At 71.5% G+C, this 57,354-nt stretch carries 49 protein-coding genes, 1 pseudogene and 1 riboswitch (2 of these 51 running past the window's edge); of the genes and pseudogenes, 14 read left to right on the top strand and 36 right to left on the bottom strand.

Features of this window, described 5'->3' with window-relative positions:
- Positions 1-1,262, bottom strand: partial view of a putative bifunctional diguanylate cyclase/phosphodiesterase gene (locus tag ACFW22_RS02920; RefSeq protein ID WP_386398026.1) — the 5' end (the start) only. The gene continues 1,576 nt to the left of window position 1, outside the view; the window shows 1,262 of its 2,838 coding nt (coding positions 1-1,262); it begins with the start codon at positions 1,260-1,262; its stop codon lies beyond the left edge, outside the window.
- Between the two features lie 512 nt (positions 1,263-1,774).
- Positions 1,775-2,740, bottom strand: a complete 966-nt coding sequence (locus ACFW22_RS02915; RefSeq protein ID WP_386397930.1) for a 2-hydroxyacid dehydrogenase — start codon at positions 2,738-2,740, stop codon at positions 1,775-1,777.
- A 75-nt stretch (positions 2,741-2,815) separates the two neighbouring features.
- On the opposite strand from ACFW22_RS02915, the gene ACFW22_RS02910 reads away from it, so the two are divergent.
- From ACFW22_RS02910 to ACFW22_RS02900, 3 genes are all read left to right on the top strand, one after another.
- Positions 2,816-3,817 carry an aldo/keto reductase gene (locus tag ACFW22_RS02910; protein ID WP_386397925.1) on the top strand — a complete coding sequence of 334 codons (1,002 nt, stop codon included), beginning with the start codon at positions 2,816-2,818 and terminating at the stop codon, positions 3,815-3,817.
- Positions 3,818-3,905: 88 nt separating this feature from the next.
- Positions 3,906-5,027: a PQQ-dependent sugar dehydrogenase gene (locus tag ACFW22_RS02905; protein WP_386397922.1), complete on the top strand. Its 1,122-nt coding sequence runs from the start codon at positions 3,906-3,908 to the stop codon at positions 5,025-5,027.
- 7 nt (positions 5,028-5,034) lie between these two features.
- The gene (locus tag ACFW22_RS02900) at positions 5,035-5,319 is read left to right on the top strand and encodes a DUF6191 domain-containing protein (RefSeq protein WP_386397919.1); all 285 of its coding nucleotides are present in this window, start codon (positions 5,035-5,037) and stop codon (positions 5,317-5,319) included.
- Here the strand turns inward: ACFW22_RS02900 and ACFW22_RS02895 are convergent.
- The 6 genes and pseudogenes from ACFW22_RS02895 to ACFW22_RS02870 form a co-directional block, all read right to left on the bottom strand.
- Complete coding sequence (locus tag ACFW22_RS02895; protein WP_386398024.1) at positions 5,203-8,229, bottom strand: AAA family ATPase; 3,027 nt, start codon at positions 8,227-8,229, stop codon at positions 5,203-5,205. The two genes, ACFW22_RS02900 and ACFW22_RS02895, sit on opposite strands and share 117 nt — an antisense overlap.
- Before the next feature lie 34 nt (positions 8,230-8,263).
- The gene (locus ACFW22_RS02890; RefSeq protein ID WP_386397916.1) at positions 8,264-8,461 is read right to left on the bottom strand and encodes a hypothetical protein; all 198 of its coding nucleotides are present in this window, start codon (positions 8,459-8,461) and stop codon (positions 8,264-8,266) included.
- A gap of 329 nt (positions 8,462-8,790) precedes the next feature.
- The gene (locus tag ACFW22_RS02885; protein WP_386397913.1) at positions 8,791-9,357 is read right to left on the bottom strand and encodes a GNAT family N-acetyltransferase; all 567 of its coding nucleotides are present in this window, start codon (positions 9,355-9,357) and stop codon (positions 8,791-8,793) included.
- On the bottom strand, positions 9,335-11,578 hold the full coding sequence (locus ACFW22_RS02880; RefSeq protein WP_386397910.1) for an MMPL family transporter: 2,244 nt from the start codon (positions 11,576-11,578) through the stop codon (positions 9,335-9,337). The genes ACFW22_RS02885 and ACFW22_RS02880 overlap by 23 nt, the downstream gene beginning before the upstream one ends.
- Before the next feature lie 294 nt (positions 11,579-11,872).
- Complete coding sequence (locus ACFW22_RS02875; RefSeq protein WP_386397907.1) at positions 11,873-13,972, bottom strand: phosphocholine-specific phospholipase C; 2,100 nt, start codon at positions 13,970-13,972, stop codon at positions 11,873-11,875.
- 440 nt (positions 13,973-14,412) lie between these two features.
- Positions 14,413-14,811 (bottom strand): annotated as a pseudogene (locus tag ACFW22_RS02870) (ATP-binding protein); the annotation flags it as partial.
- A gap of 113 nt (positions 14,812-14,924) precedes the next feature.
- Between ACFW22_RS02870 and ACFW22_RS02865 the strand changes: the two are divergent.
- The 3 genes from ACFW22_RS02865 (at position 14,925) to ACFW22_RS02855 (ending at position 18,180) form a co-directional block, all read left to right on the top strand.
- Positions 14,925-15,752 carry a Scr1 family TA system antitoxin-like transcriptional regulator gene (locus ACFW22_RS02865; RefSeq protein ID WP_386397904.1) on the top strand — a complete coding sequence of 276 codons (828 nt, stop codon included), beginning with the start codon at positions 14,925-14,927 and terminating at the stop codon, positions 15,750-15,752.
- Positions 15,749-15,997, top strand: a complete 249-nt coding sequence (locus ACFW22_RS02860) for a DUF397 domain-containing protein (protein WP_386397901.1) — start codon at positions 15,749-15,751, stop codon at positions 15,995-15,997. The genes ACFW22_RS02865 and ACFW22_RS02860 overlap by 4 nt, the downstream gene beginning before the upstream one ends.
- A 155-nt stretch (positions 15,998-16,152) precedes the next feature.
- On the top strand, positions 16,153-18,180 hold the full coding sequence (locus ACFW22_RS02855) for a protein kinase (RefSeq protein WP_386397898.1): 2,028 nt from the start codon (positions 16,153-16,155) through the stop codon (positions 18,178-18,180).
- Between the two features lie 73 nt (positions 18,181-18,253).
- Here ACFW22_RS02855 and gatB read toward each other — a convergent pair whose 3' ends face one another.
- The 9 genes from gatB to mnmA form a co-directional block, all read right to left on the bottom strand.
- Positions 18,254-19,765, bottom strand: a complete 1,512-nt coding sequence (gatB, locus tag ACFW22_RS02850; RefSeq protein ID WP_386397896.1) for an Asp-tRNA(Asn)/Glu-tRNA(Gln) amidotransferase subunit GatB — start codon at positions 19,763-19,765, stop codon at positions 18,254-18,256.
- A gap of 28 nt (positions 19,766-19,793) precedes the next feature.
- The gene (locus tag ACFW22_RS02845; protein ID WP_386397893.1) at positions 19,794-20,039 is read right to left on the bottom strand and encodes a hypothetical protein; all 246 of its coding nucleotides are present in this window, start codon (positions 20,037-20,039) and stop codon (positions 19,794-19,796) included.
- Positions 20,036-21,535, bottom strand: a complete 1,500-nt coding sequence (gatA, locus tag ACFW22_RS02840) for an Asp-tRNA(Asn)/Glu-tRNA(Gln) amidotransferase subunit GatA (protein ID WP_386397891.1) — start codon at positions 21,533-21,535, stop codon at positions 20,036-20,038. Before gatA ends, ACFW22_RS02845 begins: the two co-directional genes overlap by 4 nt.
- 6 nt (positions 21,536-21,541) lie before the next feature.
- Entirely contained in the window at positions 21,542-21,838 is a 297-nt protein-coding gene (gatC, locus tag ACFW22_RS02835) for an Asp-tRNA(Asn)/Glu-tRNA(Gln) amidotransferase subunit GatC (RefSeq protein WP_015036350.1), read from the bottom strand.
- 94 nt (positions 21,839-21,932) lie between these two features.
- Positions 21,933-24,047, bottom strand: a complete 2,115-nt coding sequence (locus tag ACFW22_RS02830; RefSeq protein ID WP_386397888.1) for a putative bifunctional diguanylate cyclase/phosphodiesterase — start codon at positions 24,045-24,047, stop codon at positions 21,933-21,935.
- Between the two features lie 318 nt (positions 24,048-24,365).
- On the bottom strand, positions 24,366-26,546 hold the full coding sequence (ligA, locus tag ACFW22_RS02825; RefSeq protein WP_386397885.1) for an NAD-dependent DNA ligase LigA: 2,181 nt from the start codon (positions 26,544-26,546) through the stop codon (positions 24,366-24,368).
- 32 nt (positions 26,547-26,578) lie between these two features.
- Positions 26,579-27,577, bottom strand: a complete 999-nt coding sequence (locus tag ACFW22_RS02820) for a methionine synthase (RefSeq protein WP_386397883.1) — start codon at positions 27,575-27,577, stop codon at positions 26,579-26,581.
- A gap of 2 nt (positions 27,578-27,579) precedes the next feature.
- Positions 27,580-28,278, bottom strand: coding sequence for an SDR family oxidoreductase (locus ACFW22_RS02815; protein WP_386397880.1), 699 nt, complete (start codon positions 28,276-28,278; stop codon positions 27,580-27,582).
- A gap of 229 nt (positions 28,279-28,507) precedes the next feature.
- Positions 28,508-29,641: a tRNA 2-thiouridine(34) synthase MnmA gene (gene mnmA / locus ACFW22_RS02810; RefSeq protein WP_386397877.1), complete on the bottom strand. Its 1,134-nt coding sequence runs from the start codon at positions 29,639-29,641 to the stop codon at positions 28,508-28,510.
- 61 nt (positions 29,642-29,702) lie between these two features.
- Between mnmA and ACFW22_RS02805 the strand changes: the two genes are divergently transcribed.
- Positions 29,703-30,353, top strand: coding sequence for an N-acetylmuramoyl-L-alanine amidase (locus ACFW22_RS02805; protein ID WP_386398021.1), 651 nt, complete (start codon positions 29,703-29,705; stop codon positions 30,351-30,353).
- Here the strand turns inward: ACFW22_RS02805 and ACFW22_RS02800 are convergent.
- The 11 genes from ACFW22_RS02800 to ACFW22_RS02750 form a co-directional block, all read right to left on the bottom strand.
- Positions 30,346-31,509 (bottom strand): cysteine desulfurase family protein, encoded by a 1,164-nt coding sequence (locus ACFW22_RS02800; RefSeq protein ID WP_386397874.1) that lies wholly within the window; start codon positions 31,507-31,509, stop codon positions 30,346-30,348. The two genes, ACFW22_RS02805 and ACFW22_RS02800, sit on opposite strands and share 8 nt — an antisense overlap.
- Positions 31,510-31,678: 169 nt before the next feature.
- Positions 31,679-32,542, bottom strand: a complete 864-nt coding sequence (locus ACFW22_RS02795; protein WP_386397872.1) for a thioesterase family protein — start codon at positions 32,540-32,542, stop codon at positions 31,679-31,681.
- Between the two features lie 23 nt (positions 32,543-32,565).
- Complete coding sequence (locus tag ACFW22_RS02790) at positions 32,566-33,246, bottom strand: trimeric intracellular cation channel family protein (protein WP_386397869.1); 681 nt, start codon at positions 33,244-33,246, stop codon at positions 32,566-32,568.
- A gap of 219 nt (positions 33,247-33,465) precedes the next feature.
- The gene (locus ACFW22_RS02785) at positions 33,466-34,650 is read right to left on the bottom strand and encodes an ABC transporter ATP-binding protein (protein WP_386397866.1); all 1,185 of its coding nucleotides are present in this window, start codon (positions 34,648-34,650) and stop codon (positions 33,466-33,468) included.
- Positions 34,647-35,780: an ABC transporter ATP-binding protein gene (locus tag ACFW22_RS02780; protein ID WP_386397863.1), complete on the bottom strand. Its 1,134-nt coding sequence runs from the start codon at positions 35,778-35,780 to the stop codon at positions 34,647-34,649. The genes ACFW22_RS02785 and ACFW22_RS02780 overlap by 4 nt, the downstream gene beginning before the upstream one ends.
- Positions 35,777-36,775, bottom strand: coding sequence for an ABC transporter permease (locus ACFW22_RS02775; RefSeq protein WP_386397860.1), 999 nt, complete (start codon positions 36,773-36,775; stop codon positions 35,777-35,779). The genes ACFW22_RS02780 and ACFW22_RS02775 overlap by 4 nt, the downstream gene beginning before the upstream one ends.
- 114 nt (positions 36,776-36,889) lie before the next feature.
- Entirely contained in the window at positions 36,890-38,650 is a 1,761-nt protein-coding gene (locus ACFW22_RS02770; RefSeq protein WP_386397857.1) for an ABC transporter substrate-binding protein, read from the bottom strand.
- A gap of 111 nt (positions 38,651-38,761) precedes the next feature.
- Positions 38,762-39,790, bottom strand: a complete 1,029-nt coding sequence (locus ACFW22_RS02765; RefSeq protein ID WP_386397855.1) for an ABC transporter permease — start codon at positions 39,788-39,790, stop codon at positions 38,762-38,764.
- A 362-nt stretch (positions 39,791-40,152) separates the two neighbouring features.
- Complete coding sequence (locus ACFW22_RS02760; protein WP_386397852.1) at positions 40,153-40,944, bottom strand: enhanced serine sensitivity protein SseB C-terminal domain-containing protein; 792 nt, start codon at positions 40,942-40,944, stop codon at positions 40,153-40,155.
- A gap of 78 nt (positions 40,945-41,022) precedes the next feature.
- A complete protein-coding gene (locus tag ACFW22_RS02755; RefSeq protein WP_386397849.1) occupies positions 41,023-41,763 on the bottom strand; it encodes an enhanced serine sensitivity protein SseB in 741 nt (246 codons plus the stop codon).
- A gap of 203 nt (positions 41,764-41,966) precedes the next feature.
- A complete protein-coding gene (locus tag ACFW22_RS02750) occupies positions 41,967-42,629 on the bottom strand; it encodes an AAA family ATPase (protein ID WP_386397846.1) in 663 nt (220 codons plus the stop codon).
- 161 nt (positions 42,630-42,790) lie between these two features.
- A riboswitch (glycine riboswitch) is annotated at positions 42,791-42,891 on the top strand.
- A 157-nt stretch (positions 42,892-43,048) separates the two neighbouring features.
- Here ACFW22_RS02750 and gcvT point away from each other — a divergent pair.
- From gcvT to ACFW22_RS02720, 6 genes are all read left to right on the top strand, one after another.
- Positions 43,049-44,164, top strand: a complete 1,116-nt coding sequence (gene gcvT, locus ACFW22_RS02745) for a glycine cleavage system aminomethyltransferase GcvT (protein WP_386397843.1) — start codon at positions 43,049-43,051, stop codon at positions 44,162-44,164.
- A 77-nt stretch (positions 44,165-44,241) separates the two neighbouring features.
- Entirely contained in the window at positions 44,242-44,619 is a 378-nt protein-coding gene (gcvH, locus tag ACFW22_RS02740) for a glycine cleavage system protein GcvH (RefSeq protein WP_386397841.1), read from the top strand.
- 31 nt (positions 44,620-44,650) lie between these two features.
- A complete protein-coding gene (glyA, locus tag ACFW22_RS02735) occupies positions 44,651-45,910 on the top strand; it encodes a serine hydroxymethyltransferase (RefSeq protein ID WP_384879907.1) in 1,260 nt (419 codons plus the stop codon).
- A gap of 161 nt (positions 45,911-46,071) precedes the next feature.
- Entirely contained in the window at positions 46,072-47,457 is a 1,386-nt protein-coding gene (locus tag ACFW22_RS02730) for an L-serine ammonia-lyase (protein ID WP_386397836.1), read from the top strand.
- Positions 47,458-47,810: 353 nt separating this feature from the next.
- The gene (locus ACFW22_RS02725) at positions 47,811-47,978 is read left to right on the top strand and encodes a hypothetical protein (protein WP_386397834.1); all 168 of its coding nucleotides are present in this window, start codon (positions 47,811-47,813) and stop codon (positions 47,976-47,978) included.
- Positions 47,975-48,367 (top strand): type II toxin-antitoxin system VapC family toxin, encoded by a 393-nt coding sequence (locus tag ACFW22_RS02720; protein ID WP_386397831.1) that lies wholly within the window; start codon positions 47,975-47,977, stop codon positions 48,365-48,367. The genes ACFW22_RS02725 and ACFW22_RS02720 overlap by 4 nt, the downstream gene beginning before the upstream one ends.
- A gap of 294 nt (positions 48,368-48,661) precedes the next feature.
- On the opposite strand, the gene ACFW22_RS02715 is transcribed toward ACFW22_RS02720, so the two are convergent.
- Positions 48,662-49,528, bottom strand: coding sequence for a metallophosphoesterase family protein (locus tag ACFW22_RS02715; protein ID WP_386397828.1), 867 nt, complete (start codon positions 49,526-49,528; stop codon positions 48,662-48,664).
- A 226-nt stretch (positions 49,529-49,754) separates the two neighbouring features.
- On the opposite strand from ACFW22_RS02715, the gene ACFW22_RS02710 reads away from it, so the two are divergent.
- Positions 49,755-50,480 carry a 4'-phosphopantetheinyl transferase gene (locus tag ACFW22_RS02710; protein WP_386397826.1) on the top strand — a complete coding sequence of 242 codons (726 nt, stop codon included), beginning with the start codon at positions 49,755-49,757 and terminating at the stop codon, positions 50,478-50,480.
- Between the two features lie 238 nt (positions 50,481-50,718).
- Here the strand turns inward: ACFW22_RS02710 and ACFW22_RS02705 are convergent, their stop codons facing one another.
- From ACFW22_RS02705 to ACFW22_RS02675, 7 genes are all read right to left on the bottom strand, one after another.
- Positions 50,719-52,083: a cation:proton antiporter gene (locus tag ACFW22_RS02705; protein WP_386397821.1), complete on the bottom strand. Its 1,365-nt coding sequence runs from the start codon at positions 52,081-52,083 to the stop codon at positions 50,719-50,721.
- A gap of 93 nt (positions 52,084-52,176) precedes the next feature.
- A complete protein-coding gene (cmlS, locus tag ACFW22_RS02700) occupies positions 52,177-53,889 on the bottom strand; it encodes a chloramphenicol-biosynthetic FADH2-dependent halogenase CmlS (RefSeq protein WP_386397818.1) in 1,713 nt (570 codons plus the stop codon).
- A gap of 18 nt (positions 53,890-53,907) precedes the next feature.
- Positions 53,908-54,528: a hypothetical protein gene (locus tag ACFW22_RS02695; RefSeq protein ID WP_386397814.1), complete on the bottom strand. Its 621-nt coding sequence runs from the start codon at positions 54,526-54,528 to the stop codon at positions 53,908-53,910.
- Complete coding sequence (locus tag ACFW22_RS02690; RefSeq protein ID WP_386397811.1) at positions 54,521-55,891, bottom strand: fatty acid--CoA ligase family protein; 1,371 nt, start codon at positions 55,889-55,891, stop codon at positions 54,521-54,523. Before ACFW22_RS02690 ends, ACFW22_RS02695 begins: the two co-directional genes overlap by 8 nt.
- Complete coding sequence (locus ACFW22_RS02685; RefSeq protein ID WP_386397808.1) at positions 55,891-56,583, bottom strand: SDR family NAD(P)-dependent oxidoreductase; 693 nt, start codon at positions 56,581-56,583, stop codon at positions 55,891-55,893. Before ACFW22_RS02685 ends, ACFW22_RS02690 begins: the two co-directional genes overlap by 1 nt.
- 23 nt (positions 56,584-56,606) lie before the next feature.
- Complete coding sequence (locus ACFW22_RS02680; protein WP_386397805.1) at positions 56,607-56,918, bottom strand: hypothetical protein; 312 nt, start codon at positions 56,916-56,918, stop codon at positions 56,607-56,609.
- A 50-nt stretch (positions 56,919-56,968) separates the two neighbouring features.
- Positions 56,969-57,354, bottom strand: the end of a protein-coding gene (locus tag ACFW22_RS02675; protein ID WP_386397803.1) for an MFS transporter. It continues 916 nt past the right edge of the window; the window shows 386 of its 1,302 coding nt (coding positions 917-1,302); its start codon lies off the right edge, out of view; it ends in the stop codon at positions 56,969-56,971.

Below are 57,354 nucleotides of genomic sequence, written 5' to 3'. Positions count from 1 at the left end.
TGGATGACGGCGCCGAGGTCCTCGGGGTGGATGAGGGCGGCGAGTTCGGAGCCGACGAGTTCGTCGGCGTCCCGTCCGTACACGCCGGAAGCGGCGGGGCTGACGTAGCGGAGCGTCCCGGTGGGGGCGGCGATCATGATGACGTCGCTCGATCCCTGCACGAGGGACCTGAAGTGGTTCTCCTTCTGGGCCAGTTCGTGGGTGAGGGCGATGTTGTCGAGGAGCATGATGCCCTGCCGCACGACGAGGGCGAGCACCACGGTGCAGCCGGTGAGGACGACGACGCGGTCGACCCGGCGGCCCTCGACCACGTTGTACAGGATGCCGAGGGTGCAGACGGCCGCGGCGAGGTACGGGGTGAGAGCGGCGAGCGAGCCGGCGACCGGGCGGCTGTGGAGCCAGGGACCGCGCGCGGAGGTCACGTTGTCCGGGGGGCGGCGCACTCCCCAGGGGGCATAGGCGAGGAGCAGCGAGCCGGCGAACCAGCCGGCGTCGAGCAGTTGGCCGGAGGCGTAGTTCTCGCGGAGCAGCGGCGAGGTGAACAGGGCGTCGCACAGCACGGTCAGGGCGAGGGCGGCGATCGCGGTGTTCGTCGCCGAGCGGTTCGCCTGGGAGCGCCTGAAGTGCAGGACCAGGACCATGCTGACGAGCACGATGTCGAGCAGCGGGTACGCCAGTGACAGGGCGGCCTGCGCCACGGACTCGCCCTCGAAGTCCGCGGTGCGGGCCAGGGCGAGGCTCCAGGAGAGCGTGAGCAGGGAGCCGCCGATCAGCCAGGCGTCGAGCGCGAGGCAGACCCAGCCGGCCCGGGTGACCGGCTTCTTGGCGAGGACGAGGAGGCCCACGATGGCGGGCGGGGCGAAGAGCAGGAAGAAGAGGTCCGCCGCGGAGGTGTCCGGCACGTCGACGCGGAGCACGACTTCGTACCAGCCCCACACGGCGTTTCCGGCAGCCGCCATGAAGGAGGAGAAGGCGAAGAGCAGCCAGGCCGGTCGAGCGCTGCCGCGGTGGGCGCGGCCGTAGAGGAAGCAGGAGACCGCGGCGGTGAGCGCGGCGGCGCTGAGGCCGAAGTCGCCCATGAAGAGCGCCAGTCGGGGGGATCCCCAGCCGAGGGAGGCACCGGTGGTGTAGCCCGCACAGACGATCCCGAGGGCGATCTGGGCGACCGCACCGCCGAGGCGCGGGCGCCCGGGGTCCGGGGTGCCGGGGGTGCCGCCGCTGCCGGCGGCGGGGCGGTGGAGGACCGCCCCGGGCGCGCTCACCGCCCCCTCCGGCACCGGGCCGCCACAGCCGGCCGCCTCGTGCGACCGCGCCGTGGGTTCGCCGGCGGTCCCGGTGGCGCCCCCGGGGCCGTCGTGGGTGGTGTGCTCGCACCCGGCGCGGTCGTGGGTGGTGCGCTCGCGCCCGGCACCGCCCCGTGGCTCGCGCCCGGCGTCCGGCGCTGCGGCCTGTGGTCCGCGGTGCGGGGCGGCCTGGCCCGGCACCGAGCAGGCGAGGTCGGCGGCGACGTGCGGAAGGCTCGGCGACGGCGGCGGCGCCGTGTCGGATCGTCGATCCCTCGGCCGCACTCCACCCGTCACCCCCCTCGGAATCTGATGTCCCGTCACTTTGCTCCCCGGCGTCAGCCCGTACTCGACGCAGTCCCCCGCCATCGGACGATACACCAGGACCGTCACTCAGGGACAGGGTGACGGTACTCTCCGTGACGGGCGGAGCGTTCGTGGGCGACCGAGGAGGCACACACCACCCGAACGGGCGAACACGGGCCCGCGGTTCAGTCGGTGGTGAGGATGACGTTGACCAGTTCCTCGCCCGCAGCGAACCTCCGCAACTGTCCGGCGATCAGCCGCTTCGCCCTCGGCATGAAGGCCGAAGTGGAACCTCCCACATGAGGGCTGATCAGAACACCCGGAGCGTGCCACAAGGGGTGTCCGGCCGGCAGCGGTTCGGGGTCCGTGACGTCCAGGGCCGCCGTGATCCGGCCGCCCTCGACCTCCTTGAGCAGTGCCGACGTGTCGACGACCGGCCCCCGGGCGACGTTCACCAGGAGCGCCCCGTCCTTCATCCGGGCGAGGAACCCGGCGTCGACGAGGTGCGTGGTCTCGGGCGTGAGCGGCGTGGAGAGCACGACCACGTCCGCTTCCGGAAGGAGTGCGGGCAGCTCCGTCAGGGCGTGCACCGGGCCGCGCCCTGTGGTGCGGGCGGAGCGCGCGACGCGCGCCACCCGCGCGCATTCGAAGGGTGCGAGCCGGTCCTCGATGGCGGAACCGATCGAGCCGTACCCGACGATCAGGACGGACTTGTCGGCGAGGGCCGGGTAGAAACCGGCCCGCCATTCCTCGGCGTCCTGGCCGCGCACGAAGCCGGGGATGCCGCGCAGGGAGGCGAGGACGAGGGCGAGCGCGAGCTCCGCGGTGCTGGCCTCGTGGACGCCCTTGGCATTGCAGAGGGAGACCCCCGGCGGCAACAGGCCGACGCCCGGCGTGACGTGGTCGATGCCGGCGGACATCGTCTGCACGACACGGACCGAGGTCATCGCGCCCAGCGGCCGTACGGCGATCTCCGAGCCCTTCATGTAGGGGACGACGTAGAACGCACAGCGCGCCGGATCGGCGGGGAACTCGGGACCGCCGTCCCAGAAGAGGTAGCTGAAGCCCGACTCCCCCGGTGCGGGGAGCCCCTCGATCTCGTCCGCCGGAACGGGAAGCCACACGTCAGCGGTCGTGTCTTCGAATCTCATGACCGGGAGGCTATGCGATGAACCTCCCGCCCCATTGGTTAGTTTGGGGGACGGCACAGGGAGGGGTACCGGCAGGTGGAGCGCAGGAGTATCGGGGCGACGGCGCTCGACGTGGGGGCGATCGGCTTGGGCTGCATGCCGATGAGTTGGGCCTACAGCCGCTCGCAGCAGCGGGGGGACCGCTCGCTGCGCACCGTGCACGCGGCGCTGGACGCCGGGGTGAGCCTGCTCGACACCGCCGACATGTACGGGCCGTTCACCAATGAGCTGCTGGTGGGAAGGGCGTTGAAGGAGCGCCGGTCCGAGGCCTTCGTCTCGACGAAGTGCGGACTGCTCGTCGGCGACCAGCACGTGGTCGCCAACGGCAGGCCGGGCTATGTGCGTCGGGCCTGCGACGCCTCGCTGCGGCGGCTCCAGACCGATGTGATCGACCTGTACCAGTTGCACCGGGCCGATCCCGAGGTACCGGTCGAGGAGACCTGGGGCGCCATGGCCGAGCTGGTGTCGGCGGGCAAGGTGCGGGCCCTCGGGCTGTGCGCGGTCGGCGCCCGCTCGACCCGCCGGGGGGCGACGGGCGACGGCTACGAGGGAACGATCCGCCAACTGGAACGGATCCAGCAGGTCTTCCCGGTGGCGGCGGTGGAGGCGGAGCTGTCGGTGTGGTCGCAGGAGGCCCTGGCGCGCCTGCTGCCCTGGTGCACGACCCGGGGCATCGGGTTCCTGGCCGCGATGCCGCTGGGGAACGGCTTCCTGACCGGGACGCTGACCCCGGGCGGCGGCTTCGAACCGGACGACCCGAGGGCCCGGCACCCCCGCTTCACCGCCGAGATGATGGCGGCGAACCAACCGCTGGTGGCGGGGCTGCGCCGGGTGGCCGCCCGGCACGGCTCCGGAGTCACCCCGGCGCAGGTGGCGCTCGCCTGGACGCTCGGCCTCGGCCCGCACGTCGTGCCGGTGCCGGGGACGAAACGGGAACGGTGGGCGGTGGAGAACGCCGGGGCGTCCGCGCTGCGGCTCACCGCGGAGGACCTGGCGGAGATCGCGGCGCTTCCGGCGCCCCGGGGGTCCTGGGACTGAGGCGACCCGCCGGACGGCGGGAACCCCCGAGGAGTCCGCGGTGTTCTAGCAGGAGAAGCCGTTCGTCTCGTCGAAGGGGGAACGGGCCATGAGCCGTCCAGCCGTGGCGAAGGTCCTGTGCGGCACCGCGGTGCTCGCCCTGGTGACCGGCTGTGCCCCGGGAAGCCCGGGGGAAGGGGCGGCCACGGCCGCGCCGGCGTCCGCCTCCTCCGCACCGGACCCGTCCCCCGGGCCCCGGGACGGTCGGGTGACGGTGGCGGGCACCCTCACCGAAGGGTTGGAGTCCCCCTGGGGGCTCGCGGAGCTCCCGGGCGGCGATCTGCTCGTCTCCTCGCGGGACGAGCGGACGATCAGCCGGATCGACGCCCGGACCGGCGCCCGGACGGTGCTCGGCGAAGTGCCGGGGGTCGTGCCGGGCGGCGAGGGCGGGCTGCTGGGCCTCGCGGTCCGGGACGACCTGGTGTACGCGTACCTGACGGCCGCGTCGGACAACCGCATCGTGCGGATGCGGTACGACGGCGGGGACGGCGACCGGCTCGGCGCCCCGGAGCCGGTGCTCACCGGCATTCCCAAGGGTCGGGTGCACAACGGCGGGCGGATCGCGTTCGGCCCGGACGGGATGCTGTACGCGGGCACGGGCGAGACGGGCCGGACCGGGCTCGCCCAGGACCTGGACTCCCTGGGCGGGAAGATCCTGCGGATGACCCCGGAGGGCGAACCCGCGCCGGGCAACCCCTTCGAGGGCTCCGTGGTCTATTCGTACGGGCACCGGAACGTGCAGGGGCTCGCCTGGGACGCGGGGGGTCGGCTGTGGGCGGCCGAGTTCGGGCAGAACACCTGGGACGAGCTGAACCTGGTGCGACCGGGGCGGAACTACGGCTGGCCGGAGGCCGAGGGGCGGAGCGGAAGGGCCGGTTTCGTGGACCCGGTGGCCCAGTGGCCGACCTCGGAGGCCTCACCGAGCGGGATCGCCTACGCACGGGGGGCGATCTGGATGGCCGGGCTCAGGGGAGAGCGGCTGTGGCGGATCCCGCTCTCCGGAGCGGAACGTTCCGGAGAGCCCGAGGCGTTTCTGACGGGTGAGTACGGACGCCTCCGCACGGTCCTCGCCGCGGGCGGCGACCGGCTCTGGCTGGTGACCAGCGAGACCGACACCCGGGGAACCCCGGGCCCCGGGGACGACCGGATCCTCCGGCTCGTCGCGGAGTGAGGAGGCGGTGACCGTGTTCGGTGGACTGGAGGAGTTCTTCGCGCCGGGACGTCGGCACGCCGAGGAGGAGCGGCGCCGACAGGCCCTGACCCGGGAGGACCCCGGGGACGCCGACCCGGCACGCGGCCCGGTGGACCTGAGCTCGGGCCGGGTCACCATACGGCTCCCCCGCGGATCAGGCGGATGCGTCCAGGAGCCGGAGGCGGTGGGCCAGGGCGGCGGCCTCGCCCCGGCCGGCGACGCCGAGCTTGGTGAGGATGTGGGAGACGTGGACGCTGGCGGTCTTGGGTGAGATGAACAGCTCCTCGGCGATCTGACGGTTGCTGCGCCCGGCCGCGACCAGGCCCAGCACCTCCTGCTCCCGGGGGGTCAGGCCGAAGCCGTGGCCACCGGGCTCCGTCGGTGCCCGGGACTCCTCGGGAACGAGCGGGAGGCGGGCTCGGGTGGCCAGCAGCTCCACCTCCTCGCGGAGCGGGCGGGCACCGAGCCGGACCGCCGTGGCATGGGCCTCGCGGAGCAGCGCCGCGGCCTCCTCCCTGCGGCCTCCCCCGGCGAGCAGCGCGTCGGCGAGGCGATGGCGGGCGCCGGCCAGCTGGGCGGGGCGGGCCAGCGGTGCACAGGCGTCGACGACCTCGGCCCAGTGGACGGCGGACTCCCGGCCCTCGGCACGGGCGAGCTCGGCGGAGACCTGCCGGGAGTGGGCGGCCCAGACCGGGGCCGGAGCGGCGAGGTCGCGGACGCAGCGACGGATCAGACCGAGGGCCTCGGCACGGCCCTCGGCGGCGGCCGGCAGCCCCCGGTTGTCGGCTTCGGCGGTGACGGCGGTCAGGACGAGCGGCCAGCCGTAGCGGTGGGTACCGGGCGGGAAACCGGCCTCCACGACGGCGGCGACCCCGGCCCGTACGTCCGCGAGGCGCCCCTCGGCGGCGGCCACGGCGATCTCGACCTGTGCCATGGGCAGGGTGTACTGCGGGATCGGGTCCCGGTTGCCGTGGACGGCATGGGCCTCGGCGAGGTGACGGGTGGCGGCGTCGAGCTCGCCGCGGGCGACGGCGAGCCGGGCCAGGTGGAGCGAGGCGGAGCCGCGCGGCTTCGTGCCGGTCGCCCGGCGCAGCAGCTGCTGCGCCGCGTCCCGGGCCTCCTCCCACCGCCCGAGGGAGAGGAGGGACTCCACCCGGTTGGCCTCGATCCAGCCGGCGGCGTCGACGAGGCCGGAGGAAGCGGCGAGCCGGATGCCCGCATCGGCGATCTCGACGGCCTCGGCGGAACGCCCGAGGGACTCCAGGCAGGAGGCGATGTTGGTGTGGGCGCGGGAGGCCACGTAGTGCTGGCCGAGGGCCGTGGTCCGCTCCCGCACCTCGTGCAGCTCGGCGAGCCCGGCCTCGACGTCACCGGCCGAGACCATGATCGTGCCGAGGGTGAGGCGGGCGTTGAGCTCGATCGACCCGGCCTTGACCAGACGGGCGTACTCGACGGCCCGCTCGGCCGCGAGGAGGGCCTCGGGGCCCGGGTTGCGGAGCATGCCCCAGCCGGCGGCGCCCACCAGGACCGTGGCGTGCACGGCGGAGGGCGGCAGGCCCTTGACGAGCTCCTGGGCGCGGGCGATCTCCTCCCAACCGTCACCGCGGCCGAGGTTGGACTGGAGGCGGGCCTTCTCGGTCCAGAACCAGGCGGCGCGCAGGGGGTCGCGCTCGCGCTCCTCGTCGAGGAGGCGCAGCGCCATCCTGCAGATCTTGAGGGCGCGTTCGCGCGCACCGCTGAACCGTGCGGCGACCGCGGCCTCGGCGAGGAGGTCGAGATAGCGCAGCGGAGTGGTCCCCGGGTCACAGCCGCAGGCGGGGTAGGCATCGGCGTAGTCCAGGGGGCGCAGCGAGCCGCGGACCTCCTCCGGCGTCTCGTCCCAGAGCTCCATGGCGCGTTCGAGGAGGCGGAGCTGCTCGGCGTAGGCGTGGCGCTTGCGGGTCTCGACGGAGGCGCGCAGGACGGCGGGCAGGGCCTTGGCCGGGTCGTGCGCGTGGTACCAGTAGGTGGCGAGGCGGGTGGCGCGCTCCTCGGGGCGCACGAGGCCCGGGTCGGCCTCCAGGGCCTCGGCGTAGCGCCGGTTGGTGCGGGAGCGCTCGCCCGGCAGCAGGTCGTCGCTGACGGCCTCGCGGACGAGGGAGTGGCGGAAGCGGTAGCCGTCCCCGTCCGGGACGGCGAGCAGGATGTTGGCCCCGACGGCGGCCCGCAGCGCCTCGATCAGCTCGTCTTCGGTGAGCCGGACGACGGCGGCGAGCAGCCCGTACTCGACGGTGGAGCCGCCCTCGGCGACGACCCTGGTGACCCGCTGGGCCGCCTCGGGAAGCGTTTCGACCCGGACGAGCAGGAGGTCGCGCAGGGAGTCGCTGAGCTGGCCCGGGGCGCAGCCGGCCGTGTGGGAGACGACGAGTTCCTCGACGAAGAAGGCGTTGCCGTCGGAGCGGTCGAAGACCTCGTCGACGAGCCCGGGGGCGGGTTCGGCGGCGAGGATGCCGGTGAGCTGGCGGTGCACCTCGGTACGGGTGAAGCGGGCGAGCTCGATGCGGCGGATGGTGCGGAGCCGGTCGAGTTCGGCGAGGAGGGGGCGCAGCGGGTGCCGGCGGTGGATGTCGTCGGCCCGGTAGCTGGCGACGACGACGATCCGGCCGTGGCGCAGGGTGCGCAGCAGGTAGGTGAACAGGTGCCGGGTGGAGGCGTCGGCCCAGTGCAGGTCCTCCAGGACGAGCACGGTCGTCCTGGAGGTGGCGAGCCGCTCCAGGAGCCGCACGGTCAGCTCGAAGAGGCGGGCGGTGGAGTCCTCGTCGGAGGGGTCGTGACCGCCGGGGTCACCCAGTTCGGGCAGCAGACGGGCGAGCTCGCCCTCCTGGCCGTCGGCGGCGTCGGCGAACTCCTCGGGGAGGGCGCGGCGGAGGGCGCGCAGGGCGGCGGAGAAGGGGGCGAAGGGCAGGCCGTCGGCTCCGAGTTCGACGCAGCCGCCGAGGGCGACGACGGCGCCCCGCTGGCAGGCCGTGTCGAGGAACTCCTCGATGAGCCGGGTCTTCCCGACACCCGCCTCACCGCCGATGAGCAGGGCCTGGGGCTCTCCCCCGGTCGCGCGGGAGAGCCCCTCGGTGAGGGCGGTGAGTTCGCCGGCGCGGCCGACGAAGACGGGGCTGACTGACCTGGTCTCCACGGCGCCGAGCATCGCACAGCCGCCCGCGCCGCCTTCCACGCCGGGGTCACGCGGCCCGGACGAAGTCACCGCGCTCGCCGTCGCACCCCTGGCCCCCGGTGTCACCGTCTGCGGTCCGGGGGCCGAAGAGGCGCAGGCCCCGACCGGTTCCGGCGGCCACGGCGGCCTGGTGGGCCAGGCGTCGGGCGGCGGCTTCCCTGACCCGTTCCGCGTGGTTCATGCGCTGGATCTCGTACTCGAACATCGGGTGCTCCCCCTGGGGCTGGTGGATGCGGCATCGCACTCTGCGATGTCCTCCACCTTCGGGTCCCAGGGGGTGCCGTCACATCGGGAGGGTGCCTCATGTTCGGGATGCGGAGGGCCTTAGAAGGGCCCCGAACGGCCTTAGGCACCCCTGCGGCCCGGGCCCGGGCGCGACGGTCGGCCGGCTCGACGCCGTGGGGGCCGGCAGGCGCCGAACGGCAGGCGCGTCCGGCCGTCCGGGGCGACCGCCCGACGGTGGGCGGGCGCGGACCCGGGAGAGCTGGGGGCTCGGGAGCGGCACGGACTCGGGAGCGGTGGGCGGGCGGGGGCTCAGGAGCGGTGCAGGGCCCTCGCCGCCCGCCACTCGGGAGCGAGGACCGCCCAGACCTCGGTGTCCGTACGGGTCCCGCGGTGCAGGTAGTTCTCGCGCAGGACGCCCTCCCGCGTCATCCCGAGGCGCCGGGCGACGGCGATGCTCGGCGCGTTCTGCGCGGAGACCAGCCATTCGACGCGGTGGATGCCGCGCTCCTCGACCGCCCAGTCGACGATGGCCCGGCAGGCCCGGGTGACCAGGCCCCGACCTGCCGCGGAGGGCTCCAACCAGCAGCCCGCCTCGGCGGTGCCGTGCGTGGTGTCCATGGTCCGGAAGAGGACGCCGCCGACCAGGGTGCCGTCGGTCCGGATGCCGTAGAGGCGCCCGGTGTCGTTCGCGGCCTTCTCCGCGTACGAGCGGAGGAAGGAGCGGGCGGAGTCCAGGTCCGTGACGAAGTCGGGCAGGGCGATGTGCTCGCCGATGAACTTCCGCCCCCGGTCCATGTGGGCGAGGAACTCCTCGGCCTGCCAGGGTTCGAGCGGCTGGAGCTCGGCGCCGTCGTCACCCAGCGATGTTGCGAACATCGTCGTTCTCCTCTGCTGCCGAAGCCGTCACGCGCTGTGCGGGGATCTTCGCACGGGCGTCCGCGGCCTCCCGGCACTCGGGGGGTTCGATGCTGATCCGGGGCAGCAGGCGGTCGAGCCACTTCGGCAGCCACCAGTTCGCACCGCCGAGCAGGTGCATGAGGGCGGGGACCAGGAGGGTCCGCAGCACGAAGGCGTCGAGGGCGACGGCGGCGGCCAGGGCGATGCCGAACATCGCGATGACCCGGTCGCCGCTGAGCACGAAGGCCAGGAAGACGGAGATCATGATCACGGCGGCAGAGTTGATCACGCGGCTGGTCTCGGCCAGGCCGATCCGCACGGCGCGCCGGTTGTCGCCGGTCTCCAGCCATTCCTCGTACATCCGGCTGACCAGGAAGACCTGGTAGTCCATGGAGAGGCCGAAGAGGACGGAGACCATGATCACGGGGAGGAAGGGTTCGATCGGTCCGGCACTGCCGAGACCGAGGAGTTCGCTCCCCCACCCCCACTGGAAGATCGCGACGACGATGCCGAAGGAGCCGGCGACGGCGGCGACGTTCATCGCAGCGGCCTTGAGCGGAATGCCGATCGAGCGGAAGGCGAGCAGGAGCAGCAGGCAGCCGAGCGCGATGACCACGCCGACGAAGAGCGGCAGCTTGCCGACGATGATCTCGGCGAAGTCGTCGTAGGAGGCGGTGACGCCGCCCACGTGCACCTCCAGGGAGGTGCCCGCCCCGGTCGTCGGCAGCACGTCCTCGCGGAGCCGGTCGACGAGCTCGCTGGTCGCCTTCGACTGCGGCGAGGAATCGGGGACGACGGTGAGGACGGCGGTGTCGCCGGCGCTGTTGTACGTGATCGGGGAGACGGAGGCGACGCCCTTGGTGGCGGTGAGGGCGGCCGGCAGCTGGTCGAACGCGACCCGGTCGTCGGCGCCGTCGAGGCCGGCGACGAGGGTGAGGGGGCCGTTGACGCCCGGCCCGAAGTCCTCGGCGAGCAGGTCGTAGGCCTTGCGGGTGGTCGCGGTGGCCGGATTGTTGCCCTGGTCGGAGGTGCCGAGGTGGAGCGAGAGGGTCGGCAGCGCCAGGACGCCCATGACGAGGACCGCGATGCCGCCGAGGACCTTGGGGTGCCGCTCGACGAAGGCGGACCAGCGGGCGGCGAAGCCGGTGGGCAGCTCGGGCTGCGGGCCGCGCTCGGCGAGGGCCCGGCGTTCGCGTCGGGACAGCGCCCGCATGCCGATGAGCGAGAGCAGCGAGGGCAGCAGGGTGACGGAGGCGGCGACGGTGAGGACGACGGTGAGCGAGGCCGCGATGGCGACGCCGTTGAGGAAGGAGAGCCGCAGGATCAGCATGCCGAGGAGGGCGATGCAGACGGTGGCGCCGGCGAAGACGACGGCGCGGCCGGTGGTGGCGACGGCGGCCTCGGCGGCCTCCGCCACGGAGAGTCCGCGTTTGAGGCCCCTGCGGTGTCGGGTGACGATGAACAGGGCGTAGTCGATGCCGACGCCGAGGCCGACGAGCATGCCGAGCATGGGGGCGAAGTCGGCGACGGTCATCAGGTGGCCGAGGAGGACGATCCCCGAGTACGCGGTGCCGACGCTGACGAGCGCGGTAGCGATCGGGAGCACCGAGGCGGCGAGGGAGCCGAAGGCGAGGAAGAGCACGACGGCCGCGACGGCGACGCCCACGGCTTCGGCGATGTGCCCGCCCGGGGCCTCGGTGAGCGCGACGGCGCTGCCGCCGAGCTCGACCTGGAGGCCCGCGTCCTCGTCGGCGGCGCTCTTCGCCGTGTCGACGAGGGCCCTCGCCTGCGCCTCGGGGATGTCGTCGGCCTGCGCCGCGAAGGTGACGGTGGCGTAGGCGGTGTGGCCGTCTTCGCTGATCCGGCCGTCGGCCTCGTCGTAGGGGGAGGTCACGGCGGCGATGCCGGGGAGTGCCGCGACCTCGTCGAGCATCGCGGTCATCCGCTGTTCGACGGCATCGGCGCGGACGCTGCCGCGGTCGCTGTGCCAGACGATGGTGTCGCTGTCGCCGCCGAGGCCGTGGAAGCCGCGTTCGAGGAGCGCGGTGGCCCGACCGGACTCGGTCCCGGGGACCTCGTAGTCGTTGGAGTACGCGCTGCCTGCGAGGGCCGCTCCGGCGGTGGTGCCGCCGAGGGCGAGCAACCAGAGGAGAACGACGACGAGGCGGTGCCGGATGCACCAGCGTGCGATTGCGGCCAAGGAGGTACTCCTGACTGGATCTGTACTCGCGCTCCACTCTTACAGCCAAACGTGATCGTTTGCCCGTTTCGTGTCGATCCTCACAGGAGGCTCGGCGGGCCCCGGACCGAGGTCGCGGGCCCACCGGGGCGGGTTCCGGATCGCGGGTTCCGGATCCCGGGTCCGGATCGCGGGTTCCGGATCCCGGGTCCGGATCCCGGGTCCGGATCGCGGGTTCCGAATCCCGGGTTCCGAATCCCGGGTCCGGATCGCGGGTTCCGGATCGCGGGTTCCGGATCGCGGGTTCCGGGTGCCTCAGCCCGAGACGCTCGGGCGGCCGTTCTCGATGTGGCCCATCAGACGGCGCCGGAATCCTCCGGGAGCGGTGACCTCGACGTCGTACCAACCGTGCGCGTCGGCGGCCGAGTGCACGACGGTGCGGGTCCGCCCGGGCTTCACGGTGACGGTGCGGGCCGCGCGGGAGTGCTCCCCCAGGTCCTCTCGGTCCATGTAGCCGAGCGGTCGGACCGTGAAGGCGAGCGGGGCACCGGAGTCGTTCCGCACGGTGAGGTGCAGGTCGCGGTCGTGGTGGTCGATGCGCGTGGCGAGTCCGGCACCGGCCCCGGCCGCCCCCTCGAACTCGCGCCGGAAGCCGTTCGGGCCGGTGATCGTGAAGCGGTAGTGGTCACCCGGCACCCGGACCGTCCACTCCCCCGTCCCCCTGACGTCCTGGTGCTGCGGGACGTCGAACTCGCCGGCGTACGGATAGAGGGCGAAGTGCGCGCTCGACCTGCCGGTGTTCTTCAGGGCCACGGTGACGACCCCGTCGCCCACCGTGGCCGAGGCGTCCGGCTGGTAGGGCAGCGGGCGCGCCGGACGGGTGCCGGGCTCCTGGACGGGCATCGCCTGCACGGCCGGCGGCTGGGGCCGCCAGCGGCCGGTGAAGGGCGGGACCGGGCCGGGCTGCTCGACCGGCGGCTGCCGGCGGGTGCGGTGGAAGTCGAAGGCCGAGGTCAGGTCGCCGGTGACGGTGCGGCGCCAGGGAGTGATGTGGGGTTCCTCGACTCCGGTCAACCGCTCCAGGAAGCGGATCACGGAGGTGTGGTCGAAGGTCTCGGAGCAGACGAAGCCGCCGACCGACCAGGGGGAGACGACGAGCATCGGGACGCGGACGCCGAGGCCGGTGGGCTGGCCGTTCCACCGCTCGTCCGTGTCGTCGGCGGGCGGGACGGGCGGCGGCACGTGGTCGAAGAAGCCGTCGTTCTCGTCGTAGTTGATCAGGACGACGGTGTGCCGCCAGACCTCGGGGTGCGCGCCGAGGGCGTCGAGCACCTGGTAGACGAGGCTCGCGGAGGCGACCGGGGAGGAAGCTCCGGGGTGCTCGGAGTCGACCGCCGAGGGGACGAGGTAGGACACCTCGGGAAGGGTTCCGGCAGCGACGTCGGCACGGAAGGCCGCGGCGAGGGTGCCGGGCTCCACACGGCGCAGACCCCGCTCGAAGAGGGAGCGCTCGGCGTCGGTGAGTTCGGCGACGCCCTCCTCCAGCAGTCCGAGGAGACGGGTGCGCCCGGCCGGGTCGGCGGTGTCGCGGACGGCGGCGTAGAAGGACTCCATGAAGGCGTGCCCGCCGGTCTTCGCGAGCGCCTTGCGGGCGATCTGTTTGAAGGAGGTGAAGAACTCGATGTTGTTGTCGGTGAAGTTCTCCCACTCGGTGTACGTCTTCCAGCTGCGCCCGGCGGCTTCGAGGCGCTCGGCGTAGGTGGACCAGCCGTAGCCGGGGTGCGTGCCCTCGGCGTAGGCGGCGTTGGTGACGGCCCGCTCGCCGTCGACCTCGTAGCCGGTCCACCCCGACCAGAGGTGGTTGCGGTTGGGGCTCGTCGAAGCGTGGATCGACGAGTGGTAGGCGTCGCAGATGGTGAAGGCGTCGGCCAGTTCGTAGTGGAGCGGGATGTCACGGCGGTCGTAGTACGCCATGGTGGCGGCGGTCTTGGCCGAGACCCAGCCGTCCATCCAGCCGCCGCGCCAGGCCTTGGCCCCGCCGCCCCAGGAGTGGTCGAGGTCGCCGATGTACTGCAGGTCCTTCGCCTGTGCCTCGGCCGCGCCGCGGACCGGGAAGGGCAGCACGGTCCGACCGGGGGCGGCGGGCTGTTCGAAGACCGTCTTGCCGGAGGGGAGTGCGATGGCGTTGCGGTCGCCGAAGCCGCGGACACCGCGCAGGGTGCCGAAGTAGTGGTCGAAGGATCGATTCTCCTGCATCAGGACCACCACGTGCCGGACCGCGGCCATCCCACCGGCCGGCGGCTCGGCCGCCATCGCCGCCTGGAGGGACGGCGGCAGCAGGGACCCTCCGACGGAGGCGCCGAGCGAGCCTCCGCCGAGCGCGAGCAGCCTTCTGCGCGAAAACTCCGGTGTCACGCCCCGACCTCCTCATCGACGACCCACGGCTCGCCTTCGAGCCGTGGGGGCGGTACGGCGGGGACGCTAGGGGGACGGGGTGACGGGGAGAGGGCCTGGTGGGGGCCGGGTGGTGAACGTCCCGAAGGGCCGTCGAAGGGACGCCGAAGGGCCGTCGAAGGGCCACCGGAGGGCCACCGGAGGGACGCCGAGGGGCTGCCGAGAAGCCGCCGAAGGGCTGCGGCCGGGGCCCTACGAGCCGGGCCGGCGCGCCGGCTCCTACAGGAAGTGGATCCCCCTCAGTGCCCGCTCGGCGTCCATGCGTCACGTGCGGTACGAGACGGAACGACCCGAAGCCGTCGATCCGGATCTGGGGGATCGTCCCGGGTCCTGCTTCTGGGCCCGCCACGTGCTGGTTCGCGCCCCATCCCCGCGCCGGGGCCGGGTCGGCCGGGGTCCGCCGCATCGCCGAACTCGCACCAGACGGTCTTGCCCGGGCTGCGTTCGCCGACGCCCCAGCGGTCGGCCAGGGCCGCGACGAGGAGCAGGCCGCGGCCGGACTCCGCGTCGGGGGCGGCGGGCGGGCGCGGGGCGGGGGTGCCGCCGCCGCTGTCGTGGACCTCGATCCGCAGCGGGCCGGGGCGCTCCAGGAAGAGGTACAGCCGGTAGCCCCGGCCGGGTGGGACGCCGTGCCGGAGCGCGTTGGTGGCGAGCTCGCTCACGCACAGCAGTACGGCGTCCGCGCGGGCGTCCAGGCCCCAGTCGGCCAGCGCGGCGCGGGCGAAGGCGCGGGCGAGCGGGACGGAGCGGCGTTCCCGGCGGTAGAACGCCTCCCGGAACAGCGGCAGTTGGTCGGTCATGGAGATCACGCTGGCGCCTTGCGTCACTTCCGCCCCAGGGGTCGGACCCGTACAGATTCTTTGTACGGGTCCGGAAGGCGTCGGGTACGCGCGGCACGGGGAAGGCACCGCTCATGCAACGCGGTGCGAACCCCCGGAAGAAGGTCCCGTCGTGGGAAGTGGTCGGCGCCCTGGTGGCGCTCTACCGGAAGCAGGCGGGCCTGACCCAGCCGCAGTTGGCCGCGCGGGTGTGCGTGGGCCTGGAGACGCTGGGCTCGATCGAGCAGGGGCGGCGGGCGCTGCGGCTGCGCCTGGCGGCCGAGCTGGACGAGCTGCTGGAGACCGGCGGGGCGCTGGCCGTGGCGGTCGGGAAGGCGCCGAAGAAGGAGCGCTATCCGGCCTTCGCCCAGGAGTTCATCGAGCTGGAGGCCCAGGCCCTCGCGCTGTCCTCCTACGAGAACGCGGTGGTGCCGGGGCTGCTCCAGACGCCGGACTACGCCCGTGCGGTCTTCGACTGCCTGTATCCGCCGCTCACCGCACAGGAGGCGGAGGACCGGATGCTGGACCGGATCGACCGGCAGCGGGTCTTCGAGCAGCAGCCCTGGCCGCCGATGATGTCCTTCGTACTGAACGAGGCCGTGCTTGAGCAGCCGATCGGCGGCCGGGAGGTGCTGCGCGAGCAGCTGCGGCACCTGCGGCTGATGGCCGAGCGCCCCTTCCTCTCGCTCCAGGTCGTCCCCACAGCACGCACCCGGCACGCGGGGCTCGCGGGGCCGATGGTGCTCCTGGAGACGCCCGACCACGAGCACGTCGCCTACATCGAGGGGCAGCGGGTCAGCTTCCTCATCGACGACCCCGACGAGGTCGGTCTCCTGCAGGCCAAGTATGGAATGCTGCGGTCACAGGCCCTGACGCCCGAGGACACCATGGGCCTGCTGGAGCGTCTGGCAGGAGTGACATGAGCGCAGCAGCAGCACTTTCGTGGTTCAAGTCCAGCTACAGCAGCGACGAGGGCGGCAACTGCCTCGAAGTCGCCTACGAGTGGCGGAAGTCCAGCCACAGCGGCGACGAGGGCGGCAACTGCGTCGAGGTGGCCGCCCATCCCGCCGCCGTGCACGTCCGGGACTCCAAGCTCGGCGGCAGCGGCCCGGTCTTCACCGTCTCCCCCGCCGCCTGGCACGCCTTCGTCGGGACCGCCGGTCACTGACCCGCCGCACCGACGGGAGACCGCCCGCGCCCTCCGGGACCTCCGGTCCCCGGAGCGGTGCGGACGGGCTTCCCGGGCTTCCCCTGTTCGATTGACCGCCCCGAGCCGCGAGCGGCAGGCTGAGTGCCTGTCAATTCGCGTGATCTGGGGGAAGTTTGAGCGGCACCGCACATCACATCGGGCCGGACTCGGCACCCGACCGGTACCGCCTGCTGCGGTCCATCGGTCGGGGCGGCGAGGCCGTGCTCTACCTGGCGGAGATCGAGCTGGCCGGCGGGACGGAGCCCGTCGTCGTCAAGGTGCTGGACTCCAAGACGACGATCACGCCCGAGCTGTTCGAACGGATCAGCCGGAAGTGGAACGAGCAGGCCGAGCTGCTGCGCTTCGTCCACCGCCCCGGCGTGGTCGGCGTCCGGGAGCACTTCCAGGGCCCGCCGATCCACCGCCCGGGCGAGTCCGGCGCGCTCAGCGGGCGCGCCCTGGTGCTCGTCATGAACCACGTCGACGGGCTCGACCTGCGCGACTGGCGGGCCGAGCGCACCCTGGCCACGCCCGCCGAACGGCGCGAGGTGATGCGGACCCTGGAGCAGCTCGCCGACGTCCTCGACTGGCTGCACTCGGGCAGGGCCACGCCCTCCGGCCGGGTGGTGGTGCACGGCGACCTCTCCCCCGGCAACGTCATGGTCGACCAGCACGGCCAGGCCACCCTGGTGGACTTCGGGCTGAGCAAGCTGACCGCCGACCACCAGACGGCCGAGGTGTGGTTCACCCCCGGATACGCGGCGCCCGAGGTCTTCGAGGGCAAGCGCACCCCCGGGTCCGACCGCTACGCCTTCGGGGCCATCGCCCACTTCCTGCTGAGCGGCGAGTCCCCGCCGCCGGTGCCGGAGCAGCTGAGCGCCGCGCTCGCCGCGCTGCCGCCCGTCGCGGCGCTGCCGCCGGAGCAGCGGGCCCGGGTGCTGAGCATCGCGGCGGCCGATCCGGACGAGCGGCCGGTGAGCCTGTCCGGCTGGGTGAAGGACGTACGGCACGGCGTCGTGTCCACCACCACGACGAACCGGCCGGCCACCCTCCAGGACGCCGTACCACCCCCCGTTCCGCCGCTCGCCGCTCCGGCACCGCCGACCGCGCCCCCGGTCCGGGACGCCGTCCCACCGGTCCCACCGCCGGGCACCCCGCCCCTCGCGCCCCCGCCCCTCGCGCCGGACGGCACGGGCGCGCCGGGAGCCGCCGGTGCTCCGGGTGCTCCGGGTGCTCCGCAGGGCTTCGGTCCGCCGACGTACCCGGTCACCACCGGGCCGGCAGCGGCCCCGGGTCCACTGGCCGCCCCGGGACCGGCGGCGGCCCGTCCGGAGCGGCCCGAGCAGCCGGCCGGGGCCACGCACGCCGCTCACCAGGGGATCTCCGGTCCCGGCGGTCCGTCGTCCGGCGCCCCGGTCACGGCCCCGCCCCCCGCTCCGCGCCGCAAGCGCCGCACCGGCCCCGTCCTGGGCGCCGTCGCCGCGGTCGCGGTCATCGCACTGGCCGCCGCGGTCGGGGTGAAGCTGCTCGGCGACCGGGCCGGGCAGGACGCCGACTCCGCGAAGGGCGGCGGCGCGACCGCCTCCGCACCGGCCGCCACCGCACCGGCCGCCACCGGACCCGCGGTGGACACGGAGCCGACCGCCGAGTCGCCCTCGCCCGACCCCACCGCCCTGGAGCCGGAGCCGGTCGACGCGGACCCCACGGACGCCGATCCGACGGGGACGGAGTCCGCCGACCCGAGCGGTTCCGTCGGTCCCTCCTACGCCTCCGACGCCCGCGTGGCCGATCTGACGGCGCTGACCCCGATCTCCGAGCACAATTTCAAAATCACCTCGACCAAGATCGACACCAAGGAGTACGGCGCCGCCCTGCACGGGAGCTGCTACTACGGCGCCTACGTCGAGTACGACCTCAACCGCGCCTGGGAGACCTTCGAGTTCACCGCCGGCGTCGACGACGGTTCGAAGGTCGAGGCGGCCCGGGTCGTCATCTCCGTGGACGACCAGCCGGCCCTGTTCAACGAGAACGTGCACCTGGGCAAGCCGGTCTCGCGCACCCTGAACGTCACCGGTGCGCTGCGGCTGCGCCTGAAGGTCGAGTCCTCCTCCTGCTCCCAGCACGGCAACGGCGTGATCGCCGCACCCACCCTGCGCCGCTGACCGGGCACGCGAAGGGCGGCCCCGCACCGGAAGTCCGGTGCGGGGCCGCCCTCGTGCGCGTCCGTCGGCAGGCTCAGCCCTCGGAGACGCCCAGCTTCTCCAGGATGAGGTCCTTGACCTTCGCCGCGTCCGCCTGCCCGCGGGTGGCCTTCATGACCGCGCCGACCAGGGCGCCGACCGCCGCGACCTTGCCGCCGCGGATCTTGTCGGCGATGGCCGCGTTGCCCGCGATGGCCTCGTCGACGGCCGTGCCGAGGGCACCGTCGTCGGAGACGACCTTCAGCCCGCGCTTCTCGACGACCTCGTCCGGGGTGCCCTCGCCGGCGAGGACGCCCTCGATGACCTGGCGGGCCAGCTTGTCGTTGAGGTCGCCGGCCGAGACCAGCGCCGACACCCGGGCCACGTCGGACGGGGTGATCGGGAGCTCCTCCAGGGAGACGCCCTGCTCGTTGGCGTTGCGGGCGAGCTCGCCCATCCACCACTTGCGGGCCGAAGCCGCGTCCGCGCCCGCCTCGACGGTGGCGACGATCGGGTCGACCGCGCCCGCGTTCAGGATGGCCTGCATCTCCACCTCGGAGACGCCCCACTCCTCGCGCAGCCGGTTGCGGCGCACGCGCGGCAGCTCGGGCAGGGCGGCGCGCAGCTCCTCGACCCACGCACGGGCGGGGGCCACCGGCACCAGGTCCGGCTCCGGGAAGTAGCGGTAGTCCTCGGCGTTGTCCTTGATGCGGCCGGAGGTGGTGGTGCCGTCGTCCTCGTGGAAGTGGCGGGTCTCCTGGACGATGGTGCCGCCGGACTCCAGGACGGCCGCGTGGCGCTGGATCTCGAAGCGCGCCGCACGCTCCACGGAGCGGAGCGAGTTGACGTTCTTCGTCTCCGAGCGGGTGCCGAAGGTGCTGGAACCCTTCGGCATCAGGGACAGGTTCACGTCACAGCGCATCTGGCCCTTGTCCATGCGCGCCTCGGAGACGCCCAGGGCACGGATCAGCTCGCGCAGCTCGGCCACGTACGCCTTGGCGACCTCGGGGGCCCGCTCGCCCGCGCCCTCGATGGGCTTGGTGACGATCTCGATGAGCGGGATGCCGGCCCGGTTGTAGTCGAGCAGCGAGTGCGAGGCGCCGTGGATGCGGCCGGTCGCGCCACCGATGTGGGTGGACTTGCCGGTGTCCTCCTCCATGTGGGCGCGCTCGATCTCCACGCGGAAGACCTCGCCGTCCTCCAGCTGGACGTCCAGATAGCCGTTGAAGGCGATCGGCTCGTCGTACTGGGAGGTCTGGAAGTTCTTCGGCATGTCCGGATAGAAGTAGTTCTTCCGGGCGAAGCGGCACCACTCGGCGATCTCGCAGTTGAGCGCGAGGCCGATCTTCACGGCGGACTCGACGCCGATCGCGTTGACCACCGGCAGCGAACCGGGCAGGCCGAGGCAGGTCGGGCAGGTCTGCGAGTTGGGCTCCGCACCCAGCTCGGTCGAACAACCGCAGAACATCTTCGTCTTGGTGCCGAGCTCGACATGGACCTCAAGGCCCATGACGGGGTCGTACTCGGCGAGCGCAGCCTCGTACGACAGCAGTTCAGTGACAGTCACGGTGAGAATTCCCTCTGGGCCTTCGGCCTCAGCCGAACAGGACGTCGTCGTCACCGATGCGCTTGAGCTCGCGCACGAGGAGAGCGACGCCGGTGGCGATGGCGGCGGCGGAGACGACGGCGTCGATCAGCTTGAGCGCGTCGTGTTCGCTGCGGGCCTTCCGGGCCTGCTTGATCACGCCGAGCGCGCCGAACGCCGTGGTGCCGATGGACAGGTAGGTGCCGGTCTTGGACTTCTTGAAGCCCTTGGCCTTCTGCAGTGCACTGGTACTCAAAGCGACGGAGCCTCCTCAAGCAGCGGGTGTCCCCACTTTTCCACGAAGGCGGCCTCGACGGCAGCGCCGACCTTGTAGAGCCGGTCGTCCTTCATGGCGGGGGCGATGATCTGCAGACCGACCGGGAGACCGTCCTCGGGCGCCAGGCCGCAGGGCAGCGACATGGCGGCGTTGCCGGCCAGGTTGGTCGGGATGGTGCACAGGTCCGCGAGGTACATCGCCATCGGGTCGTCGGCGCGCTCGCCGATCGGGAAGGCGGTGGTGGGGGTCGTCGGGGAGACGATGACGTCCACCTCCTCGAAGGCCTTCTCGAACTCGCGGGTGATGAGGGTGCGGACCTTCTGGGCCGAGCCGTAGTACGCGTCGTAGTAGCCGGAGCTGAGCGCGTACGTGCCGAGGATGACCCGGCGCTTGACCTCGTCGCCGAAGCCCGCCTCGCGGGTGAGGGCGGTGACGTCCTCGGCGGAGCGCGTGCCGTCGTCGCCGACCCGCAGGCCGTAGCGCATGGCGTCGAAGCGGGCCAGGTTGGAGGAGCACTCCGACGGCGCGATCAGGTAGTACGCCGAGAGGGCCAGGTCGAAGGTCGGGCAGTCCACCTCGACGATCTCGGCGCCCAGCGAGACGAGCAGCTCGACGGACTCGTCGAAGCGCTGCACCACGCCGGCCTGGTAGCCCTCGCCGCGGAACTGCTTGACGACGCCGATCCGCATGCCGGCGACCGAACCGTTCCGCGCGGCCTCGACGACCTGCGGGACCGGGGCGTCGATGGAGGTCGAGTCGAGCGGGTCGTGCCCGGCGATCGCCTCGTGCAGGAGGGCCGCGTCCAGGACCGTGCGGGCACAGGGGCCGCCCTGGTCGAGGGAGGACGAGAAGGCCACCATGCCGTAGCGGGAGACGCCGCCGTAGGTCGGCTTGACGCCGACGGTGCCGGTGACGGCCGCGGGCTGGCGGATGGAACCGCCGGTGTCCGTGCCGATGGCGAGCGGGGCCTCGTACGCGGCGAGGGCGGCCGAGGAACCGCCGCCGGAGCCGCCGGGGATCCGGGTGAGGTCCCAGGGGTTGCCGGTCGGGCCGTAGGCGCTGTTCTCCGTGGAGGAGCCCATCGCGAACTCGTCCATGTTGGTCTTGCCGAGGATGACGACGTCAGCGGCCTTGAGGTTCTTGACCAGGGTCGCGTCGTACGGCGGGATCCAGCCCTCCAGGATCTTCGAACCCACGGTCGTCGGCATGCCGGCGGTGGTGAAGATGTCCTTGAGCGCGAGCGGCACGCCGGCGAGCGGGCCGAGCTTCTCGCCGCGGGCGCGCTTCTCGTCGACGGCGCGGGCCTGGGCGAGGGCGCCCTCCCGGTCGACGTGCAGGAAGGCGTGGACCTTCTCGTCGACGGCCTCGATGCGGGCGAGGTGGGCCTCGGTGACCTCGACCGCGGTGAGCTCGCCGGAGGCGATCTTCCCGGCGATCTCGGCCGCGGTGAGCTTGATGATGGTGTTGTCCGTCATGACTTCTTAGTCCTCCCCCAGGATCTGCGGCACCTTGAAACGCTGCTGCTCCTGGGCCGGGGCGCCGGAGAGCGCCTGCTCGGGGGTGAGCGACGGACGGACCTCGTCCGCGCGCATGACATTGGTCAGCGGCAGCGGGTGGGAGGTCGGCGGTACGTCTTGGTCGGCGACCTCGGAGACGCGGGCGACCGCGCCGATGATGTCGTCGAGCTGACCGGCGAAGTGATCGAGTTCTTCGCCCTTCAGCTCCAGACGCGCCAGCCGTGCGAGGTGGGCGACCTCCTCGCGCGTGATGCCAGGCATGCGGATCCTCACGGGGTGCGTTTGATGGTGTTGGCCCAATCCTATGGGGCCGGTACCGCTGCCCGTGAAACGGTTTGCCCCCGGAGGGGGTCACTCACTGCACGACCTGCCCCGAGGGCTGGTCGAGATCGGCGGGTTCGGTCGTGTCGGCGGGGCGGCGCCAGCCGTGCTCACCACGGGCGAGGAGCCAGGAGGTGGCCTCGGCGGGCGGCATCGCGGCGGCGACCAGCCAGCCCTGCACGGCGTCGCACCCCAGGTCGCGCAGGCGCTCCCAGGTCTCGTCGTCCTCGACCCCCTCGGCGACCACGAGGAGCCCGAGGGAGTGGGCGAGGTCGACGGTGCAGCGCACGATCTCGGCGTCCTCGGTGTCGACGGCGAGCCGGGCGACGAAGGAGCGGTCGATCTTCAGTTCGCTGACGGGCAGGCGGCGCAGGTGGACCAGGGAGGAGTAGCCGGTGCCGAAGTCGTCGAGGGACATCTTGACGCCGTGGCCGGTGAGGCCGTTCAGGGTGTCGGCGGCTCGCTGGGGGTCCTCCAGGAGCACGTGTTCCGTTATCTCCAGCTGGAGGGCGCCGGCCGGGACGCCGTGCCGGGCGAGGCGGGCGGCGACGGCACCGGCGAAGCCGGGGGTGTGGACGTCGCGCGGCGAGACGTTGACGGCGACCGGCACGTTGAGGTTTTGGGCACGCCAGCGGGCGACCTGGGCGAGGGCGGTTTCCAGGACGTACTCGGTGAGGTGGGGCATCAGCCCGGAGGACTCGGCAATGGCGATGAACTCGTCCGGCGGAACCTTTCCCCGCTCGGGATGGACCCAGCGGACGAGCGCCTCCAGGCCCGCGACCTGACCGTCGAAGCGGACCTTGGGCTGGTAGTGGAGTTCGACCTCGCCGGCGTCCAGGGCGCGGCGGAGGTCGCCGAGGAGGCCGAGCCGGTCGGGGGTGTTGGAGTCGCGCTTGGACTCGTAGACCTCGACGCCGGTGCGGTCGCGCTTGGCCTGGTACATGGCGACGTCGGCGCGGCGCAGCAGGCCCTCGGCGTCGAGGGCGTGGTCGGGGAAGACGGCGACTCCGGCGCTGGCCTCCAGGACCAGGGTGAGGCCGTCCAGGTCGAGCGGGGAGGAGAGCTCGGCAACGAGGTGGCGGGCGACCCGCTGGGCGCTGGTGGTGGAGTCGGCGGTGGGCAGCAGGACGGCGAACTCGTCGCCGCCGAGCCGGGCGGCCTCGGCGCCGCGGGGCAGGGCGAGGCGGAGGCGCTCGGCGATCTGGAGGAGCAGCCGGTCGCCGGCGAGGTGGCCGAGGGTGTCGTTGACCGACCGGAAGCGGTCCAGGTCGATCAGGACGAGGGCGGCCCGGGTGTCCTCGTCCTCGGCCTCCTCCAGGGCGGTCCAGGCCCGCTCCAGGAGCCACTGGCGGTTGGGGAGGCCGGTGAGCGGGTCGCGGAGCTGTTCCTCGGCGCGGGCGCGGGCGATCCAGAGGGTGGAGTCCAGGGCGATGAGGGGGACGGCGAAGAGCGGCAGCAGGACCGGTCGGGTGGCGGCGACGACGCAGATGAGCGGGGCGATGCCGAGGAGCGCGACGGCGACGAGGCCCTGTCGGAGGAGGGCGGTGCGGGCGGCGGTGGGCAGTCCACCGCTCTGGGGTGCGAGGGTGTACCACAGGAGCAGGCGGGTGACCACGAGGTAGGTGGCCGCGGCGATCACGACTTCCGGCAGGTCCCCGATCGTCCAGTCGAGGGGTTGCCAGGGCCGCTCGACGGTCGGCACGTCGCCGAAGAGGGCGAGGACGAGGGCGGCTGCGCCGACCCCGAGGACGTCGGCGGCGCCGTGCAGCAGCCCCTGGCGCCAGCGGTGTCGGCGCGCCGCACCGACCAGGGTGACGATGGTGAGCGCGACGAGTCCGGCGGGCACCCAGCCGTACAGCAGGAGGACGGCGAGGGTGAGGGCGGCGCCGGAGCCGGTGCCGCCCCACCAGCGGTCCCGCCCGAGGGCGACCAGGTGGCCGACGATGAGCCCGGTGAGGACGGCGAGGGACCAGCCGGTGACGCTGCCGGGGAAGAGCCCGTGACCGGTGCTCAGGGCCTGCTGGAACCCGGCGACGAGCACGACGGCTGCCACGCCCACCACGGCTGCGGGCAGCCGGGAGGGAAAGCCCAGGGTGACCACACGGCCGTGCGGCCGTGGGACCCGGGCGGCGCTCTCGGTCGGTTCCATTCCCGTCCCTCTCACAGGCGGCGGTGCCGTCGGTGTGCGATGGGCCGCGTGGCGCGGCCGTACGTCGTCCGGTCGTGCGCCCGGCGGGCGCACGGCCGCTGTCGGGCGACCGCTTCAGGTACGCGCGGGGCCGTTGTCCTCACGCGATGACCCCACGGAGCCCTCGCGCAAGCGTGCAGGACTGGACGCACGGTCACCAGAGTAGGCCGCCGAGGGCCCCGGCGGGCAGCGCTCTCCCTCTCTTGCCCGAATGCGACCTGGCCACCCGTAACCATCTGGTATGAGCCGAACGGGTGAGATTCCAGGGGCTGTCGGGGCCTACTCGACGAGGGGGACCGCGACCTCACGAGCTGCCTCGGGCCCTTGTTCAAGCAGGACGGAGAAGCCTTCCTCGTTCAGAACCGGAACTTTCAGCTGCATCGCCTTGTCGTACTTGGAACCAGGGTTTTCACCGACCACGACGAAGGAAGTCTTCTTCGAAACGGAACCAGTTACCTTAGCTCCGAGCCGCTGGAGCGACTCTTTTGCGCCATCCCTGGTGAACTTTTCCAGGGTGCCGGTGACCACGACCGTGAGCCCTTCCAGCGGACGCGGTCCCTCGTCCTCGCCGGCCCCCTCGTCCTCCAGGCTGACCCCGGCGGCACGCCACTTGCGCACGATCTCGCGGTGCCACTCCTCGGAGAACCACTGCTTCACGGCGGCGGCGATGATCCCGCCGACCCCGTCGACGGCCGCCAGCTCCTCCTCGGTCGCCTGCTCGATCCGCTCCAGCGAACGGAACTCACGCGCCAGGGCCTCGGCCGCGACCGGCCCCACGTGACGGATCGACAGGCCGTTGATGAAACGGGCGAGCGGGCGCTCCTTGGCCGCCGCGATGTTCTCCAGCATGGCGAGGGCGTTCTTCCTGGGCTCGCCCTCCTTGTTGGCGAAGACCGTGGCGATCTTCGCCTCGCCGGTCTTCGGGTCCCGCTTGGGCAGTCCGCTGTCCTGGTCGAGGACGTACGCCTTGATGGGGAGGAGCTGCTCGATGGTGAGGTCGAAGAGGTCGCCCTCGTCGGCCAGCGGCGGCTCGGCCGGCTCCAGGGGCCGGGTGAGGGCGGCGGCGGCCACGGCGCCGAAGTTCTCGATGTCCAGGCACTGCCGACCGGCCAGGAAGAACAGCCGCTCGCGCAACTGGGCCGGGCAGGTCCGGGCGTTCGGGCAACGGAGGTCGATGTCGCCCTCCTTCATCGCCTTCAGCGGCGTCCCGCACTCCGGGCACTCGACCGGCATCACGAACTCCCGCTCGGTGCCGTCCCGCAGGTCGGCGACCGGACCGAGGATCTCCGGAATGACGTCGCCGGCCTTGCGCAGCACCACCGTGTCGCCGATCAGCACGCCCTTCGCCTTCACCACCTCCTGGTTGTGGAGGGTGGCGAACTCCACCTCGGAGCCGGCGACCGTGACCGGCTCCACCTGTGCGTACGGGGTGACGCGCCCGGTCCGACCGACGCCGACCTTGATGTCGATCAGCTTGGTGTTGACCTCTTCCGGCGCGTACTTCCAGGCGATCGCCCAGCGCGGGGCGCGCGCCGTGGAGCCCAAGCGGCCCTGGAGCGGGATCTCGTCGAGCTTGACGACGACCCCGTCGATCTCGTGCTCCACGGAGTGCCGGTTCTCCCCGAAGTGCGCGATGAACTCCCGCACCCCGTCGAGCGAGTCGACCACCTTGTTGTGCCGGGCGGTGGGCAGGCCCCACGCGTGGAGCAGTCCGTACGTCTCCGAGAGCCGCGAGACCTCGAAGCCCTCCCGGGCACCGATGCCGTGCACGACCATGTGGAGCGGGCGGGAGGCGGTGACCTTCGGGTCCTTCTGCCGCAGCGAGCCCGCCGCTGCGTTCCGCGGATTGGCGAAGGGCTTGTCACCGCCCTCGACCAGGCGTGCGTTGAGCGCCTCGAAGCCCTCCATCGGGAAGTAGACCTCGCCCCGGACCTCGACGAGCTCCGGCACCCGGTCGCCGTGCAGCCGCTCGGGTACGTCCGCGATCGTGCGGACGTTGGGCGTGATGTCCTCGCCGGTGCGGCCGTCGCCGCGGGTGGCGGCCCGGGTCAGCCGCCCGTGTTCGTACGTGAGGTTCACCGCGAGGCCGTCGACCTTCAGCTCGCACAGGAAGCGGAAGTCGGACGTGCCGACGTCCCGTGCGACCCGCTCGGCCCAGGTGGCCAACTCCTCGTCGTCGAAGGCGTTGTCCAGGGAGAGCATCCGCTCCCGGTGCTGGACGGCCGTGAACTCGGTCTCGTACTGACCGGCGACCTTCTGGGTCGGCGAGTCCGGCGTCCGCAGCTCCGGGTACTGCTCCTCCAGCACTTCCAGCGCCCGCAGGAGCCCGTCGAACTCGCCGTCGCTGATGACCGGCTGGTCCTTCACGTAGTACCGGAAGCGGTGCTCCTCGACCTGCTCGGCCAGCTCGGCGTGCTTCTCCCGCGCCTCGGCGGGCAGGGCCCCCTGCTCGACTGCCACCTTCGTCCGTCCTCCCGTGCTTCGAAACCCGGTCACTCTGGGTTGTCCGCGAGCGATCTCGCCGCCCGGACGCAGTGGGCGAGCGCCGCCCGGGCGTAGCCGGGGGAAGCGCCCGCGAGACCGCAGGTCGGCGTGACGACCACGGACTCCGCGAGGGTCCCCGGATCCAGCCCCAGCCTGCGCCACAGCGTCCTGACACCCATGACGCTACCGCCCGGGTCCGACAACGCCGCGTCGGTGGACGGGACCACACCGGTGAAGAGCTTCGTGCCCGCTTCGACCGCCTCGCCGATCGACTCCTCGTCACGCTCGGTGAGCAGCCCGAAATCGAACGAGACGCCGTCGACCCCGGCCCTCCGCAGCAGCGCGAAGGGGACTTCGGGGGCGCAGGTGTGAACGGTCACGGGGCCGTCGTGAACGGCGAACACGTCCCGCAGGGCGCTCTCCACGACCTGCCGGTCGACGGCCCGGTGGGTGCGGTAGCCGCTGGCGGTGCGGACCCGGCCCTGCAGCACGGCGGTGAGCGAGGGCTCGTCGAGCTGGAGGACCGGTCGGGCCCCCGGGACCCGCTTGCGCAGCTCCGCCAGGTGCGCGCGGAGGCCCTCGGCGAGGGAACCGGCCAGGTCGCGGCAGGCGCCGGCGTCGCCGAGGGCGACCTCGCCGCCGCGCAGCTCCAGGGCCGCGGCGAGCGTCCACGGGCCCACGGCCTGGACCTTGAGCGGCCCCTCGTAGCCCTGGGTGAACTCCTCCAGGGCGTCGAGGTCCTCGCCGAGCCAGGAACGGGCCCGGCGGGTGTCGCGACCGGGCCGGTCGCTGATCCGCCAGCCGCTCGGCTCCACGTGCGCGTACAGGTCGACGAGCATGCCGGTCGTCCGGCCGATCATGTCGGCGCCGGGTCCCCGCGCGGGCAACTCGGCGAGGAACGGGAAGTCCTCGAAGGAACCGGTGACCGTCTTGGCCGCCTCGCGCGCGTCGCCGCCGGGCAGGGAGCCGACGCCGGTGGCCGGGCCCCAGGGCTTGGTGTCGTCCACGCCTATCGCCCCGGACGCACGGTGAGGTCGTTGATCTCGGCGTCCCGCGGCAGGTCGATCGCGGCGAGGACCGCCGTCGCGACCGACTCGGGATCGATCCACCGCGACGGGTCGTACTCCTTGCCCTCCTGCCGGTGCACCTTCTCCTGCATGGGGCTGGCGGTGCGGCCCGGGTAGACCGAGGTCACCCGCACCCCGTTGGCGTGCTCCTCGTGGCGCAGCGAGTCCGCGAGCGCCTTGAGGCCGTGCTTGGAGGCGGCGTACGCGGCCCACTCGGCGTGCGCGTTGAGCCCGGCACCCGAGTTCACGAAGACGACGTGTCCCTGGGCGACCCGCAGTTGGGGCAGGAAGTGCCGGGTCAGCTCGGCCGGGGCGACCAGGTTGACGTTCAGCTGGTGGTGCCAGGTCTTCGGGGTGAGGTCTCCGACCGGCCCGAGGTCGACGACGCCCGCGATGTGCAGCAGGCCGTCCACCCGCTCCGGGAGGCTCTGGTGCGAGAACGCCCAGGACAGCCGGTCCGGGTCGGCGAGGTCCCCGACGAGCGTCCGCGCTCCGGGGAACTGCGCGGCGAGCTCCTTGGCCCGGCCCGCGTCGCGCGCGTGGAGGACGAGCTCGTCCCCGCGCGCGTGGAGGCGGCGGGCGACGGCCGCGCCGATGCCGGAACCCGCTCCGGTGATCACATGTGTAGCCATGGGAGCCATGCTCCCATCAGCGGGAGCCGATCCCGGCCTCCAGGTGGGCGAGGGCCGTCGGGCCGTCGTCGGCGGGGAGGAAGACGCAGATGTTCACGGGCCCCACCGTAGGGGGTGGCGGCAGGGGGCCGACGGGCGACGGGCTCCGGCGTCCACGCCCACGGCCCCACCACGGCCGCACCGCGCTCGACGGCCGGCCACCCGCCGGCCGCGGCGCCGTCCTCACCGGGCCGGGCGCCTAGGCCGTGGTCGGTGCGGCCGTGCGCCGGGTGGTCGCGGCGATCGTCGCCGAGCCCACCACGCGGGTGCCGTCGTACAGGACGATCGCCTGGCCGGGCGCCACGCCGCGGACGGGCCCGTCGAAGAGGACCTTCAGTTCGCCGTCCTCGATCGCCGCGCGCACCGGCGTCTCCTCGCCGTGGGCGCGGAGCTGGGCGGTGTAGCGGCCGGGGCCCTCGGGGGCGGTGCCGCACCAGCGGGGCTTGATCGCGGTGAGGGCGGTGACGTCGAGCGCCTCGGCGGGGCCGACGGTGACGGTGTTGTTCACCGGCGAGATGTCGAGGACGTAGCGGGGCTTGCCGTCGGCGGCCGGGTGGCCGATCCGCAGGCCCTTGCGCTGGCCGATGGTGAAGCCGTACGCGCCCTCGTGGGTGCCGACCTTCGTGCCGGCCTCGTCGACGATGTCGCCCTCCGCCTTGCCCAGGCGGGCGGCGAGGAAGCCCTGGGTGTCACCGTCGGCGATGAAGCAGATGTCGTGGCTGTCGGGCTTCTTGGCGACCGCGAGCCCCCGCCGCTCGGCCTCGGCCCGGATCTCGTCCTTGGTCGTGAGGGTGTCCCCCAGGGGGAACATGGCGTGCGCGAGCTGCTTCTCGTCGAGGACGCCGAGGACGTACGACTGGTCCTTGGCCATGTCGGAGGCGCGGTGCAGCTCACGGGTGCCGTCCTCGCGGAGGACGACGGTGGCGTAGTGGCCGGTGCAGACCGCGTCGAAGCCGAGGGCGAGCGCCTTGTCGAGCAGCGCCGCGAACTTGATCTTCTCGTTGCAGCGCAGGCACGGGTTGGGCGTGCGGCCGGCCTCGTACTCGGCGACGAAGTCGTCGACGACGTCCTCGCGGAAGCGCTCGGCGAGGTCCCACACGTAGAAGGGGATCCCGATGACGTCGGCCGCCCGACGTGCGTCGCGCGAGTCCTCGATCGTGCAGCAGCCGCGCGCTCCGGTGCGGAAGGACTGCGGGTTCGCGGAGAGGGCGAGGTGCACGCCGGTGACGTCGTGACCGGCTTCGGCGGCGCGGGCGGCGGCGACAGCGGAGTCCACTCCGCCCGACATGGCGGCGAGGACGCGGAGGGGGCGCGGGGGCGGAGTCTGAGTCATAGCCCTACCAGGGTACGGGGCGCCGGGAACCGCGGTCGTGGCGGTGAGCGTTCTCCACGACATGGGCAGCAAGTCGAACAGGGGTGTGGGGCGGCGGGCCGTGCTGTGGGGCGGCGCGGCCGCCGCGGTGGGCGCGGTGGCGCTGGCCGGGGACGAGCTGGGGCGCTTCTGGTGGCGGCTGCCGGGGGTGCAGAGGAAGAGGGTCGAGGGGGAGCTGGACCACAAGGGGGCCGAGTGGACGTCGGCGGCGCGGGCCAACTGGCGGCGGGCCGACCGGCCGGACGACTACCCGATCGACCGGGTGGTGATCCACGTCGTCCAGGGGAGCTACGGGACCGCGCTGAAGGTCTTCAAGAATCCGGGGCACGGGGCCGCCGCGCACTACGTGGTCCGCAAGGACGGGCACGTGGCGCAGATGATCCGGGAGCTCGACGTCGCCTTCCACGCCGGCAACCGCGACATGAACGAGCGGAGCATCGGCATCGAGCACGAGGGCTACGTCGACCGGCCGCAGGACTTCACGGCGGCGATGTACGCGGGGTCGGCGCGGCTGACGGCCGACATCTGCGCCCGGTACGGGATACCCGTGGACCGGGAGCACATCATCGGGCACGTGGAGGTCGCGGGCACCGACCACACCGATCCCGGCCCGCACTGGAACTGGGACCGCTATCTGGTGCTCGTGCGGAAGGAGCGCGCGCTGCTCAGCTGAGCCCGGCGGTGCGGGCGCGCTCGACGGCGGGGCCGATGGCCCCGGCGACCGCGGCCACGTCCTCCTGGGTGGAGGTGTGGCCGAGGGAGAAGCGCAGGGTGCCCCGGGCCAGGTCCGGGTCGGTGCCGGTGGCGAGCAGGACGTGACTGGGCTGGGCGATGCCGGCGGTGCAGGCGGAGCCGGTGGAGCAGGCGATGCCGGCCGCGTCGAGCAGCAGGAGCAGGGAGTCGCCCTCGCAGCCGGGGAAGGTGAAGTGCGCATTGGCGGGGAGCCGGTCCACCGGATCCCCGCCGAGGAGCGCGTCGGGGACGACCGTGCGGACGGCGCTGACGAGCGCGTCGCGCAGGGCGCCGACCTCCCGGGCGAAGTCCTCCTGGCCCTCGGTGGCGAGCCGGGCGGCGACGGCGAAGGCCGCGACGGCGGGGACGTCGAGGGTGCCGGAGCGGACGTGGCGTTCCTGACCGCCGCCGTGCAGCACGGGCACGGGGGTGTGCTCACGGCCCAGGAGGAGGGCGCCGATGCCGTAGGGGCCGCCGATCTTGTGTCCGGAAACCGTCATGGCGGCGAGTCCGGAGGCGCCGAAGTCGACCGGAACCTGCCCCACGGCCTGGACGGCGTCGGCGTGCAGGGGGACGCCGAACTCTGCTGCGGCGTCGGCGAGCTGACGGACCGGCATGACGGTGCCGATCTCGTTGTTGGCCCACATGACGGTGGCCAGGGCGACGGACTCGGGATCGCGGGCGATCGCCTCGCGCAGGGCCTCGGGGTGCACCCGGCCGTGGTGGTCGACCGGGAGGTACTCGACGGTGGCGCCCTCGTGGGCGGCGAGCCAGTCGACGGCGTCGAGGACGGCGTGGTGCTCGACCGGGCTCGCCAGGACGCGGGTGCGGCGGGGGTCGGCGTCGCGCCGGGACCAGTACAGGCCCTTCACGGCGAGGTTGTCCGCCTCCGTGCCGCCGGAAGTGAGGACGACCTCGCTCGGGCGTGCGCCGAGTGCGGCGGCGAGGGTCTCGCGCCCCTCCTCGACGGTCCGCCGGGCCCGCCGTCCGGCGGCGTGCAGGGAGGAGGCGTTGCCCGTGACGGCGAGCTGGGCGGTCATCGCCTCGATCGCCTCGGGCAGCATGGGCGTGGTCGCGGCGTGGTCGAGGTAAGCCATGGTGGGTCGATTCTACGAGCCCGGGGACGGCGGCCCGGCGCCCGGCCCGTTCTTGCCGGTGGCCGATCCTCGCTCCCCGGCCGCCCGGGGAGCGATCGCCCCGCCCGGGCCGCCCGGGAGCAGGGCCGGTGGCGGCCCCGGCGGGGCCGGGCGGCGGTCGTGCGGGGGTTCAGTCGCGCGGGGCGCGGGCCAGTTGACGGGACTGGGCGACCAGACGACCGGCGCTGTCCCAGACGTCGGCGTCCTCCTCCAGGAAACCGCCGGCGAGGTTCCGGGTGGTGATCGAGACCCGCAGCGGTCCGGGGGCCGGGCGGCAGCGGACGTGCGTGGTCAGCTCGACGGTCGGGGTCCAGCCCTTGAGGCCCAGCTCGAAGGAGGTCGGCGGCAGGGCGTCGACCGCGAGCAGGAGCGAGAGGGCGTCGGGCTCGCGGCCGTCGGCCAGGCCGAACCAGGCCCGCATCTCGCCCTTGCCGGAGGGGGCTCCGACCGCCCAGCCGACGCAGGCCGGATCGAGACGGAGGTCGAGCCGGTCGGCGATGGCGGAGGAGCCGGGGATCCTCGGGGCGGGGTTGTCGGCGGCGCTGAAGCAGTTCTCGATCGGGGCCATCTCCGGGGGCGTCGCGGAGGTGCGGACGTCTTCGGTGAGGGCGTCGAGGTCGCCGTACGAGGCGAGGACGCGGATGCGCTCGACCTCGGTGCCGTCCTCGGCGTACTGGAAGAGCGAGGCCTGCCCGGTGGAGAGGGTGCGACCGGTGCGGACGGTCTGGGTCCTGATCACCGCGGGTCCGGGCACGGAGGGCGTGAGGTAGTGCGCCGAGATCGTGAACGGGTCGGGGTGCGGGAGGTGGTCGCCGAGGGCGCGGCCGAGCAGGGCGAGGAGGTAGCCGCCGTTGACGGCTTGGATGATCGTCCAGCCGGCGGAGAGGTCGGCGTCGTAGACGCCCGGTTCCCGGAGGGTGACGGCGGTGTCGCGGTCGAACTCGCTCGATGCGGCGAGGGCCGCGGCGGGGCTCGTCTCGGTGCTCGTGCTCATGCCGCCGACGGTACAGCAGGAAACTACTGAGCGGTAGCTTTTTCGACGTCCTCCTCGCGGGCGGCGGAGCGACGGTTCCAGGCGCGCGGGGCGCGCCAGTGGTAGCGCATCGCGAGGAGGCGGAGCGCGAAGGCGGTGAGCACGGCGGTGCCGCTGGTGAAGGCGTTGAGCACGTCGAAGCGGATGCAGAGCACGACCATCGTCGCGCCCACGATCGCCGGCACGGCGTACAGGTCGCGGTCCCAGCGCAGCAGCGACGGGACCTCGTTCGCCAGCACGTCCCGCAGGACACCGCCGCCGACGGCCGTCGCCAGGCCGAGCGCGGCGGAGGACGTGAGGCCGAGGCCGTACTCGTACGCCTTCGTCGTGCCGGTCACGCAGAAGAGTCCCAGCCCCGCGGCGTCGAAGACGTTGACGGCGGTCTGGGTGCGCTCGACCTCCGGGTGGAGGAAGAAGACCAGGACCGCCGCGATCAGCGGCATCAGGAAGTAGCCGAGGTCCGTGAAGGCGGCGGGGGGCACGGCGCCGATGATCAGGTCGCGGAAGAGGCCGCCGCCGAGGGCGGTGACCTCCGCGAGGACGGCGATGCCGAAGACGTCGAAGTTCTTGCGGACGGCGAGGAGGGCGCCCGAGATGGCGAAGACGAAGATGCCGACGAGGTCGAGGGCGTGTTGTACCGAGGGGGTGAACAGTTCGTGGAGCACCGCCCCATTGTCCCGTTGCTTCCCGGTGGGCCCTCCCGCGGTCCCACCGGTGCCGGCCCGCGGGAGGGGCACCGGCGGGGAGGGGCCCGCCGCGGGAGGGGCGGGGCGGGGCCGGGGAGGCGGGCGCCGGGAGGAGGGCGGGCACTCCTTCCTCCCCCGTGCGGGGAAGCAGCGGGGCCCCGATCGCCTTCCGGCGTCGGGGCCCCGCGGGCGGTCTCGTCAGGCCTTCGGCGCGTCGCCCTCGGCATCGGCCCCGGCGGGCTCGGCATCGGCCCCGGCGGGCTCGGCACCGGTGGGCCCGGTCTCCGAAGCCGCCTGCGCCGGCTCCTCGGCGGACGCCGACTCCCCCGGCTTCTTCGTGAGGGCGATGTCCACCGGTCGGCGGGCCTCCGGAATCGTCACGCCCTCCTGGTCCTCCGGGTGGTGGCAGGCCACGCGCTGCCCCGGACGGAGCTCCAGGAGCGCGGGCTCCTGGGTCCGGCACAGGTCCGTCGCCTTCCAGCAACGGGTGTGGAAGCGGCAGCCCGGCGGCGGGGCGATCGGGGACGGCACGTCGCCCTTGAGCAGGATGCGCTCGCTCTTCGCTCCCCGGCGGCGCGGGTCCGGGATCGGCACCGCGGACATCAGGGCCCGGGTGTACGGGTGCAGGGGCGCCTCGTACAGGGACTTGCGGTCCGCCAGCTCCACGATCTTGCCCAGGTACATCACCGCGATGCGGTCCGAGACGTGCCGGACGACCGACAGGTCGTGGGCGATGAACACATAGGTGAGGCCCAGCTCGTCCTGGAGGTCGTCCAGGAGGTTGACGACCTGCGCCTGGATGGAGACGTCGAGGGCGGAGACCGGCTCGTCCGCGACGACGAGCTTCGGCTTGAGGGCGAGCGCGCGGGCGATGCCGATGCGCTGGCGCTGGCCGCCGGAGAACTCGTGCGGGTAGCGGTTGTAGTGCTCCGGGTTCAGTCCCACCAGGCCGAGGAGGCGCTGGACCTCCTTCTTCACGCCGCCCTCGGGCTCGACGCCCTGGAGCCGGAAGGGGGCCGAGACGATCGAGCCGACCGTGTGGCGCGGGTTCAGCGAGCCGTACGGGTCCTGGAAGATCATCTGGACGTCCCGGCGCAGCGGACGCATCTGCGCCACCCCGAGGTGGGAGATGTCCGTGCCCTGGAACTCGATGCTGCCGCCGGTCGGTTCGAGGAGACGGGTGATCAGCCGTCCCATCGTGGACTTGCCGCAGCCGGACTCGCCGACGACGCCGAGGGTCTCACCGGGGTAGACCTCGAAGTCGAGCCCGTCGACCGCCTTGACCGCGCCGGACTGACGCTGGAGCAGGCCCTTCCGGATGGGGAAGTGCTTCTGCAGGCCGCTGACCTTGAGCAGGGGCTCGGTGCTCTTGTTGTCGCTCACAGCTTCGGCGCAATCTCTTCGGTCCAGATGCGGGTGCGCTCCTCCTGCGACATGTGGCAGGCCGAGTAGTGGCCGCTGCCGATCTCCAGCAGTTCGGGGCGCACGGTCCGGGTGATGCCGCCCTTCGGCACGTCCGCGTAGGGGCAGCGCGGGTTGAAGGCACAGCCGCTGGGGACGTTGATGAGGCTGGGCGGGTTGCCCTTGACGGGGATCAGGCGCTCGGTCTGCTCCCGGTCGATGCGGGGCATGGAGCCGAGCAGGCCCCAGGTGTAGGGGTGCTGCGGCTCGTAGAAGACGTCCTCGGCGGAGCCCCGCTCCACGCACCGGCCGCCGTACATCACCAGGATGTCGTCGGCGATCTCGGCGACCACGCCGAGGTCGTGGGTGATGATGATGACCGCGGAGCCGAACTCCTTCTGCAGGTCCCGGATCAGATCGAGGATCTGGGCCTGGACCGTCACGTCGAGCGCGGTGGTCGGTTCGTCGGCGATGAGCAGCTCGGGGTTGTTGACCAGTGCCATGGCGATCATCGCGCGCTGGCGCATGCCGCCGGAGAACTCGTGCGGGTAGTTGTCGAACCGCTTGGCCGGCTCCGGGATGCCCACCCGGTCGAGCAGTTCGACGGCCCGCTTGCGGGCGGTCTTCTTGTCGACGTCGTGGTGGACCCGGTAGGCCTCCACGATCTGGTGCCCCACCGTGTAGTAGGGGTGCATCGCGGACAGCGGGTCCTGGAAGATCATCGCCATCTCGCGGCCGCGCATCCGGCGCACGGTGTCCGCGTCGGCGGAGAGCAGCTCGCGTCCGTTGAGCCAGATCTCGCCGGAGATCCGGGCCTTCTGCCGGCCGTACTGGCCGACCGTGTGGAGGCCCATGACGCCGAGCGAGGTGACCGACTTGCCGGAGCCGGACTCGCCCACGATGCCGAGGGTCTTGCCCTTCTCCAGCTGGAAGCTGATGCCGTCCACCGACTTCACCAGACCGTCGTCGGTCGGGAAGTGGATCTTCAGGTCGCGCACGTCCAGGAAGGCGTCGGACGGGGCGTCCTGCGACACGGCCCGTTCCACCGCGCGGCTCTCGGCCGGGGAGGTCTCGTCGAGCGCCGCGCCGGTCTTCGACAGCTTGTCCGTCATGCGAGCCTCACTCGGGGGTCGATCACCGCGTACAGCAGGTCCACCAGGAGGTTGGCGATGACCACGCAGGCGGCCGTGATGAGCGTGACCGCGAGGATCACCGGGAGGTCGCGGTCGCTGACCGCCTTGAAGGCGGCGTTGCCGAGCCCGGAGAGGTTGAACGCGGTCTCGGTCAGGACCGCGCCGCCGACGAGGGCGCCCAGGTCCATGCCGAAGATGGTCAGGATGGGGGTCATGGTGGAGCGCATGGCGTGCTTGCCGAGCACCACCGGCTCGGTGAGGCCCTTGGCGCGGGCCGTGCGGATGTAGTCCTCGCCGAGCACCTCCAGCATGGTGGCGCGGGTGAGCCGGGCGTACATCGCCGCGTACAGGAAGGCCAGGGTCACCCAGGGGAGCAGGAGGCCCATGAACCACTCGCCCGCGGACTCGGAGATCGGCACGTACTTGGCGTCGAGCCAGCCGAGCTGGGTGCGGAAGAGGAACATCGACAGCATGGCCGTGAAGTAGATGGGGAGCGAGACGCCGGCCAGGGCGGTGACCATCGCGGCCCGGTCGACGAGCGTGCCCCGCTTGAGCGCGGAGACGACGCCGGTGGAGACGCCGATCACCAGCCAGACGACGGCCGCGCCGAGGACCATGGAGAGGGTGACCGGGATCCGGTCGACCAGCATCGCCCAGACGTCCTGCTCGGTCTTGAAGGAGTAGCCGAAGCACGGGGCCGCACAGTGGATGGTTTCGCCGCCGCCCGTGTAGTCACGGCCGACGAAGATGCCGGAGACGAAGTGCCAGAACTGCACCAGGATCGGCTCGTCCAGGCCCAGCTTCTGCCGGACGCCCTCGATGGAGGCAGGATCCGCCTGCTTGCCGACGAACATCGCGGCAGGGTCGCTGCCGGTCAGCTTGGGAATGAGGAAGAAGATGCTGAGCGTCACGAACGTGACGACGAGCAGCATCACCGCGACGGCGATCAACCGTCGGATTATGTATGCAAGCATGCGGTCGGCCGGGCGGGGGCCGGAGCGTCCTCTCGGACGTCCCGGCCCCCGCGCACGGCCATCACCTGCCCTTCGGACCTGGCGGCGGGTGGTGCGCCGGTGAAGCGGGTCGGATTACTTGACGACGCCGAGCGACGCGTAGTCGTAGCGGCCGTTGTAGGCGTCGGCCGTGTAGACGTTGGTCAGTCGCGAACCGCGCCAGATGATGTTCTTCTCGTGGGTGAAGGGCAGGTAGACCGCGGCCTCCGAGACCTTCGTGTTGATCTGCTTGTAGAGCTCGCCGGCCTTGTTCGGGTCGGTCTCCTTGAGGGCCTGGTCGAACAGGCCGTTGATGGCCGGGTCGTTCAGCTCGGAGAAGTTGTTGTTGCCGGACTGGAGGATGAAGCGGCCGTCGACGAGCGGCTGCAGGAAGCCCTGGCCGGTCGGGAAGTCGGCGCCCCAGCCCATGATGATGATGCCGTAGCCCTTCTCCTTGACCGTCTTCGGCGAACCGATGATGCCGGAGGTCTGGGCGCCGTCGAACTGGTCGATCTGGGCGTCGATGCCGACGGCCTTCAGGGCCTGCTGCATCGACTCGGCGGTGGCGATCTCGACCGGCTTGTTGTTGCGGACCGCGATCGTGGTCTTGAAGCCGTCCGGCTTGCCGCACTTCTTCAGCGCGTCCTTGGCCTTGGCCAGGTCCGGGGCGCCGCTGAGCTTGCCGTACGGGTCGTCCTTCGGGTCCGCGCCCTTGATCGCCGGCGGCAGCATGTTGGAGGCGATGTCGCCACCGGCCTGCGGGCCGCCGCGGGCGGTCTGCAGGGACTTGGTGTCGGCCGCGTAGATCATGGCCTTGCGGCACTCGATGTTGGGCGTGACCGTCTGCGGGAAGACCGCGTAGCGGATGAAGCCGGTCTGCGGGTTGTCGACGTTGCCCTTGTACTGCTGGAGCACCTTCTGGCGGGCCGCGCTGCCGACGCCGGTGGCGTTGATGTCGAGGTCGTACTCGCCCTCGATCAGGCGGTTGTCCATGTCGTCGGCGTTCGTGGTGAACGTGACGCTGACCTTGTCCGGCAGGGCCTTGCGGACGGTGTCCGTCTTGGCGTCCCACTTGTCGTTGCGGACGAGGAGGATGGACTTGTTGGGGGTGTACTCCTGCCACTTGTACGGGCCGGAGGAGAAGGGCTTCAGGCCGTACTTGGCACCGGTGTCCTTGTCGGCGCGGACCGGGGAGGCGGAGGGCATGGCCAGCATCTGCAGGAAGTCGCCGTTGGCGACCGGCAGCTTGAAGACGATGGTCTTGTCGTCCGGGGTCTCGATCGCCTTCAGGCCCAGCTTGTCGGCGCTGGTGTCCTTGTACGGGCCGGAGTACTCGCCCTTGGGGTCGAGGACCTGCTGGAGGTAGATCGGGCCGCCGGAGATGACGTCCTGGGCCCAGATGCGCTCGATGCCGTACTTGACGTCCTTGGAGGTGATCGGCTTGCCGTCCTCCCAGGCCACTCCGTCCTTCAGGGTGAAGGTGTAGGTGAGGCCGTCCTCCGAGACCGTGCCGGTGTCGGTGGCGAGGTCCGAGACCAGCTCGGTGGAGGCGGCGCCCGGCTCGGCCTTGAAGGTGACCAGCTGGCGGGCGTAGTAGCGGGAGAAGTCCCACATGAAGCCGTAGTAACCGCGCTGCGGGTCCCACGAGTCGGCCTCCTGCGAGCCGATGAACTTCAGCTCGCCGCCCTTCTTGTCCGAGGCGTTGAGGACCTTGTTCACCCCGCCGTTGAAGGCGAGGTCGCCGCCCTTGCCCGTGTCGTCGCCGCCCTTGCCACCGCCACAGGCGGTCGTGACGACCATGGTGGCCGCGGCGAGCAGCGCACCCGCGGCAATTCTGCGCTGAGAGCTCTTGAGCATGGGTCCAGCAACCTCCGGGTTAGTGGCGGGCCTTGGAGTGAATCCGCCGTTTTGGGGATGAGCCTCCTGTCGCCAGCGGCAGGGGCGGGTCTTGCGTGTCGTCGGCGAACGTCAGCGGGAGCCCTTCGGGTCGAACGCGTCGCGCACGCCGTCGCCGAAGAGGTTGAACGCCAGGACGGTGATGAAGATGGCGAGGCCGGGGATCACCATGAACAGCGGGTCCGACTCGTAGGTGTTCACGGCCTTCGAGAGCATCTGTCCCCACGAGGCGGTGGGCGGCTTGACACCCGCACCGAGGAAGCTGAGCGCCGCTTCGGTGAGGATGTTGGTGGGGATCATCAGGGTCGAGTAGACCGTGATCGGCGCGACCAGGTTGGGCAGCAGCTCGCGCACCAGGATGTAGAAGCGGCCGGCCCCCAGGCTCTGGGCGGCCTCGACGTACTCGCGGTTGCGCAGGCTGAGCGTCTGGGCCCGGACGATGCGTCCGATGTAGGGCCAGCCGAAGAAGCCGATCACCAGGACCAGGGCGGCGATGCGGACGCCCGAACCGTCCAGGCCGAGCAGCTCGTTGGGGAGCACCGAGACCAGGGCGATGGTGAAGAGCAGCTGCGGGAAGGCCAGCATCACGTCCATGATGCGGCTGAGGACCGCGTCGATCCAACCGCCGAAGAAGCCGGCGACGATGCCGAGGAGCGTGCCGAGGAAGACCGCGAAGAGGGCGGCGAGGAAGGCCACGAGCAGCGAGATCCGTGCGCCGTAGACGATCCGGCTGAAGACGTCGCGGCCGTTGACGGGCTCGACGCCGAACAGGAAGTCGGCGTTGATGCCGCCCCAGGAACCGACCGGGGTGCCGAACAGCGGGTCGATCTGGTCCTCGTGGAACTCGTCCGGCGGGTGGCCCAGCAGGGCGACGATCACCGGCGCGAAGACCGCGACGAAGATGAGGAAGACGACGACGCACGCGCCCGCGAGGGCCAACTTGTCGCGCTTGAGCCGGTTCCAGGCGATCCTGAGGGGCGAGCGTCCTTCGATCGTCTTGCCGGGAGTACCGGAGTTGCCCGGAGTGCCGGGAGCGTCGGGCGCGCCGTCGACGGTGGCGGTCGCCTCGCCCGCACTCGCCTCGTGCAGTGGTGCCGTCATCGTGGTGAGGACCCCTCTCGGCCGCCGGTAGCCGGCCCTTGCCCGCCGCGGATAGCGGCTCGGTGGAACAACCCTGCAGGGCACCGGCCCGAAAGCGGCCGAACGCCCGGTGTTCCGGGGAGTCTTCAATGTGCTCGCGATCACCCGCCAGACCTGACGGGGAATGTTTGCTCAAACGTGATGCGGTGCTGCGACTTCCGTTATCCGGACGTCGTGACCACGTGAGCGGACCAACCGGGGCTCTCTTCCGCGGAATCGGACATGTCGCTCAACCAGTGCCGTGAGCTGACCAATGGGGGTGAACGAAGGCCTCCGGAGTGGATTCCGGAGGCCTTCGACCACAAGGGGGCGGGGGTGGCGTCTCAGTATCCGGACGGCGCCGGCGGCGGGTATCCGTACCCCGGGGCGGCGGCCGGTCCGCGCCCGCCGTGCGCCTCGCGGTCGTAGAACGGCCGCGCGTTGGCCCGCAGCCACAGCGCGACCGGGTCGTACGCGTCGGAGAGCGCGACCGTCGAGACGGGCAGGCCCTCGGGCACCGCACCGATCGACTGCCGCATCATCGAACGGACGGTGTCGACGGCCGCCGGGGAGGTGTCGTACAGGTCGAGGCCGATGACCAGGTACGCGGAACCGAGTGCGGGCTGCACCCATCCGCGGCGCAAGGACCGGATGACCGGGGTGCGGTGCGCGTTCTGCGTGAGCAGGGCGTAGAACTGCGGGACCTCCAGGGCGGGCTCGGTGACGCGCAGCGGCCCGGCGGGCATCCGGTCGAGACCGGTGGCGATCCGGCGGAGGTCGGCCCAGGGAATGCCCACGCCGCCGCCCGGGGCATGCGGATTGAGCCAGATGCCCCAGCGGTCCGGATAGAGGGCGCGGGCGATCTCGCGACCGGTGACGCGTTCGTGGGCCCGGTTCCAGCCGGCGACGGCGAACTCCTGGGCGGAGGTGACGCAGGGCGCGTAGCCGTAGCCGTCGACCTCCATGTTCCCGTACTGGGCGTCGGGCGAACCGGGTGCGCCCTGCCAGAGCAGCATCCAGAGCTCGCCGCCCACCAGGGCGTGCAGCAACTGCTCGTACGCGTCGTAGCGTCCGGGTGCCACCTGGCGCAGCATGTGCTCGACCTGTCCGGTCGCAGCGGTGCCTGACGCGCTCACCCTCGGTCCCGCCCCTCTTCCGTCCACCACGTACGTCTGTCCAGCAATCGAGTCAGTTCAGCTTAAACAGGGTCCCGCTCACACACCGGCGCGCTGGTAGAAGGGGCGCACCCGCTCCACCATCCAGTCGCCGACCGGGTCCTGTGCCACGTCCAGCAGGATCAGGTTGACCGGCCAGGCGACCTCGACCCGCCCGAGCGCCCGGCCCAGGGCGTCCAGGGGGGCGGTGCGGTCGGCGCCCTCCCAGTGGGAGAGCTGGACGCCGATGAAGAGGGCCGGTTCGGTGCCCTCGACGCTGGCGAGGGCACGGCGGGCGGTGGCGATGGCGCCGACGGCCTCGAACTCGGCGGAGGCGGCGGCGAGGAAGTCGACCGGGTCGTCCTGCCAATCGGGCTCGAAGAGCCGGACGCGTCCGCCGCTGGCGGGGCCGTCGAGCGGAGTGCGACCGGTGCGGCAGAGCTCGGCGACGGCGGGCGGGGGCAGCGGGACGCCGACGGTGCCGCCGGGGTTCACGGCGATGCCGAGCTGCGGGGGCAGGCCGCGGGCGAAGTCCCGGGCCGGGGCCACGGTGAACGACATGTGGTCCCCCACACAGGCGAGGAACTGTTGCTCGGAGCTGAAGACGGGGACGTAGGCCACACCGTCGATCTCCATCGTGGCGAGATCGAGGTCGCGGCTCTCCGGGCCGCCGCCGTTGGGCAGGGGGACCCAGACCTGGCTGCGCCCCAACACCTCGACCAGTCGGCTGCCGGCCTCCGGATTGCCGAGTGAGGCGGCAAGGACCTCTTCGAGCTCATTGCCCGGCCACGTCACGTCCACGGTCTCGCCCTTCCCCTCTCGCACGGCCTGCCGCACCGGCCGCCGGGCAGCACCCTAACGCCGCCCCGGCACCGTCGTGGCCAAAAGGGAAGGGTACGGGCGTCCCCGGACGTGCGGGACACCACCCGTGCCCCGCCTCGTCGCCGCCCCTCCGTCGGGTCCGCCCCTCCGTCAGGTCCGCCCCTCCGTCAGGTCGTCGCCCGTCAGGCCGCCTCGCGGAAGCCGATCGCACGGAGGGCGTCGGCGGCGTCCCGGTCGAGCAGGGTCGCCGAGGCGCAACCGTGCGGCAGGTTGCCGGACTCGGCGGCCCGCACCAGCCGGCCGACGGCCCGGCGGTGGCGGGCGAAGGCGTACGCGGAGACGCCCCGCCCCCTGGCCCGCTGGCCGGCCTTGGCGGTGTCCGGGGTGACGTCGAGGAGGAGCAGGTGCAGGCCCCGGCCCCGCCGTCGCGCCTCGCGGGCGAGCCAGCCGCGCACCCAGGCCTGGGTGCCGCAGTCGTGGACGACCACCCCGGCGCCGGAGCGCAGGGCGCGGTGCAGTGCCGCGTAGTGCGCGAGCCGGACCAGGGGACGGTAGACGGCGTACGGGAGGATGCGGGGCATCCGGGCCTCCCAGCGCTCACGGGCGTCCTGGGAGTCGATGCCGAGGCCCTCCGCGGCGCGCTTCATCAGGGTGGACTTGCCGCTGCCCGGCAGCCCGGAGACGACCACCAGGTCACCGGGGGCGAAGGTGAGGGCGCGGGGGCCCCGACCGCCGCGTGCGCGCAGGTCCCGCAGGAGCCGGCCGCGACCGCGGCTCCGGGCGCGGGCCCGCTGGGACGGTATGCCGGTGCCCGTGGCGTACGCGCCGGTCTGGTGGATCGTCATGGCCTTCCCCCTCCTCAGGTCTCCGGAGACCTGAGGAGACCCTTGCCCAGGAAGTGTAAAGAAAGAGTAATGGGGCACAAGCGATTTGCCCCGCCGACCCCGCGTGCAATGATGTGCCCGCCAGGCGCGCACAGTCGCCGCACAATCGCATACCGGCCGCTCGAATCCGCGCGGGAGAGTTCCGGACCGCCGAGTGCGTCCGGGCGCCGAAGGAGCAAGACCCTCCCTTGAATCTCTCAGGCCCCGATACCGCGTGGATGAGGCAGATCTGAAAAGCGGGACGCCCTGGCGTCCCCACCCAAGGTGCAAGCCGAGGATGCCCTCGGTGAACCTCTCAGGTTCCATGACAGATGGGGAGGACGTCCTCGCCCGTCATGTTTTCCCCACCGATCACGCCCTTGGGACCCGGGAGCCACCCCATGAGCACTGCCCCCCGTCTGACCGCCCTCGATGCCCTGCATCGTTCGCTGGGCGCGACCATGACCGACTTCGCCGGCTGGGACATGCCGCTGCGCTACGGCAGCGAGCGCGACGAGCACAACGCCGTGCGCACCAAGGCCGGCCTCTTCGACCTCTCCCACATGGGCGAGATCACCGTCACCGGCCCGCAGGCCGTCGACCTGCTGGACTTCGCCCTCGTCGGCAACATCTCCACCGTGGGCAACGGCCGCGCCCGCTACACGATGATCTGCCAGGAGGACGGCGGCATCCTCGACGACCTGATCGTGTACCGCCTCGGCGAGACCGAGTACATGGTCGTCGCGAACGCCTCCAACGCCCAGATCGTCCTGGACGCCCTCGTCGCCCGCTCCGAGGGCTTCGACGCCGAGGTGCGCGACGACCGCGAGGCGTACGCCCTGATCGCGGTCCAGGGCCCGGAGTCCCCCGGCATCCTGAAGTCGCTCACCGACGCCGACCTGGACGGGCTGAAGTACTACGCCGGCCTGCCCGGCACCGTCGCCGGCCTGCCCGCGCTGATCGCCCGCACCGGTTACACCGGCGAGGACGGCTTCGAGCTGTTCCTGAAGCCCGAGCACGCCGAGGCCGTGTGGAAGGCGCTGACCGAGGCGGGCGAGGGCGTCGGCCTGATCCCCTGCGGCCTGTCCTGCCGCGACACGCTCCGCCTGGAGGCGGGCATGCCGCTGTACGGCCACGAGCTGACCACCTCCCTCACCCCCTTCGACGCCGGTCTGGGCCGGGTCGTGAAGTTCGAGAAGCCGGGCGACTTCGTCGGCCGCAAGGCCCTGGAGGCCGCGGCCGAGCGCGCCGAGAGCGCGCCGCCGCGCAAGCTGGTCGGCCTGATCGCCGAGGGCCGCCGGGTCCCGCGCGCCGGGTTCTCGGTCGTCAAGGACGGCGAGGTCATCGGCGAGGTGACCTCGGGCGCCCCGTCCCCGACCCTCGGAAAGCCGATCGCGATCGCCTACGTGGACGCGGCGCACGCCGAGCCCGGCACCCAGGGTGTAGGTGTGGACATCCGCGGCGCCCACGAGCCCTACGAGGTCGTGGCACTGCCGTTCTACAAGCGCCAGAAGTGACGCAGTCGTCCCACCCCGGGTCTCAGCCCGCGAGACCCGCGTACATCAGCACTCCCCAGATCCAGGAGAATCAGGTCATGAGCAACCCCCAGCAGCTGCGCTACACCAAGGAGCACGAGTGGCTGTCGGACGCCGAGGGCGGCGTCGCGACCGTCGGCATCACGGAGTTCGCGGCCAACGCGCTCGGTGACGTCGTCTACGCCCAGCTCCCCGAGGTCGGTCAGACCGTCACCGCGGGCGAGACCTGCGGCGAGCTGGAGTCGACGAAGTCCGTGAGCGACCTCTACTCCCCCGTGAGCGGCGAGGTCGTGGAGGCCAACCAGGACGTGGTGGACGACCCGTCGCTGGTGAACACGGCTCCGTTCGAGGGTGGCTGGCTGTTCAAGGTGCGCGTCGCGGAGACGCCGGACGATCTGCTCTCCGCCGACGAGTACACCGCGTTCTCCGCCGGCTGAGACCGGGCCCGAGACCCCTAGGGATCGATTCATGTCGCTTCTGAACACTCCCCTCCACGAGCTGGACCCGGACGTCGCCGCCGCCGTCGACGCCGAGCTCCGCCGCCAGCAGTCCACCCTCGAAATGATCGCCTCGGAGAACTTCGCTCCGGTCGCCGTCATGGAGGCCCAGGGCTCCGTCCTCACCAACAAGTACGCCGAGGGCTACCCGGGCCGCCGCTACTACGGCGGCTGCGAGCACGTCGACGTGGCCGAGCAGATCGCCATCGACCGGATCAAGGACCTGTTCGGCGCCGAGTACGCCAACGTCCAGCCGCACTCCGGCGCCTCCGCCAACCAGGCCGCCCTGTTCGCGATCGCCCAGCCCGGCGACACGATCCTCGGCCTGGACCTGGCGCACGGCGGCCACCTCACCCACGGCATGCGCCTGAACTTCTCGGGCAAGCAGTTCAACGTGGTGGCGTACCACGTGGACGAGGCCGGTCTGGTCGACATGGCCGAGGTCGAGCGCCTCGCCAAGGAGCACCGCCCCAAGGTGATCATCGCGGGCTGGTCCGCCTACCCGCGCCAGCTGGACTTCGCCGAGTTCCGCCGGATCGCCGACGAGGTCGAGGCCTACCTGTGGGTCGACATGGCCCACTTCGCGGGCCTGGTCGCCGCGGGTCTGCACCCGAACCCCGTCGAGTACGCGGACGTGGTCACCTCCACCACGCACAAGACGCTCGGCGGACCGCGCGGCGGCATCATCCTGGCGAAGAAGGAGTTCGCCAAGAAGCTGAACTCCTCGGTCTTCCCCGGCTTCCAGGGCGGCCCGCTGGAGCACGTGATCGCGGCCAAGGCCGTCTCCTTCAAGGTCGCGGCCTCGGAGGAGTTCAAGGAGCGCCAGCAGCGCACCCTGGACGGCGCCCGGATCATCGCCGAGCGGCTGGTCCAGGACGACGTCAAGCAGCACGGCGTCTCCGTCCTGTCCGGCGGCACCGACGTGCACCTGCTCCTGGTCGACCTGCGCGACAGCGAGCTGGACGGCCAGCAGGCCGAGGACCGCCTCCACGAGGTCGGCATCACGGTCAACCGGAACGCCGTTCCGAACGACCCGCGCCCGCCGATGGTCACCTCCGGCCTGCGCATCGGCACGCCGGCCCTGGCGACCCGCGGCTTCGGTGCCGAGGACTTCGCCGAGGTCGCCGACATCATCGCCGAGACCCTGAAGCCCGGCTTCGACGCCGAGGCACTGAAGGCCCGGGTGACCGCCCTCGCGGACAAGCACCCGCTGTACCCCGGCCTGAAGTAATTTCGTACCCTTTTGTTCCAGGGTTCGTCCGTACGAAAAATCCGGGGCACCGCGCACACTGGACAGTGGGCGCGGTGCCCCGGCCCTTTCCCTCCCCTTCCTGCTCGTTCTGCGCCACCCCGGCAGACAACGGCGTCTAGCCCCCCACAAGGAGTCCTCCCGTGGCCATCTCGGTCTTCGACCTGTTCTCGATCGGCATCGGCCCGTCGAGCTCCCACACGGTGGGCCCCATGCGCGCGGCCCGGATGTTCGCCCGCCGGCTGAAGAACGAGGGCCTGCTCGCCCACACCGCGGCGATACGGGCGGAGCTGTACGGCTCGCTCGGCGCCACCGGGCACGGACACGGCACCCCGAAGGCCGTCCTCCTCGGCCTGGAGGGCAACTCGCCCCGCACCGTCGACGTGGAGACCGCCGACGACGAGTTCGAACGGATCAAGGCGAGCGGCCGGATCAACCTGCTCGGCGCGCACGAGATCCCCTTCGACTTCGACGCGGACCTGATCCTCCACCGGCGCAAGGCACTGCCCTACCACGCCAACGGCATGACCGTCTTCGCGTACGACGCCGCGGGCGGCCTCGTCCTGGAGAAGACCTACTACTCCGTCGGCGGCGGCTTCGTCGTCGACGAGGACGCGGTCGCCGGCGAGAACCCGATCATCCCGGACGACACCGTCCTGAAGTACCCCTTCCGCACCGGCGACGAGCTGCTCCGCCTCACCAAGGACACCGGCCTGTCGATCTCCTCCCTGATGCTGGAGAACGAGAAGGCCTGGCGCACCGAGGAGGAGATCCGCACCGGCCTCCTGGAGATCTGGCGCGTCATGCAGTCCTGCGTCTCGCGCGGCATGTCCCGGGAAGGCATCCTGCCCGGCGGCCTGAAGGTCCGCCGCCGCGCCGCGACCTCCGCCCGCAAGCTGCGCTCGGAGGGGGACCCGGCCGCGCACGCCATGGAGTGGATCACCCTCTACGCGATGGCCGTGAACGAGGAGAACGCGGCGGGCGGCCGGGTGGTCACCGCCCCGACCAACGGCGCGGCCGGCATCATCCCCGCCGTCCTGCACTACTACATGAACTTCGGATGCGGCGGAGCCTCTCCGGAGGAGAAGGAGGACGGCGTGGTCCGCTTCCTCCTGGCGGCCGGCGCGGTCGGCATGCTCTTCAAGGAGAACGCCTCGATCTCCGGCGCCGAGGTCGGCTGCCAGGGCGAGGTCGGCTCGGCCTGCTCGATGGCGGCCGGTGCGCTCGCCGAGGTCCTCGGCGGCTCCCCGGAGCAGGTGGAGAACGCGGCCGAGATCGGCATGGAGCACAACCTGGGCCTGACCTGCGACCCGGTCGGCGGCCTGGTCCAGATCCCCTGCATCGAGCGGAACGGCATGGCGGCGGTCAAGGCCGTCACCGCGGCGAAGATGTCGATGCGCGGCGACGGCAGCCACCTGGTCTCCCTCGACAAGGTCATCAAGACCATGAAGGAGACGGGCGCCGACATGAGCGTGAAGTACAAGGAGACCGCGCGCGGCGGCCTCGCGGTGAACATCATCGAGTGCTGAGCCCGTAGGCCCTGACCAGCGCGTTTTCATCTTTCAGCGCGGTCAGGGCCTTCCCTGCCCGAACGGCGGAAAGTCCCTGGAATCTCCCCGGGACAGACAGGAAGGTCGCTGAAAAGTCCCTGGTGGATCCCCCACCGATGGGCGTGCGACCTGGAAGTTCGCGGCACCCGCGCAGCGATGGATGTCCCTCGGGCACAGCGGATCGAACCACCATCTGCCCGATAACAAGAGTCTTGTTATCGGGCCCCACGGCTACCTCCCCGGCGCCCGGCGAAGGGCCCGTCCGGCCCGTATCGGTCTCGCTCCACGAAGGCACCATCGCTGCCCTCAAGGCACGTACGGGCAAGCGAGGCATGTCCGCCTACGTCGAGTCCCCCATCCAGCGCCAACTGGAGCGGGACCGACTGCGCGAACTCATCGAGGACGCGGAAGCCGCGCACGGCCCGGTCGACCAGTCGGCTGTCGACGCCACACGTGCGGTCCTCCGCGGCGAGACGGCCGGCTCGGCGGACGCCGCGTGAGCGGCACGCTCGTCCTGGACCGCGAAGGCCTGTCCAAACTGGTACGACGCACACCTGGGATCACCGAGTGGCTCACGGCAGCCGAAGCCGAAGACATCCGCGTCGTCACCAGCTCCGTCACCCTCGTCGAAGCACGCGACCCCGAGGTCAACCAAACCCGCTTCGCCTACGCCGTCTCCCGCGTGAACATCGTCCCGCCCAACGAAGCCATCGCCCGCCATGCGAGCAAACTCCTGGCTGCGGTCGGGCTGCACGGCCACACGTACGCCCTCGACGCCATCGTGGCCGCCACCGCGCTCACCTCGCCGGCCCCAGCGACCGTCCTGACGTCGGACCCCGAAGACCTCCTGATGCTCTGCGGCCCCGGCGTCCGCATCATCGAGGTCTGACCGCGAGGCCTCGCCTCGCCCCGTCCCTGGCCGAGGCGATGAAGGCGATCACGCAGCTGCCGCCTCGACCGGCAGCGTCGGCGCGGGAAACGCCCTGATTCCCTGCACGCCCCCCCCAGGCCCTGGCCAACGCGATTGTTCCTTTCCACGCCGTCAGGGCCTCCGCGCCCACCCGGAATTCCGGACGGCGGCCTTGACCGAGGTCCCGCCGGTCCCGGTCTTCTCGGTCCTTTCGGAGCGACGTGCGGGCGAGGGGGCGAGCTCGGGCGGGACGCCCCCTCGGCCGTCCCGCTCCTACGGGGACGAAAGGCCCGTCTCCATCGGCAGGATGTGGCGCAGCCTTCCCGGTGATTCCCGGCGCGTGCGCCACTCACGCGGATATCCCACGGACACCTCCTCGAAGCGGACGCCGTCGCAATGGGTGGTCCGCGGGATGTGGAGATGGCCGTAGACCATGGCGACCGCACGGAATCTGCGGTGCCAGTCGGCGGTCAGCCGCGTGCCGCACCACATGGAGAACTCCGGGTACCGCAGGACATCCATGGGATGACGATCCAGCGGGTAATGGTTGACGAGGACGGTGGGCAGGTCCTCGGGGATTTCGGACAGCCTGCGCTCGGTCTCGGCGACCCGGGCCCGGCACCAGGCCTCGCGGCTCGGGTAGGGATCGGGGTGGAGCAGGTACTCGTCGTTGCACACGACTCCCGTGCCCCGCGCGTAGGCCAGCCCCTCGTCCTTGCTGTTGCAGCCGTCCGGCAGGAAGCTGTAGTCGTACAGCAGGAACAGCGGTGCCACGACGACGGGACCGCCGCCCCCGTCCCAGATCGGATACGGATCTTCGGGGGTGGTGACGCCCAGCTCGCGGCAGAGGTCCACCAGGTGTGCGTAGCGGGCGGTGCCGTACAGAGTGACGGGGTCCCGCGGGTGGGTCCACAGTTCGTGGTTCCCCGGAACCCAGATGACCTTGCGGAAACGGCTCGCCAGCACCTCGAGGGCCCATTGGACGTCGGCTACGGTCTCGGCGACGTCCCCGGCCACGAGCAGCCAGTCCTCGTCGGATTCGGGGCGCATCTTCTCGACGAGAGCGCGATTCTCCTCGTAACCGATGTGAAGGTCACTGATGGCCAAGAGCCGCTTCGTGCCGCCGGATTTCGAAGTCACCTCTCGCCTCCTCTGCACACGGAATGACGCCGCAAGGAAATGCGGTGAACGGTTCCGGGTTTCACAGTCGTCTCATTTCGTTTCCATCCGTCGAATCGGCGTCACGCCGAAAATTGCGGAATCAATACAGTAGGATCGGCGTGGAGCGCGACAGAGAGCAGGACTTTCGCGTACCGCATGGGAAACACCTGACCCCGATAATCCTCGGACACTTAGGAAACATTCCATGAACCAGTCTCAGGCGCGCATGAATGCGGACCTCATTTCCCAAGTCCTTCCGGCCGGCACCGTGGGAGTGGAATCCTGGGAGAACGGCCATGAGATCACGCTTTTCCCGGCCGAAGAGGAATACATCGCCGGAGCCACCCCGGCCCGTCACCGCGAGTTCCGGGACGTACGGTGGTGCGCCCGTCAGGCCCTGGCCTCGGTGGGCGCGCCCGCCGGCCCGCTGGTGCCCACCGCGACCGGCGCCGAGTTCCTGGTCCGGTATCCGACCTGGCCGCCGGGGTACACCGGCTGCCTGACCCACTGTGACGGATACCGGGCCGCCGCCGTCGCGGACGTCACCGACGTCCTCGCCCTGGGCATCGACGCCGAACCCCACGACCGCCTCCCCCCTCCGGCCCTCAGCAGGATCGCCGGCCCCGACGAGCTGGACGACCTGGCCGCGCTGCGCTCGAACCACCCGGGGGTGGCCTGGGACCGGGTCTTGTTCTCCGCCAAGGAGAGCGTCTTCAAGGCCTGGTTCCCGCTGACCCGACGGTGGTTCGATCTCCGAGACTGCACGATATCCCTCGACCCCGCCGCCGCGACCTTCACCGCGTGGCTGCGGCAGGACCTTTCGGACACCGTGCCGTCCGCACGGCCTGCGATCCTCGGCCGGTGGGCGGTCGGCGGCACCGCCTCCGAGGGGCACGTAGTGACCTCGGCGGTCATCCGACGGAGCCGTTGACGATGGTGGCCCTCCCCGACGGGACGGACGGTGTCGGGGAGGGCCACGACGGGACGGACGGTGTCGGGGCCGGCCGCGACGGGAACGACCGGCTGATCGACCCCGGAGCCCGCGGGGCCCGCGGCTCACGCCCCCTCGGACACCGCTGCCTGACGTTCGCGCTGCACCGCCACGCGTGGCGCCGGGGTCCGTCCGGTGGTCCGCAGTGCCAGGGGTCTCGTCGGCACGAGGAGGGCGTTCACCTGGCGGACGCGGCCAGTTCGTGCTCGGCGACGGGGCTCTCCGTGCGTTCTTCCGCGATGACGCCCTCCTGGACGAGGATCTCCCGCTCGATGTGGTCGGGCAGGGCCCAGCGGTAGAGCGGCATCGCGAGGGCGGTGGTGATCACGGCGACGAGCACCAGCATGGAGAAGAGCTCCTGGCCGATGATCCCCTGCGCCAGCCCGATGTTGATGAAGATCAGGATCATCAGACCGCGGGCGTTCATCAGACCGCCGATGGCGAGGGACTGGCGCCAGGGGAGACCGGCCCCTCGCAGCGCGAGGCCGCAGCCGAAGTACTTCCCGATGAATGCCGCCGCGAGGATGAGCAGGAAGGGGAGGACCATGGCCCATCCGCCGAGGCCGTCGAGCCGGGTGTTCAAGCCCGAGAAGGTGAAGAAGATCGGGAGCAGGAGGACGCTGACGACGTCCATCATGCGCGTGAGCACCGCCTCGCGGAACGCGTGGTTCTTCGGCATGGCCAGACCGGCGACGAATCCGCCGAACACGGAGTAGATGCCGATGTAGTCCGTGAAGTAGCCGGCCGCGATGACGACGCAGAGCACCGGGTACATCTGGTCGAGGCCGAACTTTCCGGTCCGCTCGACGTGGTCCCCGAGCGGCTTGAGGAGGGGGCGCACGACGAGGAGCATGAGGGCCACGAAGGCGAGGGAGAGACCGATCGTCCCCAGGGCCTTCGCGCCGCCGGCATCGGCGTGCATGGCCGAGATCACGGCGAGGAAGCACCAGGCCGCCACGTCGTCGAGGGAGGCGCCGAGCAGGGTCATCCGGCCCAGCGAGGTGTTCTGCAGGTCCCGCTCGTACAGGATGCGGGCCAGCATGGGGAAGGCGGTGATGGAGAGCGCACCGCCGACGAAGAGCACGAACTCGAGGCTGCCCACACCGGGCTCGGACAGACGGTCGTACATCAGCCAGCCGACGGCTCCGCCGAGCAGCAGCGACGGAACCATGCCGGACACCGCGAGCAGGGCGGCCTGCTTGGCCTCCTGCTTCCCGTTGGAGCTGCCGCTGTGGTCGAAGCCGACGCCGACCAGGAACATGAACAGCGTGAGGCCGATGGTGCTGAGCACGTAGAGGACCGGCTTGACCTCGGGCGTGAAGATGAACTTCTGCCCCTCGGGCCACAGGAGGCCGAAGAGCGTCGGGCCGAGGAGCACACCGGCGACCATCTCACCGAGCACCCGGGGCTGCTTCACCATCAGGGCGAGGCGGCCGCACACCCAGGAGGCGGCCATGATGACGATCAGGGCCGGAAGGACCTTGAGAACCAGGTCAAGGCTCTTGTCCGTGACCGCCGCGGCGATCTGGACCGATCTGGACATACTCATTTCCCCCTATCGGATTCGCTGTGCAAAGCGGCCGCAACCGCTCGCGGGAGCCCGGCCGGTGCCGGGGCGGGGTAGGACCGGCGGACCCTAGACCTCGTACTCGGTGCCGACGCCGTCGAACCGCAGGCGGTCCTGGATGACGACCTGGTCGCCGTTCTTGTCGAAGCCGCGCAGCAGGCCGGCCTCGAAGAGGCGGATCACGATTTGGGAACTGACGTCGGCGCCGTCGGCGTCGGCCAGCTCGCCCTCCAGCTCCTTGAAGCCGAAGTTCTCCTGCTGCATGCGCTGGAGGATCTTCTGGTGCCGCTCGTCCAGGCGCCACTTGAGCATCTCGCGGCCGGACTCGTTCGCCACCACCTGCTTGGGCATGAGGCGGAAGTCGACCGGGTCGATCTTGTAGTAGGGCTTGAGGAGGACCTCTTCGCCGACCCACTCCAGTCGCGTGATCTTCCGCAGCATCTTGTTCAGGTTCGCCACCCACCGCACGCGGGCCGGGACCAGTTCGTCGTCGGAGAACTCGGAGCTCAGCCCGTCCCGCTGGTGGCGCCCGATGCTCATCATCGTGGTGGCGCGCTCCCGGAACACCTCGGCCGACCAGCCCGAACCGTCGTCCGCGTTGACCAGGTCGCTGAACCAACGGCGGCGCTCGACCCGGTCGTCGTCGGACGCGCGGATCCGGCGCTTGGACCAGAACTCGGAGTCCGGCTCGCTGAACGAGGCCATCGTGTAGAAGGCGGCCAAGAACTCGTGGTACTTCTCGTAGGTCTCCTGGTAGGCGCGGGTGTACCAGGCGTGCACCGTCTCGGACTCGTCCGGATGCGTGCTGAGGCGGTCGATGGCGGCTGCGGCGGACACCGCCGACTGGGCGGCCATCTGGACGCCCTGCGAGAACAGCGGGTCGGTGAAGGCCGCGGCGTCGCCGCTGAGGAACCAGCGCCCGTCGGAGTACTGCTCCGAGTCGTAGGACCAGTCGTGGACGATGCGCACCTGGTCGCAGCGCTCGGCCCCGTCGAGGATGGCCACGGCTCGGTCGGCCTTCGCCAGCGTCGAGGTGTAGAACTCCTCGTAGCCGCGCTCCTTGACCTCGTCGGCCTTCGAGCGGTCGACGACGAGACCGACGCTGTACACGTCGCCCTTGAGCGGAATCATCCAGACCCAGCCGTCCTCGAAGGTGATCGAGAACGTGGTGCCCTTGAGGTCGCCCTCGAACGGGTCGGCCATCTTGAAGTACGACCAGATCGCGAAGCTCCGGAAGTACTCGTCGTAGCGGCGCTTCTTCAGCTGGCGGGCGAGCGGTCCGCCGGAGCCGCCGGCGTCGATGACGTAGTCGAAGGCGTCGGTCCTGGTCTCGCCGGAGAGCTTGTAGGAGACGGTGACGCGGTCCGGGTCGGAGATGTCCACGGCGTTCACGGGGGTGTTCATGTGGAGGGGGATGCCGCGCTCGCGGACCTCCTCGACGAGCATGTGGTCGAATTCGCCGCGGTCGACCTGGATGGCGTGGTCGAGGACCCACGGCGCGGTCTTCGGGGTGGAGAAGGAGAACGTCCAGGGCACCTCGCCCTTGCCCCACAGGAAGGTCGCCGACGGCTTCTTGAGGAAGCCGGCCTCCTTGATCTTCTCCTCCAGGCCGAGGCGGTTGTAGATCGAGAGCGAGCCCGGCAGGAAGGACTCCCCGACCCGGTAGCGCGGGAAGGAGCCCCGCTCGAAGACCACGGCCTCGTGGCCGAGCTTGTCCAGGGTGAGGGCGGCCGCACAGCCGGTCGGGCCGGCGCCGATGATGGCCACACGCTGCTGGTTCATGGCGATGTCCTTACGGGTCTACTGAATGGGAAGGGACTTGATGCGGCTGGGCACGAGGTACGATCGGGCGCCCGGGGCGTCCTCGAAGAGGGTGAGCCCCGCCTGGATGCGGCAGTCGTCGCCGACCGTCACGCCCGGCGCGAGCTGGCAGCCGATGCCGATGAAGTTCCCGGAGCCGATCGTGACCGTGTTGCCGGTGTGGAAGTTCGGCGAGATGAAGTTCAGCGATCCCACGTGCGAGTGGTTGCCGATGCTCGACTTGTAGTGGAGGACGTTGAAGCTCCCGAGGGTGGCGTTCACCCCGACGTAGTTCTCGGGCCCGATGATGTTCCCGACCCCCTGCAGGGCGTCCTCGTCGACGGTCGAGGTCGCGTCGACCACGTTGATCGCGTCGAGGTTCCACGCCTCGACGTAGTCCCGGACGGCCACCGCCCGGAGCTCCATGTCCGCCACGGCCAGGACGACCCGGGTGCCGTCGGGCAGCGCCTCCCGGGAGATCTCCTCCCACCGGCCTTCCGGAACCGTGACCTCCTCGCCCGGGAGGGCGAGGAAACGGTCGACGGCGTGCCCCGCGCCGCGCACGTAACGGGCGACTTCGGCGGCGAACTTGGATGCTCCGAGGAGCACGACATCAGCCACGGTTCAGCTTCCTGTCCTTCTTGAAACGGGCCGAGAAGGCCGTCTGGGCGACGATGGTGACCTTGGTCGGAATCTTGAACGGCTCGACCTTGCCGTCAAGGAAGTCCCTTATGTGACGCCGGAGTTCGACCTTGGAGAGGTTTCCTGCCGGCACGACCTCGACATGGACCGCCTGGCCGGTGATGGAGTTGGGCATGCCGAAGACCACGCAGTCGGAGATCTCGGGACTGCCGAGGAGAATGGACTCCAGTTCGAGCGGGAGCACCTTCTCGCCGCCGACGTTGATGACCTCGGCCGCCCGGCCCTTGACCTTGATGTAGCCGTCCCCGGTCTCCTCGACCAGGTCGCCGGTGCGGAACCAACCGTCCTCGGTGACGGCCTCGTTCGAGTAGTTCAGGTATCCGAGGAACTGGGTCTTCGTCCGCAGTTGGAGCTCGCCGTCGACGATCCGGTACTCGGAGCCGTCGTCCTCGATCCGGAAGGAGGTGCTGGAGGAGGACTTGCTGCTGGTGGTCGAGATGCCGGTTTCGCTCGTCCCGAAGGTCTGGAGCAGACGGGCTCCCGGAATCACCGCGTGCACCCGCTTGAGGAGCTCCTCGGGCATCGGTTCGGTCCCGTAGGTGATGAGCCGCAGGCTCGACAGGTCGTGCTTCTCGTGGAACCCGCCGATGAGGATGAGGTTCAGGAAGGTCGGGCTGGTCGGCAGCAGGCGGATGCCGTACTTCTCGACCAGCGAGCAGATCTCACCGGGAGTCCGCTCGGCGGGGATGACGGCGGTCGCCCGCGAACGCAGCACCCCGAGCAGCGAGTTGATCCCGCCGATGTGGTCGGCCAGCAGGAAGAGCAGGATGTTGCGCGGGGTCCGGCTGACGTGCTCGGGCGCGTCCGCCTTCTCCGCGAAGATCGCGTCGAGGTCGTGGAGGATCGCCTTCGGCTTCCCCGTCGAGCCGCTGGAGAGCAGGATGAGACCGGACGCCCCGGACGCCCGGAGGGCGTCGACGCGCTCGGACGTCTCGCCGCCGGCCGGGTCACAGCGCTCCACGGTGACCTCGTCGCCCACCGCGACGACGTACTCGGCACGACAGGTGCTCCGCACGGCCTCGTGGCTCGCCTCGGTGAACGACACGATGGGGACGACGACGTTCCGGCGCAGGTAGAGCGCGTAGAACGCGGCGATCTGGGAGAAGGAGAAGTCTCCGTGCAGGACGGCCGTCGCCCCCTCCTCCACGCCCGATGCCTCGAACAGCGCCCCCAGCCGGTCGATCTCGTCGGCCAGCTCCGCGTAGGAACGGGTGATCCCGCGGTCGATGACGGCAACGCGGTCGTTCAGGCTCCTCAGCCGGGCCGTCAGTGTGTCGCGCACTAGTGGACTCCTCCCAGATAGATCGTTTCGCCGGTGACGAACCCGGACCGCTCCGACGTCAGGAACTCCACCGGGCCGACCAGGTCCTCGAACTCGCACATGCGGCCGATGGTCTGTCGCGCGAGGACGTTCGCCCGCGCCTCGTCGGGAAGCGTCCGCGTCAGGACCGTCCTGACGATCGGCAGCCCCAGGGCGTTCACCCGGATGCCGAAGGACGCCAGTTCCTTGCTCATGACCCGGGTCGCCTGCTCGACGGCGCCCTTGCTCGCCGAATAGACCAGTTGGCCGTCGAGGGCCCACGGGACGGCGACCGTCGAGATGTTGAGGATGGACGTGCTCGCCCGCTCGCTCCTCTGGAGCAGCTTGGTCGCCTCGCGGCTGCATCCGAGCACCGCGAAGAAGTTGATGTCGAAGATCTTCCGGGTCGTCTCCTCCGGGGTCAGCATGAAGTGGTTCATGGTCGCGGTCCCGGCGTTGTTGACCACGCTGTCGAGGTGGCCGAACTCCTGCCGGATGGACCGGAACATGCGCTTCAGCTGCTGCGGGTCGGTCAGGTCCGACTCGAAGTGGCGGTACCGGGGGTGGTCGATCGTGGAAGGGCGCCTGCTGCAACCGATCACCGTGTCCCCGCACTCCAGGAAGTGCTCCGCCAAGGACTTTCCGATCCCGGTACGGGTCCCGGTGATCAACATCGTCGCCATGGTGTCGCGGCCGCTCAGGCGTCGGCCATGACGCCGGCCTCCTCGAGCTCGCCCATGGCGAACTCGACGAGCCGACGGGTGCTGCTGAAGGGGCTGATCCGCTGCGACACCGCCTTCTCGGAGGTCAGCGAGATCTCCACGTCGTACTCGTCCTCGATCGCCTCTTCGACGCGCGCGAGGAAGTTCACCAGCTGCATCGAGTCGAAGACGGCCGCGTTCCCGTAGAAACTCACCTCCATCGGGTTGTCGGTCGGGATCTTCTCCTCGCGTCGCTCGTTCAGTTCCTCGATGACGCCGAGGATGAGGGCGAGCAGGCGTTCCTGCATGGTCTTCTCCTTTGCTGGATGAGGGGGAGCCGGAGGGCGGGGGCCGCCGGTCAGGAGGCCGCTTCGGCGGAGGGCGAGCCGGCCGGGACCGATCCCGGGTCCGGCGATCCGGCCTCCGTCGCCGATTCGGAGCGCGCGAGCCTGCCGCCGACCGCCATGATCAGGCCGGCCGCCGCGACGAAGACCGACGAGAGGACGACCATGCCCGACGCTCCCCAGGTGACGAGCACGGCGACCAGGGCGGGCCCCGCGATGTTCGCGAGGGAGCCGCCGAGGCTGAACACGGCCAGGTACTCGGCCTTCTTCGATTCCGGCGCGTGGCGGATCGACAGCTCCCAGGCGCCCGCGCCCTGGAAGAGCTCGCCGCAGGTGAGCACGACGATCGCCACCACCAGGATCGCGATGCTCAGCCAGACGTTGGTGTACAGCGTGGGGA

Origin of the sequence: Streptomyces sp. NPDC058872 (assembly GCF_042743065.1) — a bacterium.
In the GTDB taxonomy this organism is placed as follows: Bacteria; Actinomycetota; Actinomycetes; order Streptomycetales; family Streptomycetaceae; genus Streptomyces.
This window is presented reverse-complemented; position numbering and strand designations above follow the sequence as displayed.

What these genes read in the sequence shown, in the direction of transcription:
- ACFW22_RS02865 (WP_386397904.1), top strand. Translation starts at nt 14,925, where the DNA reads ATGCAACGCGGTGCGAACCCCCGGAAGAAGGTCCCGTCGTGGGAAGTG.
- gcvH (WP_386397841.1), top strand. Translation starts at nt 44,242, where the DNA reads ATGAGCAACCCCCAGCAGCTGCGCTACACCAAGGAGCACGAGTGGCTG.
- ACFW22_RS02680 (WP_386397805.1), bottom strand. Translation starts at nt 56,918, where the DNA reads ATGCAGGAACGCCTGCTCGCCCTCATCCTCGGCGTCATCGAGGAACTG.
- ACFW22_RS02830 (WP_386397888.1), bottom strand. Translation starts at nt 24,047, where the DNA reads ATGGAACCGACCGAGAGCGCCGCCCGGGTCCCACGGCCGCACGGCCGT.
- ACFW22_RS02705 (WP_386397821.1), bottom strand. Translation starts at nt 52,083, where the DNA reads ATGTCCAGATCGGTCCAGATCGCCGCGGCGGTCACGGACAAGAGCCTT.
- ACFW22_RS02685 (WP_386397808.1), bottom strand. Translation starts at nt 56,583, where the DNA reads ATGTTGATCACCGGGACCCGTACCGGGATCGGAAAGTCCTTGGCGGAG.
- ACFW22_RS02890 (WP_386397916.1), bottom strand. Translation starts at nt 8,461, where the DNA reads ATGTTCGAGTACGAGATCCAGCGCATGAACCACGCGGAACGGGTCAGG.
- gatC (WP_015036350.1), bottom strand. Translation starts at nt 21,838, where the DNA reads ATGCCTGGCATCACGCGCGAGGAGGTCGCCCACCTCGCACGGCTGGCG.
- ACFW22_RS02800 (WP_386397874.1), bottom strand. Translation starts at nt 31,509, where the DNA reads ATGGCTTACCTCGACCACGCCGCGACCACGCCCATGCTGCCCGAGGCG.
- ACFW22_RS02725 (WP_386397834.1), top strand. Translation starts at nt 47,811, where the DNA reads ATGTCCGCCTACGTCGAGTCCCCCATCCAGCGCCAACTGGAGCGGGAC.
- ACFW22_RS02815 (WP_386397880.1), bottom strand. Translation starts at nt 28,278, where the DNA reads ATGGCTCCCATGGCTACACATGTGATCACCGGAGCGGGTTCCGGCATC.
- ACFW22_RS02905 (WP_386397922.1), top strand. Translation starts at nt 3,906, where the DNA reads ATGAGCCGTCCAGCCGTGGCGAAGGTCCTGTGCGGCACCGCGGTGCTC.
- ACFW22_RS02895 (WP_386398024.1), bottom strand. Translation starts at nt 8,229, where the DNA reads ATGCTCGGCGCCGTGGAGACCAGGTCAGTCAGCCCCGTCTTCGTCGGC.
- ACFW22_RS02915 (WP_386397930.1), bottom strand. Translation starts at nt 2,740, where the DNA reads ATGAGATTCGAAGACACGACCGCTGACGTGTGGCTTCCCGTTCCGGCG.
- mnmA (WP_386397877.1), bottom strand. Translation starts at nt 29,641, where the DNA reads ATGACTCAGACTCCGCCCCCGCGCCCCCTCCGCGTCCTCGCCGCCATG.
- ACFW22_RS02885 (WP_386397913.1), bottom strand. Translation starts at nt 9,357, where the DNA reads ATGTTCGCAACATCGCTGGGTGACGACGGCGCCGAGCTCCAGCCGCTC.
- ACFW22_RS02795 (WP_386397872.1), bottom strand. Translation starts at nt 32,542, where the DNA reads ATGAGCACGAGCACCGAGACGAGCCCCGCCGCGGCCCTCGCCGCATCG.
- ACFW22_RS02775 (WP_386397860.1), bottom strand. Translation starts at nt 36,775, where the DNA reads ATGCTTGCATACATAATCCGACGGTTGATCGCCGTCGCGGTGATGCTG.
- glyA (WP_384879907.1), top strand. Translation starts at nt 44,651, where the DNA reads ATGTCGCTTCTGAACACTCCCCTCCACGAGCTGGACCCGGACGTCGCC.
- ACFW22_RS02805 (WP_386398021.1), top strand. Translation starts at nt 29,703, where the DNA reads ATGGGCAGCAAGTCGAACAGGGGTGTGGGGCGGCGGGCCGTGCTGTGG.
- gatA (WP_386397891.1), bottom strand. Translation starts at nt 21,535, where the DNA reads ATGACGGACAACACCATCATCAAGCTCACCGCGGCCGAGATCGCCGGG.
- ACFW22_RS02750 (WP_386397846.1), bottom strand. Translation starts at nt 42,629, where the DNA reads ATGACGATCCACCAGACCGGCGCGTACGCCACGGGCACCGGCATACCG.
- ACFW22_RS02710 (WP_386397826.1), top strand. Translation starts at nt 49,755, where the DNA reads ATGAACCAGTCTCAGGCGCGCATGAATGCGGACCTCATTTCCCAAGTC.
- ACFW22_RS02765 (WP_386397855.1), bottom strand. Translation starts at nt 39,790, where the DNA reads ATGACGGCACCACTGCACGAGGCGAGTGCGGGCGAGGCGACCGCCACC.
- cmlS (WP_386397818.1), bottom strand. Translation starts at nt 53,889, where the DNA reads ATGAACCAGCAGCGTGTGGCCATCATCGGCGCCGGCCCGACCGGCTGT.
- ACFW22_RS02780 (WP_386397863.1), bottom strand. Translation starts at nt 35,780, where the DNA reads ATGACGGACAAGCTGTCGAAGACCGGCGCGGCGCTCGACGAGACCTCC.
- gcvT (WP_386397843.1), top strand. Translation starts at nt 43,049, where the DNA reads ATGAGCACTGCCCCCCGTCTGACCGCCCTCGATGCCCTGCATCGTTCG.
- ACFW22_RS02770 (WP_386397857.1), bottom strand. Translation starts at nt 38,650, where the DNA reads ATGCTCAAGAGCTCTCAGCGCAGAATTGCCGCGGGTGCGCTGCTCGCC.
- ACFW22_RS02860 (WP_386397901.1), top strand. Translation starts at nt 15,749, where the DNA reads ATGAGCGCAGCAGCAGCACTTTCGTGGTTCAAGTCCAGCTACAGCAGC.